This window comes from Aeromonas sp. V90_14 (assembly GCF_029967615.1).
In the GTDB taxonomy this organism is placed as follows: domain Bacteria; phylum Pseudomonadota; class Gammaproteobacteria; order Enterobacterales; family Aeromonadaceae; genus Aeromonas; species Aeromonas hydrophila.
In genome coordinates this window covers 1-49,376 of sequence record NZ_JASCAS010000039.1, presented here as the reverse complement: position 1 = coordinate 49,376, position 49,376 = coordinate 1, and the positions used below count along the sequence as shown (strand labels likewise).

Below are 49,376 nucleotides of genomic sequence, written 5' to 3'. Positions count from 1 at the left end.
AGTACCTGGCTACGAACCAGGTGGTCAGAGGTTCGAATCCTCTCGGGCGCACCATATAGAAGACAGCCTCGACCTCGGTCGGGGCTGTTTTTTTATATGGCCATGTCACCAGAAAGGCTGGCGTGGCTCAGATAGCGGTATCCTCCCGTTTGGCTCGACAGCCGTCATCCGTCTTGGCCTCAGGCCAGCAACCGCGTGACGAAGGCTCCTATGCCTGCATAAGGCGCTACCCTGTCGTGCACCCTTGCCATCTTCTCCCCCTCATGCTCACGGTATCGCGTCGTATGACTGTCTCTTTATCTGAGGCAGTCGTCCATCCTCTTTTGTGATTGCAGGGCCCAGATGGGCGCAGAGGCGGTTTGCGGGCAATAAAAAAGGATGCCGCAGCATCCTTTTTCATCCCCGTGGAGCGGGATCAGCTTTTCAGCCACTTGCGAATGCGGTTGGCATCGCCGACCGGGGTGCGTTTGCCCACCGAGTTGAGCAGCACGATGGCCAGCTCGCGGTTGTCCGGCTTGGCGCGCATCAGCAGGCAGCGGCCCGCCTCGTCGGTAAAGCCGGTCTTGGAGAGGCGTACATCCCAGTCCGGGTTCTTCACCAGCGGGTTGGTGTTGTTGAACATCAGGCTGTAGGCAGGGGAGCGAAAGCGCATATCCTTGCTGGTGTCCTGGGTGAACTCGCGGATCAACGGCTGGCGATAGGCGGCGGCGATGAGCTTGGCCAGATCCTGGGCGGTGGAGACGTTGCGAGTCGACAGACCGGTGGAGTCATAGAAGCGGCTGTTGCGCATGCCCAGCTGCTTGGCCTTGTTGTTCATGGCCCGCACGAAGGCAGGGCGCCCCCCCGGATAGTGACGGGCCAGCGCTGAGGCCATGCGGTTCTCCGACGACATCAGTGCCAGGTGCAGGGCATCGCGGCGTGATACCTGGGTGCCCATGCGCACCCGTGAATAGGTGTGCTTGATGGCGTCTCTGTCGTTCTGATCGATGGTCAGGGTCTGGCCGAGATCCTGGCGGGCATCCAGCACCACCAGTGCCGTCATCAGCTTGGTGATCGAGGCGATGGGGCGGACCCGGGTGGCATTCTTCTGGTACAGGGTCTTGCCCGTACCAACATCCATCACCAGCGCGCTGCTCGATTGCAGCTGCAGTTTGGCCGGGTTGGGGGCAGCCAATGCTGCTGGCAATCCCAGCAGTCCAACCAATGCATAAACCAGCGCCATAGCGCTAACCCGACACCGCATACTACCGACTCCATTCACGTCGAAAAAAAAGGCGCTAGATTCACTCATTTTTACCCTCGCTTGACAAGAGTGCCAGCGGGTAAATCGCCATTATTTAGCTAAAAAAAGGGCCATCTTGCGATGGCCCTGTGTATTTGTCTCAATCCCGTGGCGCACTGGCTTTGCGTTTGCTCAGCCAGCGCCAGATCAGCGCGATGAGACCGCCGACCAGCAGCACGATCGGCAGGCAGAGAATGATGCTGAGGAACTGGGACTGATACTCGGACGCCAGCTTGGTGTGGCTCAGGAAGTAGCCAAAGCCGACCAGCGGGCAGATCCACATGATGGAGCTGACCAGATTGACGATGAGAAAGCGCCCCTGCGGCAGTTCGGTCGCGCCGACGATATAGGGGTAGGCGGTGCGCACGAAGGCGATGTAGCGGGCGGTGATCAGGGTCACGATGCCGTACTTGTCGAGCAGGTAGTACACCTTCTGCTGGTGCTTCTCTTCCACATGGGACAGCAGCCGGTGGTAGAGCTGGGTGTGGCCCAGGAAACGCCCCTGCATGTAGCCGAGCCAGGTGCCGACGAAGGTGGCCAGGATCAGCAGCGGGATCACCCCAAGAGAGAGCACGTCCTGATAGATGAGCACGCCGGTCAGGATCAACAGGCTGTCGCCGGGCAGAAAGGCGGTGGGGATGAAGCCATTCTCCAGCACCAGAAACGTCAATAACACGCCGCAGACCATGAAGGCCATCTTGGGATCGGATAGCGTCACCAGATCCTGATGCATAAAGGCGTGAGCCAGTTGGTAAAACTGCTCCATAGTTGCAAACTCCGCAGGTTAGCTGGGTTGATCAAGCAAGGGCATGGCTAGCACCTTGTCGATGCGCAGACCATCCATGTCAACAATTTCCAGTTGCCACTGTTCCAGCGTGACCAGATCTCCGGTCTGGGGAACGCGGCCAAGGAGCAGCATGATAAGCCCTCCGAGGGTGTGATAGTGATGTTTTTCTTCTTCCGGTAGCCGAACCAGTCCCAGACAGTCCTTCAGCTCAGGCAGCGGAATGAGGCCGTCGAGCAGCCAGCTGCCGTCGGTACGCTGGAATGCCCAGTTGTCGTCGCCGTCCTCCTGCTGGAAGTCGCCAGCCAGGGTCTCCAGCAGATCCTGCTGGGTAACCAGCCCCTGCAGCTCGCCATATTCGTCCACCACCAGCACCATGTGCTCGGAGTGGGTACGGAAGTGGTTGAGCAGCTCGAGGCCGTTCAGGGTCTCCGGCAGCAGGCTGCCATCCTGGGTCAGCGCCGCCAGATCGATGGGCTCCCCCTTGATGTAGGCGTGCAGCACCTTGCTGACGTTGATGATGCCCACCAGTTCCGACAGGCTGCCGTCACAGACCGGAAAGAAGCTGTGGCGATACTCCACCAGTCGCTGCAGGTTCACCTCCAGCGGCAGAGCTAGGTCGAGATAACGGATGTCGCTGCGCGGCACCATCAGTGACGAGAGGCTGCGCTCGTCGAGGCGGAACACATTGCGCAGCATGGTGTGCTCATGATCCTCGATGATCCCGGCCTCGGAGCCTTCCACCAGCATGGCGTGGATCTCCTCCTGGGTCACGTTGGCGCCACCGTCCTGGCTGACGCGCAGGATGCGCAGGCTGGCCTTGGTGGAGGCCGACAGCAGCCAGACGAAGGGGCGGGTGAGGGCCGCCAACCACATCATGGGGCGGGCCACCAGACAGGCGATGCGTTCGGCGCTGAGCTGGCCGAGGCGCTTGGGCACCAGCTCGCCGATGACGATGGAGAGATAGGTGACCACCACGATGACCAGTACGGTGGCGAGCAGGCTGCTGCTCTTGGGGGCCATGCCCCACTCCTGCAGCCAGAGCGCCAGTGGCTGGGCCAGCAGGGATTCGCCGTAGATACCGTTGAGCAGACCGATACTGGTGATGCCGATCTGCACCGCGGAGAGAAAATGGGTCGGATCTTCACTCAGTTTGAGGGCGATGGCGGCAGAGCGGCTCCCTTCGCTGACCATCTTGCTGAGGCGGGCCTTGCGCGCGGTGACGATGGCGATTTCCGACATGGCGAAGACGCCATTAAGCAAAATCAATCCAAACAGGATCAATATTTCCATACTGCAACAGCACTCCGAGTAGAAAAGATCGCTGGCAGTGTAATGAATTTGGGGGCGATGCGCTTGTGAAAGCGGGTGATTTGGCTCGCTAATTTTGCATGAAGAAGCGCAAAAAGTGCGGGGTGACGGCGGGCGGGCAATAAAAAGCCCCCTGCAGGAGGGGGCTTCTACCAAGTCAAATCCGGCTTACAGCGCGGCGATCTCGGCCTGCTGGGCTTCCAGCTTGGTCAGCTGGAGACGGTAATCTTCCAGCTTCTCGCGCTCCTTGATGATGACCGCTTCCGGCGCCTTGGCGACGAAGGCTTCGTTGCCGAGCTTGCCTTCGATGCGGCCGCACTCGCCCACCAGACGGGCCACTTCCTTGGCCAGACGGGCCAGTTCGGCGTCCTTGTCGATGAGACCGGCCATCGGGATCATCAGCTCGGTGGCACCGATCAGCTTCTTCACTGACAGCGGAGCTACTTCACCTTCGCTAAGTACGCGGATGGATTCCAGACGGGCCAGCGACTTGAGGAAGGCCTCGTTGTCGGCTGCGCGCTGGGCATCCTTGGCATCGCACTGGAGCAGCACGTTGAGGGGCACGCTCGGTGCCACGTTCATCTCGGCGCGGATGTTGCGGATGCTGACGATGAACTCCTTCACCCACTCCTGATCCGCCATCGCGGCTTCGTCCACCTTGGCGGCGTCGAATTCCGGGAAGGCCTGAATCATGATGGTGTCGGCGTGCACGCCGGCCAGCGGGGCCACCGATTTCCAGATGGTTTCGGTGATGAACGGGATGATCGGGTGTGCCAGGCGCAGCAGGGTCTCGAGGACGCTGACGAGGGTGTGGCGGGCAGCGCGCTGCTCGGCCTCGGAGCCCTTGGTCAGTACCGGCTTGGTCAGCTCCAGATACCAGTCACAGAACTGGTTCCAGATAAATTCGTACAGCACGCCAGCCGCGATGTCGAAGCGGTAGGTATCGAGGGCGGTGCGGAAGTCACGAATGGCCACTTGCAGCTGGGACTGGATCCAGCGATCCGCCAGGCTGAACTGCATCTCGCCACCGGCAAAACCGCAATCCTGATCTTCGGTGTTCATCAGCACGTAGCGGGAGGCGTTCCACAGCTTGTTGCAGAAGTTGTTGTAGCCATCCAGGCGCTTCATGTCCCAGTTGATGTCACGACCGGTAGAGGCCAGCGCCGCCAGGGTAAAGCGCAGGGCGTCGGTACCGTGGGCTTCGATCCCTTCCGGGAACTGCTTGGCGGTACGCTTGCCGATCTTCTCGGCCATCTGCGGCTGCATCATGTTGCCGGTACGCTTCTCCAGCAGATCTTCCAGCGAGATGCCGTCGATCATGTCGAGCGGATCCAGCACGTTGCCCTTGGACTTGGACATCTTCTGGCCTTCTTCGTCACGGATCAGGCCAGTGATGTAGACAGTCTTGAACGGGACTTGCGGCTGACCGTTTTCGTCCTTGATGAAGTGCATGGTCATCATGATCATCCGGGCGATCCAGAAGAAGATGATGTCGAAGCCGCTCATCAGCACGTCGGTCGGGTGGAAGGTCTTGAGTGCCTCGGTGTTGTTCGGCCAGCCCAGGGTGGAGAAGGTCCACAGGGCGGAGCTGAACCAGGTGTCGAGTACGTCTTCGTCCTGACGCAGCACGGTCACGGACGGGATGCTGTGCTTGGCGCGCACTTCGTCTTCGTTGCGGCCCACGTAGACGTTGCCGGCATCGTCATACCAGGCCGGGATGCGGTGACCCCACCACAGCTGACGGGAGACGCACCAGTCCTGAATGTCGCGCATCCAGGAGAAGTACATGTTTTCGTACTGTTTCGGCACGAACTGGATGCGGCCATCTTCCACCGCCTCGATGGCGGTCTTGGCCATCGGCGCCACGCGCACGTACCACTGGTCGGTCAGCATCGGCTCGATGGGCACGCCACCGCGATCACCGTAAGGCTGTTGCAGCACGTGATCCTTGATTTCGGCCAAGAGGCCCAGCTCGTCCAGCTTGGCGACGATGGCCTTGCGGGCGGCGAAGCGCTCCATCCCGGCGAACTCGGTCGGCAGGGCGGCGTCATAGGCGGTGCTGGGGTTGCCGTTGCTGTCGACCACTTCGGCCTCGGCACGCACGTGGGCGTCCAGGGTGAAGATGTTGATCATCGGCAGGTTGTGGCGTTTGCCCACTTCGTTGTCGTTGAAGTCGTGGGCCGGGGTAATCTTCACGCAGCCGGTGCCCTTCTCCATGTCGGCGTGTTCGTCGGCGACGATGGGGATCAGACGATTCACCAGCGGCAGCAGAATGTGCTGACCGATCAGCGCCTTGTAGCGCGGGTCTTCCGGGTTTACCGCGACGGCGGTATCACCCAGCATGGTTTCCGGACGGGTGGTGGCGACGATCAGGTGATCCTGGCCTTCGGCAGTCTTGGCGCCGTTGGCCAGCGGGTAGCGAAGGTGCCACATGTGGCCCTTGATCTCGCGGTTTTCCACTTCCAGATCGGAGATGGCGGTGTTGAGTTTCGGATCCCAGTTCACCAGACGCTTGCCACGGTACATCAGGCCATCTTCGTAGAGACGGACGAACACTTCCTGCACGGCGGCGGAGAGGCCTTCATCCATGGTGAAGCGCTCGCGCTCCCAATCCACGGAGTCACCCAGACGGCGCATCTGGCGGGTGATGGTGCCGCCGGACTCTTCCTTCCACTGCCAGATCTTGTCGATGAAGGCTTCCCGGCCGTAATCGTGGCGGGTCTTGCCCTCTTCTGCGGCGATCTTGCGCTCAACCACCATCTGGGTGGCGATACCGGCGTGGTCGGTACCTGCCTGCCACAGGGTGTTCTTGCCCTGCATGCGGTTGTAGCGGATCAGGGTATCCATCAGGGTTTGCTGGAAGGCGTGACCCATGTGCAGGCTGCCGGTGACGTTCGGCGGCGGGATCATGATGCAGAAGGAGTCTTTGCTGGTGTCGCCGTGGGGCTTGAAGTAACCCTGGGCTTCCCAGTGCTGATAGAGCGCCTGTTCGATGGCGTTGTGATTAAAAGTCTTTTCCATGGTCTCGCCGTATTCTGGATGGATGGATTCTGGTGTTGATTCGTCGTGGATCGAGGGTGGCACAGTCAGGGCTGCGCCGGATCCGGTGCGGCAAGGACGGGCTGATCCCTCATCTCGAGGGCGTGGCCTGCCTGGCGATAGTGCTTGTAGCGCTCGCGGGCTTGCTGCTTTTGCGTTTCGTCAGTGGGGACAAAATCTACCACTTGAGCGAAGTGTCCTGCAAACAAAGGTGTCTGTTTGGCCAGATTGATGAGGCGGGCATAACGCCGCCGTGGCGGCTGATGACCGATCTCCACCGGTGCCTGACCGCTCTCGCCCTGCAGCTGGTGCGGCACGAAGCGCTCCGGCGGCAGCTGCCACAGCAGCTCGTCGAGGCGCAGGGCCTGCGCTTCGTCGTCGCACAGCAGGTAGAGATGGCCCGCACCCCAGCTATCGGCTACGAGCTGGCAGGCGAGGCGTTCGACGGCCGAAGCCTGCGCATCATCCTGCTCGCTCATCAGGTAAAAGGTCACTTGGCTCATCAGGTTGATCCCGTTTGCGGTGACGGACTATTGACCGCCGGTAAGGACGGGCAGGGGATATTCCTGCCAACCCTCAATGAAACAAGGAAGAGGCGGGCCTCTTCCTTGTGATTCAGGGTAACGCCATCCCGTTTGATGCACGCATCGAACGGGATAAAAGGGTTACTCCTTCTCTTCGATGACCACCCCTGACCGGTTCAGCAGGAACTGGGTCAGCAGGGGCACCGGACGCCCGGTGGAGCCTTTCTCCTTGCCACTCTTCCAAGCGGTCCCAGCGATATCCAGGTGGGCCCAGTTGTACTTCTTGGTGAAGCGTGACAGGAAGGCAGCGGCGGTGATGGTACCGGCCGGGCGGCCGCCGATGTTGGCCATGTCGGCAAACGGACTCTCCAGCTGTTCCTGATACTCGTCGAACAGCGGCAGGCGCCAGGCGCGATCACCCGCCTGCTCGGAAGCGTTGAGCAGCTCGTGGGCCAGCGGGTTGTGGTTGGCCAAGAGACCCGTGGTGTGGTGACCCAGGGCGATGATGCAGGCACCGGTCAGGGTGGCCACATCGATCACGGTTTCCGGATCAAAGCGATCCACGTAGGTCAGCGCATCGCACAGCACCAGGCGGCCTTCCGCATCGGTGTTGAGCACTTCGATGGTCTGGCCGGACATGGAGGTGAGGATGTCGCCCGGGCGATAGGCGTTGCCACCCGGCATGTTCTCACAGCCCGCCAGTACTCCGATGACGTTGATCGGCAGCTGCAGCTGGGCCAGGGCGTGCATGGTACCGAGCACGGAGGCGGCGCCACCCATGTCGTACTTCATCTCGTCCATGCCCTCGGCCGGCTTGATGGAGATGCCGCCGGAGTCGAAGGTCAGTCCCTTGCCGACCAACACGATGGGCTTGGCATCCGGATGACCCTTGTACTCGATGATGGCCATCATGGCTTCGTTGTCGGAGCCGCGGGCCACCGCCAGATAGGAGTTCATGCCGAGCTCGGCCATCTCCTGCTCGCCGATCACCTTGGTGGTGATGTTGTCGAAGGCATCGGCCAGACGACGGGCCTGGGAGGCGAGATAGGCCGGATTGCAGACATTGGGCGGCATGTTGGCCACGTCGCGACAGACGCGCACCCCTTTCGCCACGGCCAGGCCGTGGGCGATGGCTTTTTCACCAATGGTCAGTTCCCGACGCGTCGGCACGTTGAATACCAGCTTGCGCAGCGGACGGCGTGGCTCGGCCTTGTTGGTCTTGAACTGATCGAAGCTGTAGAGGCCCGCCTTGGTGGTTTCTACCGCCTGGCGCACCTTCCAATAGGTATCCCGTCCCTTGACGTGCAGCTCGGTCAGGAAGCAGACCGCTTCCATGGAGCCGGTTTCGTTGAGGGTGGTGATGGTCTTGTTGATGATCTGCTTGTACTGGCGTTCGTCGAGTTCCCGCTCCTTGCCGCAACCGACCAGCAGCACGCGCTCGCTGAGCACGCCCGGTACTTGATGCAGCAACAGCATCTGGCCTGGTTTCCCTTCCAGGTCGCCACGGCGCAGCAGCGAACTGATGTAGCCATCGCTGATCTTGTCCAGTTGTTCGGCAACCGGAGAGAGGCGACGCGGCTCGAACACGCCGACCACGACGCAGGCACTGCGTTGCTTCTCAGGACTGCCACTCTTTACACTGAACTCCATGGAATCTCCTACATCCTAAAGACAAAAGGCACCTTTTATTGAATAATGCGGTGCTTGTTGGGGTATCAGAGGCGGAGCGAACAGGCACTGGCTCCGCAGTTCAAACTGGTAAAAATCCAATATACGGCCCTATTTTTCAGGCATTCGACTAAAAACACAAGTTTACTTGGGAATGACTGTGATCGTTTTCCGATATTTGTTCAGGGAAACCCTGAAAACCCAGCTGGCGGTATTATTCGTGCTGCTGCTCATCTTCGTCAGCCAGCAATTCATCCAGATCATCGGCGATGCCGCCGATGGTGAGGTGCCGACGCGCCTGGTCTCCACCCTGCTGCTGCTCAACCTGCCCAACATGGCCCTGTTGATGCTGCCCATCAGCCTGTTTTTGGCCATCTTGTTCGCTCACGGGCGCCTCTACGCCGAAAGCGAAATGACGGTGATGCATGCGGTGGGCTTCAGCCACCGTTTCGTGATGCGCAGCGCCATGGTGCTGGCTTTGCTGACGGCGGCTGTCGCCGCCTTCAACACCGGTTGGGTGGCCCCGCAGGCCAAGGAGCGCGAGTACCAGGTGATCGACGAGTTCAAGGCCGATCCGGGGATCTCCTTCCTGCAGGCCGGCCGCTTCATGGAGCTCGACAAGGGGCGCCTGGTGGCTTACATCCAGGACCTCAACGACAAGGGCTCCAAACTGCAGAAAATCTTCGTGTTGCAGCGCTCCCAGGACGGCAAGCCGCCGTCGGTGGTGGTGGCGACCGAAGGGGTGGTCACGGTCGACAGCAATGGTCTGCAGTGGCTGACCCTGAAGGATGGCTCCCGCTACGAGGGGCACTTCAATACCCGCCAGTTCCAGATCTCCGAATTCGACGAGTACAGCCTGGTGATCCGCCAGCAGGAGATGGAGCGCTCCAACCGCAAGGCGGCGGCCAAGCCGACCATGGAGCTGCTGGGTACGCAGGACAACCAGCTGATGGCCGAACTGCAGTGGCGTCTGTCGCTGCCGCTCTCCATTCTGGTGCTGACCTTCCTGGTGGTGCCGCTGGCGCGGGTCAACCCCCGTCAGGGCCGCTATGCCAAGCTGTTGCCGGCCATCCTGCTCTACCTCTCCTACTTCCTGCTGCTCAGTGCCGCCCGCTCTGCCATCGACAGCGGCCGGCTGCCGCACTGGCCCGGCATGTTCCTGGTGCCGCTGGTCTATCTGCTGCTGATCGGGTTGCCGCTCAACCTGCAGGGCACCAGCTGGTGGAACGGGGTGAAGACCCTCTATTTCAAGAGAAAATCGGCATGATGTTGCCATCTGGGAGTCTCTACTGATGTTTGGCATTCTCGATAGACATGGCGACCGGGTCATTTTGATGTCGCCCCCGTTCCATGCGTCTGTATTTGAGGAAGAAATCAGCATGATGCTGCAACAGGGGGGTCTCTGCTGATGTTTGGCATTCTCGATAGATATATCGGCCGGGTTATTTTCATGTCGGTCCTGCTGTGCGAACTGACCCTGGTCGGGCTGGCGGCGCTCATCAAGTACGTGGAGCAGCTGAAGTCGGTAGGGGAAGGCAACTACGACATGCTCAGCGCCCTCTACTATGTGCTGCTCTCCATGCCGAAAGAGGCGGTGCTCTTCTTCCCGCTGGCGGCCCTGCTGGGCGGCCTCATCGGTCTGGGCCAGCTGGCGACCAGCTCCGAGCTGGTGGTGATGCAGGCGGCGGGCCGCTCCAAGATCAGCATCGTCATGGCGGCGCTCAAGACCGCCATCCCGCTGATGATCCTGGTGGGGCTGATGGGGGAGTACGTGGCCCCCATCGCCAAGCGGATGGCGGACGACATCAAGGCGGGTGCCCTGTCTGAGGGGCGGCTGACCGTGTCGGCTTACGGGGTGTGGGCCCGCGATGGCAACAACTTCGTCAATATCAACGGGGTGCGCAACGATGGCGCGCTGACCGGCATCACCCTTTACCGTTTCACTCCGGAGCGCAAGCTGATCGATATCCTGCAGGCGCAGGAAGGGGTGTTCGAGCAGCATCACTGGCTGCTCAAGCAGGTACAGGTGACCCGCTTCGATGACCCCAGGCAGATCATGAGCGAGACTCAGCCCCAGATGGAGTGGAGCTCAGAGCTCACGCCCAAACAGCTGGGGGTGGTGAGCATCGATCCTGAAAACCTGCCGGTGGCGGGACTGCTGGATTACATCGGCTATCTGGATGCCAACAAGCAGGATGCCGGGCGCTACAAGCTGGAGATGTGGCGCAAGCTGCTGTCACCGCTCTCGGTGGTGGCCATGATCCTGCTGGCCTCCTCCTTCATCTTCGGCCCGCTGCGCTCGGTCAGCATGGGGGCGCGGATGCTGATGGGGATCATGACCGGCTTTGCCGTCTACGTCAGCGATCGGGTGTTCGGGCCCATCAGCCTGGTGTATGCGGTACCGCCGATCCTGGCGGCCATCGCACCGAGCCTGCTGTTTGGCGGTATCTCCTTCTATATCCTGAGCCGCAAGCAGTAGCGGCCTGAAGGGCGGTGAGGGCGGTGGCGCTGCTGACAAAAGGCGGCCATCGCTCCTGCTGCACTGCCGTTTGGCGGTATCTTCTTCTATATCCTGAGCCGCAAGCGTATCGGCCAGCAAAAAGGGCACCCTCGGCGTGCCCTTTTTCTTTCGTTGCTGCCACAGGATCAGCGATTGAGCTGTTCCAGGTTCTCTTGCTTGCCGAGCACCACCACTTCACATTCGGACCAGATGTCCTGAAACGCGCGGGGTGACTTGTGGTTGAACAGGCAGAGCAGGTTGCCGAGGCCGAAGGCCGCCGTGGCCAGCCGGATCAGGGCCTGGGTGATGCGAATGTTGCTGCCGTCGGCATTCTGGATGCGCAGGCGCCAGGCCCGCATGCCGATGGTCTGACCAGCGCGGGTCCAGAACCAGGTGTAGAAACCACAGATGATGAAGGCGAGCCAGGCGCTGTAGATGGGGCTGGTCAGCAGCCAGGCGGCGTCCTTGCCTTCGGGCACGGTCGCCATGCCGGTTGCCAGCAGCAAGTGTGCAACTCCCATCCCGATAAAGCCGGCGATGATCAGCAATGAGATGACCACCAGATAGTCATAGAGCAGGGCGCCGAGCCGGCGCAGCAGGCCGGCAGAAGGGTAGCGCGCAGTCGCGGGAGGGGTCGGTTGGACGGATTTACGCTTGGCCATCGTTTTTATTCCATTAATATGATGCGGGCATTCTATGTAACTGACCCAACATCGGCAAGGCGTTGAATAAATGAGCAAACAACTGTGAGAGCAAGAAAAACACCTTGCATGCCCAAGCGCCATTCGTATAATCCCTCGCAGTTGCCCGGGTGGCGAAATCGGTAGACGCAGCGGATTCAAAATCCGCCGGTGAATAACCGTGTCGGTTCGAGTCCGACCCCGGGCACCATCAAATTCCAAGACAAAAGGCCATCAGCAATGATGGCCTTTTGTTTTTCCGCTTTTCCCTTTTCTCATCGCTCTTCCGTTTTCTGGCTGATCCGGCTACTCGTCTATGTCCCGCATGGCGTCCCTCTGCGCTATTTCGGTGCGGCAATATGTGTGTGCACAGCGGAAGTGCGCACTTGCTCAAGTTAGCGCGTCCCGTGCGCCAATCTGGTGCGTTACTTCGCCGGCACCAGTATAAATAAATGATTTTAATCTATTTATTAAGTTGGCCTACTTTGTGCTTTGAAGCACTTATGTCGCCATGATGCCGCTCATCCGAGGAATGATGGGCGGGGCGGTCACCAGTGTGTAGCGAATGTGGATGTACGTGAATCGTCGGTTTCGATGTTCATATCAGGAAATGGACCCGGCCGGGAGCCGGGACGACAGGGAAGGAGATGGCTGTATGCTCAAGAGACTCGTGATGACTGGCCTGTTGGCGCTTGCCGCCTTGCTGGCCGCCCCCAGTTGGGCTGAAGAGGTGGTGGCCGCCTCGGCCGAGGTCGTGCAGGCTGCGGCACCGGCAGTAGTGACCATCAACAAGGGGGACAATACCTGGATGCTGCTGTCGGCAGCCCTGGTGATCCTGATGTCCATTCCGGGCTTGGCCCTGTTTTATGGCGGCCTGGTGCGCAGCAAGAACATGCTGAGCGTGCTGATGCAGGTGTTCACCCTGTTCTCGCTGATCTGCGTGCTGTGGATCCTCTACGGCTATTCACTGGCCTTTACCGAGGGCAACAGCGTTTATGGCTCCTTCAGCAAGGCGCTGCTCAAGGGAGTCACCCCTGATTCCATCGCCGCCACCTTCAGCAAGGGGGTCGGGATCAGCGAGTTCATCTATGTGGTGTTCCAGGGCGCTTTTGCCGCCATCACCTGCGGTCTGATCGTGGGGGCCTTCGCCGAGCGCATCAAGTTTGCCGCCGTGCTGCTGTTCTCGGTGATCTGGTTCACCTTCGCCTATATCCCGCTGGCCCACATGGTGTGGTACTGGGCGGGTCCGGATGCCTATACCACGGCCGATGCCGCGGCAGCGGCCACTGCGACCGCCGGTTATCTGTTCCAGCACGGTGCGCTGGACTTTGCGGGCGGCACAGTGGTGCACATCAACGCGGCAGTGGCCGGTCTGGTCGGTGCCTATCTGGTGGGCAAACGCCTGGGATATGGCCGTGACCCCATGACCCCGCACAGCCTCACCATGACCATGATCGGTGCCTCCCTGCTCTGGTTCGGCTGGTTCGGTTTCAATGCCGGCTCCGCGCTGGAGGCCAACGGTACGGCGGCACTGGCCTTCATCAATACCTGGGTGGCTCCGGCGGCGGCGGCCCTCTCCTGGACCCTGGCCGAGTGGGTGATGAAGGGTCGTCCCTCCCTGCTGGGGGCGGCTTCCGGCGCCGTCTCCGGGCTGGTGGTGATCACTCCGGCGGCCGGTTTCGTCGGAGTGGGAGGCGGTCTGGTGATGGGCCTCATCAGCGGTGTTGCCGGGCTGTGGGGAGTCCACGGTCTCAAGCGGCTGCTGGGCGCCGATGACAGCCTGGACGTGTTCGGCGTGCACGGGGTGTGCGGCATCCTGGGGGCGCTGCTGACCGGCGTCTTCGCCAGCCCGGATCTGGGTGGTACCGGGGTGTGGGACTACGTCACCAACCAGGTGGCTGAGGGTTACTCCATCCTGGCGCAGGTAAAAATTCAGGCCATCGGGGTCGGCGTGACCATCCTCTGGTCCGGCATCATCTCGGTGGTGGCCTACAAGCTGGTGGATCTGCTGATCGGCCTGCGAGTGAAAGAAGACGCGGAGCGGGAGGGGCTGGATGTCACCACTCACGGCGAGAAGGCCTACAGCCTGTAATCCGCCATCTGTTCGTCAGCTATATTGCCGCCGGCCATGCCGGCGGCTTTTTTATGTCCGCCCACCAGACCGAGCATCCTGTTTGATGTCTGGCCGGCGGCGATGATGGCCCGTCCGTGGTCACCATGCCCTCTTATTAGAGCAACCCTTAATCGCGCCGGGGATGCCGGCTTTTCGCCAGATAACGCCAGGCGGGGCAATGTCCTCGGTCTTGTTGCTGTTTTATGCCTGCAATTTGGCCGGATCTCCGCTAAACTCTGCCACCTTTTCTTGATGGGGCTGGCCGGGCCGGTTCCATCACCCCTCTTTATATGTACTTTTGGAGCCGCTCATGCCGTTAGTGGGACATCAACACCAGATCGAGATCCTGGAACTGACCGACAAAGGAGATGGCAAAGGACGCCTGTTCGACCGCCCCCTGTTTGTCGAAGGTTTGCTGCCCGGTGAGCAGGCGCTGGTGGAGCTGACCGAGGTCAAGCCCAACTATCTGCACGGCAAGGTGACCGAGCTGCTCCAGCCCTCCGCCGATCGGGTCGCCGACTTCTGCCCCAACACCGAATGCGGTGGCTGCCAGGTGCGTCCGCTGGCCTATCCGGCCCAGCTCAAGCTCAAGCAGGCGCTGGTGGAGAGTGCGCTGGAGCAGGCCGGGCTGGGTGATACCACCGTCAGAACGATCCTCGGCATGGAGAGCCCGTTCGCCTATCGCAACAAGGCCCAATATGCGGTGCGCGGTTGCGACGCCGGCGCCGAGATCGGCTTTTATCGCAAGCACTCCCACGACCTCATCACCGCCGACGACTGCGCGGTGCAAGATTCCCTGCACGTCGAGCTGAACGCTCGAGTACGCAACTGGATGCGCGAGCACAACATCGCCGCCTATGACGAGGTGAACCACACCGGCTGTGTGCGCAACCTGATGACCCGCAAGGGCTTCAAGAGCGGCGAGCTGATGGTGGTGCTGGTGACCCTGGGCGAGGAGCTGCCGTTCGAAGCCGAGCTGCTGGCGAGCTTAAGCGATCTGCCGGTTACCACCCTGGTGCAGAACATCAACGAGGAACGCACCAACCGTATCCTGGGGGCCACCAACCGGGTGCTGCTGGGCGAAGGAGTGATCCGCGACAAGATCCACGAGCTCGAGTTCGAGATCTCGCCACTCTCCTTCTTCCAGAACAACCCGAGCCAGACCGATGTGCTCTACTCCAGAGCCCTCGAGTATGCCGAACTGACCGGCAACGAGACGGTGTTCGACATTTATTGCGGTATCGGCACCATCTCCCTGTTCCTGGCCGGCAAGGCTGCCAAGGTGGTGGGGATCGAGTCGGTGGAGAGCGCCATCAGCGATGCCCGTCGCAACGCCGCCCTCAACGGCATCGAGCACACCGAGTTCCATGTCGGCAAGGCCGAGCAGCTGATGCCCGAGCTGCACGCGCAGGGTGTGACCGCTGACGTGGTGGTGATGGATCCGCCGCGCAAGGGCTGTGACAAGGCCGTGCTGCAGACCCTGGTCGCCATGGCACCGCGCCGGTTGGTCTATGTCTCCTGCAACCCGCAGACCCTGGCCCGCGATCTCGCCTGGCTGGTCAAGCAGGGCTTCGTGCTGGATGAGGTGCAGCCGGTCGACATGTTCCCGCACTCCATGCACGTGGAAGCGGTTGCCCGCCTGAGCCTGCCGGCCAAGGCCTGATCGCCGGTGGACATGTTCCCCTTGCGGTATGCACGTAGAGGCCGTTGCTCGATTGAGCCTGCCCACCCAGGCGTGAATTGAATTAGCCAGATGGCTCTGATAAAAACGACTCCAAATGGAGTCGTTTTTTTATACCTGTCATTCCGGTATCGAGTCGTGGCATTAGCGGATTCGGAGCAGATAGGCAGAAACGGCAAGGGTGCGACAGAGACGAGGAACAGACCATGAAAGGCATCTTGTTACGCTGGCTGGCTCGCTACGATGGCTGGTGCGAGGAGTGGGGACTCACACCGGAGAACCGGCGCTGCTGCGTGCCGGTACGCCGTGAGCAGGATGACGCGCCGCAGACGGAGCAGCAGGAGGAGTCGGAATCGCTCACTGGAAATTGCGGGTCACGGCACCAGTGACGCTGTTGTAGTCGAAGGAGAGGCCAGCCGGATAGGCCGGGAAGCGGCCGATGGAGTCGCGCAGGGTATAGCGGCAGTTGCTGTGCGGCTCCCCATCCGCATCTACCTGGTTGGCAGGCAGTTCGCTGGACAGGTAGTCGGCGTTGAGCTGGATCTCGGGATCCTGATCGACCGAGGCGACGGTATAGCTGCTGTCCAGCAGTCCCTGAAACAGCAGGCGGCAGTCTGACTGATTGCTCACCGAGATGTAGTCACCCTGACCTGCGACATAGGGCTCATCTATCCCCTTGCGGCCCTGATCTTCGTCGGTGCCGGCGGGCCAGCCATAGCGGTTGATGTCGAGATTGCGCTGCCCCATGCTGCCGAGATTGTAGAGCGCCTGATCCTGCGCCTTGACCGCCCAGCCGGCATGGGCCAGTTGCACCGCGCTGGCGAAGCTGGTGGCGGTGGTGGCGACCGTACTCTTGAGTGCATCATCCTTGAGATTGATGAAACGGGGCAGGGCGGTGACGGCCAGGATCCCCAGCACTATGATGACCAGCACCAGTTCTATCAGGGTAAAGCCGTGGCTTGTGCGTTTCATCATGATATGGACCCATTAATTACGACAAACAGGTGAGAGCGACATGCAACTGATCGACACCCATTGCCATCTCGATTTTCCGGTCTTCGATCCCGATCGGGCGGCGCTGCTGGCCGAGTGCCGCCAGCTGGGGGTGAGCGAGTATATCATTCCCGCCGTGGGAGAGGAAAACTGGGGCCGGGTGATGGCGCTGGCGGCAGAGCACGACGGTATTTCCTATGCCCTGGGTGTGCACCCCTGGTATGTGGGGGGGCAGACTCCGGCGGTATTGACCCGGCTGCGGCGACTGCTGGCCGAGCGCCCACGCGGGCTGGTGGCGGTGGGCGAGTGCGGGCTGGATCTGCGCTCTCATGTGCCGCAGGAGGGGCAACTCGAGATGTTCGAGGCCCAGATCGTGCTGGCCATGGAGCATGAGCTGCCCTTGATCGTCCATTCGGTGCGCGCCAACGACACGGTGGCCAAGATCCTCAGGCGCGTGCGTCCGGCAAGAGGGGGCGTCATCCACGCCTTCAGCGGTTCTCTGCAGCAGGCAGAGGCGTTCTGGCAATTGGGATTTCGGCTCGGTATCGGCGGGGTCATCAGCTTCGAGCGGGCCAACAAGACCCGGGAGGCGGTGCGCGACATGCCACTGGAATCCTTGCTGCTGGAAACCGACGCCCCCGACATGCCGCTGCAGGGTCAGCAGGGGGCGCCCAACACCCCCGCCAACCTGCCAAAAATTGCGCAACTGCTGGCCGATTTGCGGCAACAACCGCTGGCGCATGTTGCCTCGGTGTTACGTGAATCCACTTTGCAGGCTTTCCAACTGGGCAAGTCATAAATTAACAGCTGATTAACTATTGATAGCGGCATGATAAAAAACGGGGTAAGTAAAAATCGTTTGCGGTCTAATTTGACGACCCCTAGCGCATTTCATGCTTATAAAATGTGACCAGCATTCTACTTTGTCGCACCGTAATTAGTATAATGCGCACCCTTGATTGATGGCTTTGAGATACAAGTTGTTAACAAGCTGGAAGGTGCTACTAAAGAGGAAGTGTTAATAATGAATTTGATAATGGGTCTGGTAGGGATGGCAACGCTCGTCCTTATCGCGGTGCTGTTCTCCAGTAATCGCAAAGCAATAAAAATTCGCACCGTTGTCGGTGCCTTTGCAATTCAAGCTGGACTGGGTGCATTCGTGCTGTACGTCCCGGTTGGCCGAGATATTCTGGTGGGTGTATCCGATGCCGTTTCCAGCGTCATCGGTTATGGCCAAAACGGTATCGAATTCCTGTTCGGTGGTCTGGTCAGCAACAAGATGTTCGAAGTATTCGGTGGCGGCGGCTTTATCTTCGCCTTCCGCGTATTGCCGGTCATCATCTTCTTCTCCTCGCTGATCGCCGTTCTTTATTATCTGGGCATCATGCAGTGGGTCATCAAACTGCTGGGTGGTGGCCTGCAAAAAGTACTGGGCACTTCCCGTACCGAATCCCTCTCTGCCACTGCCAACATCTTCGTGGGTCAGACTGAAGCCCCGCTGGTGGTGCGTCCCTTCATCTCCAAGATGACTGACTCCGAGCTGTTTGCCGTCATGTGTGGTGGTCTGGCCTCCGTTGCCGGTTCCGTACTGGCTGGCTATGCCTCCATGGGCGTCAAGATGGAATACCTGATCGCCGCCTCCTTCATGGCTGCTCCGGGTGGTCTGCTGTTCGCCAAGCTGCTGGTGCCGGAAACCGAGACTCCGAGCTATGACGAGAACAATGCCGATGGCGAGCTGGAAGACAAGCCTGCCAACGTGATCGATGCCGCTGCCGCCGGTGCTTCTGCCGGTCTGCAACTGGCCCTGAACGTCGGCGCCATGCTGCTGGCCTTCATCGGCCTGATCGCCATGATCAACGGCATCTTCTCCGGTGTGGGCGGCTGGTTCGGTTATCCGCAGCTCTCTCTGGAACTGCTGCTGGGCTGGATCTTCTCCCCGCTGGCTTTCCTGATCGGGGTACCCTGGAGCGAAGCCATCGTGGCCGGTTCCTTCATCGGCCAGAAACTGGTGGTCAACGAGTTCGTGGCCTACCTGAACTTTGCCCCGTATCTGAAAGATGAAGTGCTGATCAATGGCGTGGCCATGTCCGACCACACCAAGGCCATCATCTCCTTCGCCCTGTGCGGCTTCGCCAACCTGTCCTCCGTCGCCATCCTGCTGGGTGGTCTGGGCTCCATGGCACCGAACCGTCGCGGCACCATTGCCAAATTTGGTCTGAAAGCCGTACTGGCTGGCTCTCTGTCCAACCTGATGTCTGCGACCATCGCAGGCTTCTTCCTGGCGCTGTCCGGCATGTAATATCGCCTGACTGTCAGGGTAAAGACGAACGCCACAGCGAGAAGCTGTGGCGTTCGCGTTTGGGGCGGTGACAACCGTTTTCCTTTCTAAACTAATAATAAAATGAGTCAAATCGGAGGTTATATGAATGAAGTGCTACTGGCGATGGCGGCCGGCTTTATCGTTGGCTTGTTGTTTTCTTTCCTCAAATTGCCGATCCCGGCCCCGCCCGTATTGTCCGGGGTAATGGGGATCGTCGGAGTCTATCTGGGGGGGCTGGCATACTCCTGGATACTCACTCGCTTCTTCTCTTAACGCACTTTTCAGTACCGGATTTGCCAGATGTGAGGTACCTCTGAAAATGGCAAATCCGGCTTGCAAACAAGGGGTATCTCGGCTGAAATAGGCATTGCCAGCAGGGTGCTGGCATTGACTAATGCCCGATGAAATCGGGTGTTGGCGGTCAAATGGAATTGATTGGGAAGTCGGGTCAGACCTTGTCTGCCTTTCTCAAGTCTTCATGGAACCAAGTCCGCACTTTTGTAAGAAAGTGACAGGGCTCTTGCCTTATTTGCAGCCTCATTGCCCGTGCAATTGCGCTGCAATTCCATTCCCGTTTCTTTGGGAGTCGTGTCTTGCCGGTTGCGTTGCGACAGGCGGACCCATGCCCTGGAATCCGGACTAAATCGAGACTTTGGAGAACAGAATGACTGATCTGAAACTGGCCGCCCAGCGCGCCCTGAACCTGATGGACCTGACCACTCTGAACGATGACGACACCGATCAGAAGGTGATCGACCTGTGCCGCAAGGCCAAGTCACCGGCCGGCCTGACCGCCGCCGTCTGCATCTATCCCCGTTTCATCCCCATCGCTCGCAAGACCCTGCGTGAAATCGGCGCCGCCGACGTGCGCATTGCGACCGTGACCAACTTCCCGCACGGCAACGACGACATCGAGATCGCCGTGGCCGAAACCCGCGCCGCCGTGGCCTACGGTGCCGATGAAGTGGACGTGGTGTTCCCGTACCGCGCCTTCATGGCCGGCAATGAACAGGTCGGCTTCGATCTGGTCAAAGCTTGTAAGGAAGCCTGTGGTAGCCAAGCCCTGCTGAAAGTGATCATCGAAACCGGCGAGCTGAAAGAAGAGGCGCTGATCCGCCGCGCGTCTGAAATCTCCATCGACGCCGGTGCCGACTTCATCAAGACCTCCACCGGCAAGGTGCCGGTCAATGCGACCCCGGAAGCGGCGCGCATCATGATGGAAGTGATCAAGGCCAAGAACCCGAAAGTCGGCTTCAAGCCGGCCGGTGGCGTGAAAGACGCCGCCGTGGCGGGTCAGTACCTGGCCATGGCCGAAGAGATCCTGGGCAAGGACTGGGTATCCGCCCGCACCTTCCGCTTTGGTGCATCCAGCCTGCTGGCCAGCCTGCTGGCCACACTGGGGCATGGCGACAAGCCGGCCAACACCAGCGGTTACTAATAGGTTGATGAGAGGGCGGACCTGGTCCGCCCTGTTTCGCCCCCACCATGCGGTGTGCGGGCAAGGATTCAGGCTTGTGTAACGCCAGCAATGGCGGAGGGAATGAAAGATGTTTTTGCCTCAAGAAATTATTCGCAAGAAGCGCAACGGTGAAGCGCTCAGTACCCAAGAGATTCAATTCTTCGTTCAGGGCATTACCAACAACACCATCGGCGAGGGCCAGATTGCGGCGCTGGCGATGGCGGTCTACTTCAAGGACATGACCATGGATGAGCGGGTCGCCCTGACCTGCGCCATGCGCGATTCCGGCATGGTACTGACCTGGGATCACCTCAATCTGGGTGGCCCGATCGTCGACAAGCACTCCACCGGCGGTGTGGGTGACGTCGTCTCCCTGATGCTCGGCCCGATGGTCGCCGCCTGCGGCGGTTTCGTGCCGATGATCTCCGGCCGTGGCCTGGGCCACACCGGTGGTACCCTCGACAAGCTGGATGCCATTCCTGGCTACCAGACCTCGGTCGATAACGATCGTTTCCTGAAAGTGGTGAAAGAGGCGGGTGTCGCCATCATCGGCCAGACCGGCGATCTCGCCCCGGCCGACAAGCGTATCTATGCGGTACGGGACATCACTGCCACCGTCGAATCCATCGCCATGATCACCGGCTCCATCCTCTCCAAGAAGCTCGCCTCCGGGCTGGAAGCGCTGGTGATGGACGTCAAGGTTGGCTCCGGTGCCTTTATGCCGACCTTTGAAGCTTCCGAAGAGCTGGCCAAGAGTATCGTTGCCGTGGCCAACGGTGCCGGCTGCCGTACTTCAGCACTCTTGACCGACATGAACCAGGTGCTGGCCTCCAGCGCCGGCAACGCGGTGGAAGTGCGCGAAGCGGTGCGCTACCTGACCGGTGAATACCGCAACCCGCGCATCCACGCCGTGACCATGGCGCTGTGTGCCGAGATGCTGATCTCCGCCGGCCTGGCCAGCGATGACGGCGAAGCCCGTCGCAAGCTGCAAGCCGTGCTGGACAATGGCAAGGCGGCCGAGCTCTTCGGTCGCATGGTGACCGGCCTGGGTGGCCCGAGCGACTTCATGGAGCGCTACGATCATCACCTGCCGAAAGCCGCCATCGTGCGCCCCGTCTATGCCGCCAACAGCGGCTTCGTGACTGCCATGGACACCCGTGAACTGGGTCTGGCCGTGGTCGCCATGGGCGGTGGCCGTCGCGCTGCCGGTGACAAACTTGATTATGCGGTCGGTCTGACCGACTTTATCCGCCTGGGTCAAAGCGTCGAGGCAGACAAGCCGCTCGCCCTGATCCACGCTCAAACTGAAGAGCAATTCGCTCAGGCTGCCAGCATGGTGCAGGCCGCCGTCAAGATCGGTGACACCCGACCAGAGGCGCTGCCCGAGGTCTACCGTCGCATCGGTCTGGCTGATTTGTAACAAGGGGAAGTCCCATGAAACGTACCTTTATTCTGATGATGGACTCTTTCGGTATTGGCGCTGCCGCCGACGCCGACAAGTTCGGAGATGTGGGCGCCAATACCCTTGGCCATATCGCCAAGGCCTGCGCTGCCGGTGAGATCGAAGGCCGTGGTGCCCTCAATCTGCCGAACCTCAGCAAGCTGGGTCTGGGTCACGCAGGCGAACTCGCCAGCGGCACCTTCCCGGCCGGTCTGAACAAGGACATCGAGGTGGTCGGCGCCTACGGCTTTGCCCAGGAGCTCTCCTCCGGCAAGGACACCCCGTCCGGTCACTGGGAGATCGCCGGTGTGCCCGTGCTGTTCGAGTGGGGTTACTTCCATGACCACCACAACAGCTTCCCGCAGGAGCTGCTGGATGCCATCGTCGAGAAGGCCGGTCTGCCGGGTTACCTCGGCAACTGCCACGCCTCCGGCACCCAGGTGCTGGATGATCTGGGCGAAGAGCACATGCGCACCGGCAAGCCGATCCTCTACACCTCCGCCGACTCCGTGTTCCAGATCGCCTGCCACGAAGAGACCTACGGCCTCGAGAAGCTCTATGAGCTGTGCCACATCGTGCGCGAGCTGCTGGAGCCCTACAACATCGGCCGCGTCATCGCGCGTCCGTTCGTGGGCAGCGGCAAGGGCAACTTCAAGCGCACCGGCAACCGCCACGACTACTCCGTGCTGCCGCCGGCACCGACCGTGCTGGACTACATGAAGGAAGCGGGCGGCCAGGTGGTCTCCATCGGCAAGATCGCCGACATCTATGCCCAGCAGGGCATCACCAAGCAGGTGAAGGGGACCGGTCTGACCGAGCTGTGGGATCGTACTCTGGAAGAGGTGAAAGCGGCCGGTGATCAGACCATCGTCTTCACCAACTTCGTCGACTTCGACTCCTCCTACGGTCACCGTCGCGACGTGAAGGGCTATGCCGATGCGCTGGAGTATTTCGACTCCCGCCTGCCGGAGCTGTTCGAGTTGCTGGAAGATGGCGACGTGGTGGTGCTGACCGCCGACCACGGCTGCGATCCGACCTGGGGTGGTACCGATCACACCCGCGAGTACATCCCGGTGCTGTTCTACGGCAAGCCGGTCAAGGCCGGCTCCGTCGGTCGTCGCGAGACGTTCGCCGACATCGGCCAGAGCATCGCGGCGTACCACGGCCTGCCCAAACTGGCATACGGTACCAGCTTCCTGTAATTTACCCGCCCGCCGCCTCGGCGGCGGGCAACCAATAAAGACAATAAAACTCAACCTAGTGTGAAGGAATCAAGAGAATGGCAACTCCTCATATCAATGCGAAAGATGGCGCCTTTGCTGATACCGTGCTGATGCCGGGCGACCCCCTGCGTGCCAAGTACATCGCCGAGACTTTTCTGGAGAACGTCGAGCAGGTGTGCGACGTGCGCAACATGTTCGGTTTCACCGGCACCTACAAGGGTCGTCGCATCTCCATCATGGGTCACGGCATGGGCATCCCGTCCTGCTCCATCTATGCAAAAGAGCTGATCACCGATTACGGCGTGAAGACCCTGATCCGTGTCGGCTCCTGCGGTGCCGTGCGTGAAGACGTGAAACTGCGTGACGTGGTGATCGGCATGGGTGCCTGCACCGACTCCAAGGTGAACCGCCTGCGCTTCAAGGATCACGACTTCGCCGCCATCGCCGACTTCGATCTGGTTGCCAATGCCGTACAGGCCGCCAAGAACAAGGGCGTCGCCGTGCGCGTGGGCAACATCTTCTCCGCCGACCTGTTCTACACCCCGGACCCCTCCATGTTCGACGTCATGGAAAAGTACGGCATCCTGGGTGTCGAGATGGAAGCCGCCGGTATCTACGGCGTGGCCGCAGAGTACGGTGCCAAGGCACTGACCATCTGCACCGTCTCCGACCATATCCGTACCGGTGAGCAGACCACCTCCGAAGAGCGTCAGCTGACCTTCAACGACATGATCGAAATCGCGCTGGATTCCGTCCTGCTGGGCGACAACTAATCCCCCTCGCGCATGAATAATGACAACGGCGGCCCTCGGGCCGCCGTTTTGCATTTCAAGGATGGCAGATCAGAGGTCGAGGGCGAAGCGCCCCTTGCCGGCCTGCTTTGCTTGGTACATGGCGCTGTCGGCCCGGTGCAGCAGATCGTCGATGTGGCAATACTGGCCCGAGTGGCAGAGCGCACCGCCGATGCTGCCGGCGAGGGGCAACAGGTGGCCGGCCACGTCGGCCGGCACCGCCATTGCCGCCAGCAGCCGCTCGCACAGGGCGGGCAGCTCCAGCTCCGGCTGGCGCAGGGCCGGCAGTATGATGGTGAACTCGTCGCCAGCCAGGCGCGCCACCATGTCGCCGGGACGCACCTCGGCACTCAGCACGCTGGCGAAGCGCTGCAGCAGAGCGTCGCCGACGTGATGGCCGAGCTGATCATTGATCCGCTTGAAGCCGTCGAGATCGAGAAACAGCAGGCCCAGGGTCTCGGCATTCTGGCGTACCCGCTCCAGCTCCCGGGAGAGGCGCAGGGTGAAGGCGCGCCGATTGGGCAGGCCGGTGAGGGGGTCGTGGGCCGCCTCGTGCTCCAGCTGGTTCTGCAGCGCCTTGAACTCGGTGATGTCGCTGCCGAGGATGTAGACCCCCGGCTCATCGCCCCGGCTCGGGATCATGGTGATCCTGAGATCGCGCGGGCCGATGGGCAGCTCGAAGCGGTTCTCGAAGCTCACCTGCTCGCCGGCGAGGGCCCGCTCCAGATGGGCGATGGCCCGGCCGTAAGCCGCGTCGCCGATCACCTCCCGCACGCTCATCTCCCGCATCAGCTCGGCATCGAGCCCGAAGTAGCGGCAGTAGGCCTGGTTGGCGAACAGGTAGCGCCCCTCGGGCGAGACCATGCTGATGGTGACCGGCAGGCCGTCGGTGATGGCCCGCAGCCTGGCCCGCCCGCGCTCAATCTCGGCCAGCACCTGGCGGCGGGCCGTGATGTCGTGCAAAAACAGGGCGATGCGCACCTTGCCGTCGAACTGGTAGCGCTCGGCAATCACTTCCACCGGGATGCGCCGGCCGTCGTGGGTGCCGATCTCGCACTCCAGCCGGCGCGCAGCACTCTGGGGATGGGTCAGCTGGGCCAGCAGGGGGTGAGCGCTGCCGAGCAGGGTGGGCAGGGTACGCCCCAGCATATCTTCGGGATGCCAGCCCAGCAGGGTGGTGGAGGCCGGATTCCAGCCGGTGATGACCAGCGCCTCGTCGAGTTCGAGGAAGGCGTTGCTGGTGTGTTCCAGCATGTGCTGCAGGCGGCGCTGCTCTTGCCACAGGCGCTGCTGCATGGCGCCGCGCTCCTGCATCTCGCGATGCAGTTGCTCCACCGTGCTCGACAGCTCGCGGGTGCGCTCACGGACCTGCCGCTCGAGCCCCTGCTGCAGTTGCAGCAGCTCGGCTTCGGCCTGCTTGCGCTCGGTGAGATCGGCGAACACGGCGATCAGGTGCGGTGCCATGGTGCGGCTATGGCACAGGGTCACGCTGAGCTGGACCCAGCACTGGCTGCCGTCGGCCCGGATCATCCGCTTCTCCAGCCGGTAGTCCTGCCGTTGCCCCGCGAGCAGGGCGTTGAACAGGGGCAGTTCGCGCGGCAGATCCTCGGGATGGGTCATGACATGCCAGGTGCGGCTCAGCATCGCCTGCTCGCTGTAGCCGAGCAGCCGCTCCAGCCCCGGGTTGGCCCGCAGCCACTTGCCTTCGAGGGAGGAGAGGGCCATGCCCACCGACGACTGGTTGAAGGTGAGGGTGAACAGGTGATCCTTGTCCTCCAGCACCTGATTGAGGCTGCGCACCTGATGGCGCCGCTCCAGATCGTGCAGGGTGTTCTCCACCAGGCGGCCGAAGTCGTCGAGATCGCGGCAGGCCTCCTGGTCGAGGTGGCGCGGTGCATGATCCACCAGACAGAGGGTGCCGAGCACCACGCCATCCAGCGCCCGCAGCGGCCGGCCGGCATAGAAGACCACGTGCGGTTCCTCGGTCACCAGCGGGTTGTCGGCAAATCGAGGGTCGAGCCGGGCATCCGGCACCTGCATGATGTCGGGACGCAGGATGGCGTGGCCGCAAAAGGAGTGCTCCCGGCTGATCTCGCACAGGGCGACGCCGGTGCGGGCAAGAAACCACTGCCGATTCACGTCGGTCAGCGAGACCATGGCGATGGGCAGCGAGAAATGGCGGGTAATGAGCCGGGTCAGGCGATCCAGCTGATCGATGGGCTCGCGGTCAAGCAGGCCGAGGATGCGGAGTCGTTCCAGTCGACTCTCTTCATCCTGCGGCAGAGAGGGGGCAATCATACAGCGCTCCTGCTGGTGGCATTGCCAGTTTCGGGTCGGGGGATCGCGCCGCCTTATTGCGGCTCGACCGGTTTGCTTTTCTTCTTGTGCTTGCGCACCCGCATGTAGTTGCGACGGATCCCGTAGGAGATGAGCAACCCGGCCAGCAGGGCGACCAGCAGCATCAGCCGCTGCTTCTCCTGTACCACCTTGAGCCGGGTATCCTTGTCCGCCAGCATCTGCTGCTCTTCCAGCGTAATGCGCAGATACCCCAGGGTCTGCTCCCCATCCAGGATCTCCTGCACGAACTGGATGCGTCCCTTGCCCTGTTCCGGTATCGACTTGTTGCTGTCGCCGATGGGCAACAGGCTGTCCAGCGGCACTGCGTTGTCCGACTGGGCGAGGGGGATGCCGCGGGCATCGTAGAGGGTGACGTCGAGGATCTCGGGCTCGGCAGCCAGATCCTGGGCCAGCCGCTCCAGCTCGCTGTTCTTGTCCTCCTTGAGCCAGCGCTTCATGTCGCGGGCAGCGTAGGCCACCAGCGCCTGGGCCCGGTTGCGTGCCTCGCTGTGCAGCGAAGCCTGGCTCTCACCTTGCATGTGGATGAGTACCGCGAGTACCCAGAGCCCGAGCAGGACGCCGGCACCGAGACTGAGCACACGTTTGATGGGGAGATGACGCAAGCGTTGAGCCTTTTGCTGACAAGGGGTGGCGGGATCTTGGCGCTTGCCTGTACAAAAAGCAATACGCTACTCTGGGCCAGCATTGTTAACCCCATGATCACCAAGGAAGGCGTTATCCCTATGTTGTTGTCCCAATTGCCCGCAGAGATTTCAGAGTGGCCCGAGTGCCTGTCCGGCGCCCCTTGGTGGGAGCCGACGCCGCAGGCGTTGCTGCCTGCCGCCAGTGCGCTGGATGGCGGCTGGCTGGTGCTGTTCGGGCGCGCGCTGGCCGGTCATCATCTCGGGCGGCTGGCCTCGCTGCTGGCGCAGCATGCGCTGCAGGCCAGGCTCTATCCGCCCGCCATGCCGGCCGGGGTGCCTCTGCTGCTGCTGGGCACGGATCGCTTCTCACCCGCTCTGGTACAGGCGCTCAAGGGGGAGGAGTGGGACATCGATCTGTGTCATCTGCCAGCCCTGCCCAGCCTGGCGGAGCCCGGTTTGCTGGTGATGGACATGGACTCCACCGCCATCCGCATCGAGTGCATCGACGAGATTGCCCGGTTGGCCGGGGTCGGCGAGCAGGTGGCGGCGGTCACGGCGGCCGCCATGCAGGGCAAGCTGGAGTTTGCCGACAGCCTGCGGGCCAGGGTCGCCCTGCTGGAAGGGGCGCCGGTCACCCTTCTTGACGAGGTGGCGGACAACATGCCCTGGATGCCTAACCTGCAATTGATGGTCGACACCCTCAAGCAGGCTGGCTGGAAGGTGGCGATCGCCTCTGGTGGCTTTACCCGTTTTGCCGGCCAGTTGCAGCGGGAGCTGGGGCTGGACGCCATCTTTGCCAACGAGCTGGCGGTGGAAGGGCAACAGCTGACCGGCAAGGTGAGCGGGCGCATCGTCGATGCCGCCGTCAAGGCCGAGGTGCTGCAGCAGCTGGCGCAGGAGTACGGCATCGCCGCTGGCCAGACCGTGGCCGTCGGCGATGGCGCCAACGATCTCAAGATGATGGGGGTGGCCGGACTCGGCATCGCCATCCACGCCAAGCCGCTGGTGCGGGCCCAGGCGGCGGCCACCCTCAATCACCACGATCTTGAAGGGGTGATCTGCCTGCTCGGCGCCCTGGCCTGCCGTCAGCAGCGCTGGGATCGCCGCTAGTCGCGGCGCCTCGGCAAGACCCTCACGTCACGGAGGACGTAGTCTCATAATGGAACTGTTACAGCAATCCCTGTTTATTCCCTGCGGCGAACATCGGCTGCACGTGCGCCACATCCAGCCGCGGGTTGCGGTACATGGCGAGCCGATCCTGATGGTGCACGGCGCCATCGAGAACGGCCGCATCTTCTACACCGAATCAGGCAAGGGGCTGGCCTGCTTTCTGGCCCGCCACGGCTATCAGGTCTATGTGGCCGACCTGCGGGGACGGGGGCTGAGCACGCCGGCCATCGCCGAGCAGGCCGAACATGGCCAGCATGAGCTCATCACCGAGGATCTGCCGGCCCTGCACCGCTGGATTGCCGCCCGCCATGGCGGCTTCAAGCTGCACTGGATGGCCCATTCCTGGGGGGGCGTCATCATGGCGTCGACCCTGGTGCGCTTCCCCGAGTTGGCGGATCAGGTGGCCAGCCTGGTGTTTTTTGGTACCAAGCGCGGCGTGTCGGTACAAAATCCGGAGCGCTGGCTGAAGGTGGATCTGATCTGGAACCGGCTGGCCCCCTGGCTGGCCAGGCGCAACGGCTTTCTGGCCGCGCGTAGCCTGAAGATCGGGGCGGATGACGAGCCGCTGCGTTACCTGCAGGAGACCATTCCCTGGGTCAAATGCGGCCCCTGGCAGGATCCCAGCGACGGGTTCGCCTATGACGAGGCGGCCGCCCGGGTCAACTGGCCACCGCTCTGGATGATTTCGGCCAAGGCGGACAAGGTGCTGGGTCACCCGACCGACGTGCGCCGCTTCAGCGCCGAGATGGGCTCGGCTGCGCGCCATACCCGGCTCGGCCGGGACAACGGTAACCGGCTCGATTACGACCACATCAACATGTTGACCGCCCCGCAGGCGCAGGAGGATCACTTCCCGCAGATCCTGGAATGGCTGCTCAATCCGCAGGCGGTCTGACAAAGAGCGGTTGGCGGAGCGGGTTACTATCCGGTGTACTGATGGATAAACAAACCATGGCGGGCCAGAGGCCCGCCATGGTTTTATTGCCTGCCCGCCAGGTTGAGGGCCGTGGTTTGCAGGGGCCTGCTCAATTGACGGGCGCCGTGATGCCGAGCCGGAACAGGGTCGCCTGGCTGGTATCGGTCAGCTCGCCCACCCCGACTACGCTCCACAACTCCTCTTCCAGCTTCTTGGCCTTGTGAATGGCGAACTTGGCGATGTAGTCCAGCTCGTTGGCGATGAAGTTGGTGTCGGGGCGGCCGGTGCGGGAGATGCCCACCAGCACCGAGTAGAACTCCCCCTGGCGCAGCGCCTGTTCGATGAAGCTGCGCTTCTCCGCCACATTCTTGAAGCTGCTGGCGAGCCGGCTGGTGAAGATGGGCAGGCCGGCCGCCGTCTGCAGGCTGGCGATGTAGACCTCCTCCTCCTGGGGCTGATCCTCCCGCTCGATGGCCCGCAGCGGGTTCATGATGAGCTGTTTGAGCAATTCGCCCTGGAACAGGGGATAGAGGTTGTCCTGGTCACCCTGCTCGGCACAGGCTTTCAGCAACCGCGACAGGCTGCGCGCCTGCGGGGCATGACCGATGGAGGCCGGCCTGGGGGCGCCCTTCAGCTTGTTGATGTAGACCGGGGTGCTGAAGACGTGGTGGGTGTAGATGTTGCGAAGCGCCCGCGCCATGCCGCGATAGCGGCGCTGCTCCTGGGCTGCTTTGAGCTTGTTCTGGTTGCTCTCGATCAGCAGCTTGAAGAACTGGCGGCCGGTGTGGCGCTCCGGATCGCCCTCGATGCACAGGTGTAGCACGGTGCGGGTCAGGTTGATGCTGACCAGCCGGTAGGGCAGACGCTGCAGATCCATGCTCTTGGATAGCTCCTGCAGGCGCGGCAGGGCGATGGTGACGATGTCGTCCTTCACCCCCTCGAACGGCTCTTCCAGCTCGATCTGCATGCCGTGGGCCGAGATGTCGCGGGTCCAGCCGAGCCAGGCGCGACCATTGTGCTTGATGGCCACGGCCGTCTTGTGGATGTAGCGGGCCTCCTTGCGCAGCTGGACATAGTGCAGCGTCTCTATTTCGAAGGGGGCGGCACTGCTGTCGTGGCCGAAACGCTGCAGCTCGTTGGCATTGTGCTGGGCGCAGGCATCGTACTGGAACTCTTCCCGCTGACTGTCGAGACCGACATCCTGCAGCAGGCCGACATAGCTTATCTGCTTGAGCCGCTCCTGCAGCAGCATGTCTTGCAACTGGGGGCTCTCCTTGCTCTGCTGGCTGGCCAGATCGGCCTCGTGCAGGTCACAGCGCTCCAGGCTGAATTTGTAGACCCGCCAGCTGGGGCGACGGGCGCCGACCTGGAAGAAGAGCGACATCAGCCCGCTCTGCAACAGCTCTTCCCGGGTGGCGGAGAAGAAATAGAGGTGGCTGCGTACCGAGTGGGTGAAGCAGTAGATCAGGGTCTCTTTCAATTCACCCGCTGCCGGCAGCAGGGCCTGCATGCGGGTGGCGGAGAACAGGCTGGCGAGCATGTCGCGGTTCTTGGCATCGCGCCAGTATTCGAGGATGTGCTGGTTGTTCTCGGTGCGCAGGGCGATCTCGAGGCTGGGGCTGTCGCCCGAACCGAAAAACAGCGGCATGCCGGTCATGCGCGGCAAATAGAACTGCTCATACCCCTTGATGATGGCGGCGGAGAGCAGATAGTCGACGCTGACCCGATAGCGGCTCTTGTTGCTCTCGATGAACTCGCTCAGGAACTGGTCGAAGCCGGGGTGTTCGCCGGTTTTGACCAGCCTGAGCCAGAACTTGCCCTCCTTGCTCTCTTCCCCGAGGATCTGGTAGCTGACCGAATGGTGCAGGACCGGGTTGGCATGATCCCGCTCCAGCCCGGTGAAGAACACCTCGACCTGGGCGCCGGTCTGGTAGTTGGGCAGATAGGGCACCGAGACCCGGATCCCGCCGAGGGAAAGGTCGGAGCTTTTGGCAAACAGCTTGTCGCCATCGGCAAACTTGATCAGCACAGGGGAGCTGAAGTGCATCCGCTCCTGGCGTCGGCCATAGTAGCTGGCAAAGGCGATGGGGTTGACGTCGTACTGGCGAAACGGGCTGGCAGGGGGCTGCAGCGGGCCATCACTCTTGCCATGGTGGTGCTTCTGCCAGTATTGCAGTGCCTCGTAGACTCCCAGGGTATAATCGTCTTTGTAGAGATAGCTCTGGGACTGGAACAGACCGATGGCCTCGGCCGGCATGAAGTGGGTGATCCCGTCGGATTCATGGACCAGACACTCGTCACCCAGTTCGTCCCGCATGTCGATCACGCGACGGCAGGGGGTGCATCTGCGCTTGATCTCCATCTTGATCAGAAAACGGCTGTTGCTGTTTTCGTCCTGGGTCAGGCGATTGAAGATGTCATCGAAATCCTTTTCTCTGAGCAGGGGGATGAGCTGTTCAATAAGGTGCTGTTGTTGTTCTGAATCCATGTGTTCCTGCCACGGAAAGTCACTTTTCCGATTCTGGGTTTGATCTGTCGGTCGCAAACAAGTATATCAAGCAGGAATTCATCCTGTCCCCGAGTTATCCATGGCCAAAAACAAAACTGCCTATGTTTGTACCGAATGTGGCGCCGACTTCACACGCTGGCAGGGCCAGTGCAGTGAGTGCAAGGAGTGGAACACCATCAGCGAGGTGCGCCTCGGCTCGGTGACCCCGGGTAAGAGTGCCCGTTATACCGGTTATGCCGGCGCCGTTGGCAGCCAGGTGCAGACGCTGGCGGAGATCGCTACCACCGAGATCCCCCGTTTCTCCTCCGGTTTCAAGGAGCTGGACCGGGTCCTGGGTGGCGGGGTGGTGCCGGGCTCGGCGATCTTGATCGGTGGCAACCCGGGGGCGGGCAAGTCGACCCTGCTGCTGCAGACCATGTGCGGTCTGGCGGAGCGGATGAAGACCCTTTATGTCACCGGCGAGGAGTCGCTGCAGCAGGTAGCGATGCGTGCCTCGCGCCTCGGCCTGCCGACCGACAAGCTGCGCATGCTGTCGGAGACCTCGGTCGAGCAGATCTGCTTGATTGCCCAGCAGGAGCAGCCGCAGATCATGGTCATCGACTCCATTCAGGTGATGCATGTGGCGGATGTGCAGTCGGCGCCGGGGTCCGTGTCTCAGGTGCGGGAAGCCGCCGCCCTGCTGACCCGCTATGCCAAACAGAATCACGTCGCCATCTTCATGGTAGGCCACGTGACCAAGGATGGCACCCTGGCCGGCCCCAAGGTGCTGGAGCACTGCATCGACTGCTCCGTGCTGCTCGATGGCGGTCACGATTCCCGCTTCCGGACCCTGCGTTCCCACAAGAACCGCTTCGGGGCGGTCAACGAGCTCGGCGTCTTCGCCATGACCGGGCAGGGGATGCGGGAGGTGAGCAACCCTTCCGCCATCTTCCTCAGCCGCGGTGAAGAGCAGGCGCCGGGGTCGGTGGTGATGGTGATCTGGGAGGGGACCCGGCCCCTGCTGGTGGAACTGCAGGCGCTGGTGGATTACTCCCAGCTCTCCAACCCGCGCCGGGTGGCGGTGGGGATGGATCACAATCGTCTCGCCATGTTGCTGGCGGTGCTGCATCGCCACGGCGGCCTGCAGATGGCGGATCAGGATGTCTTCATCAACGTGGTTGGCGGGGTCAAGGTCGAAGAGACCAGTGCGGATCTGGCCCTGCTGCTCTCCATGGTCTCCAGTTTCCGGGATCAATCCCTGCCCAAGGATCTGGTGGTGTTCGGGGAAGTGGGGCTGTCTGGCGAGATCCGGCCCGTGCCCTCCGGCCAGGAGCGGTTGCAGGAGGCCGCCAAGCATGGCTTCCGCCGGGCCATAGTGCCGTACGCCAACGCGCCCAAGCATCCCATCGAAGGCATGGAAGTGGTGCCGGTCAAGAAGCTGGCCGATGCCCTGGAGGCGTTGTAATCGGCATGGTGGCCGCAGGCAGGCAATAAAAAGGAGCGCAACGGCGCCCCTTTTTACATTGAATGTACCGCTCAGGGGTGAGGGTGTTCGAGATGTTCGCTCAACAACTGTTCCAGCTCTCGGTGCAGCAAGTCTTCATCGCCGACGTTGAGCTCGATCATCCGCTTGAGGTGGGTGGCGCTGTCGATATCGATGTGATGGCAGTAGAACCCCAGCTTCTTGCTGGCTTCATGGGTCAGCATGACCTGCATCTTGATCTCGATGTCGCTGCCGCTCAGCACGAAGCTGAGTGAATACTCTTTGTTGTCGTGGCTTTCCCAGTCATCGGGCCGGATCAACAGGGCACCCTGCAGGGAGATATCCACCAGCTGGGTCCGCCATTTCTTATCTCCCTGGACGAGGTCGGCCATGGTCAAGTAGAGGATCCGTGAAAAACGGCGACGCTCGGACATTCTCATCTCCTGTCAGCAATAGGAATTGGAGCTAAAGGTCATGACATAGAGTGTAATGCACCTTGCACATCAGGATCTTGAACTGGCTCCGAAATTGGATATCAAACCTGCTGGGCGCTGAGTGACTCCACGACCTGCAGTGCCTTGATCAGCCGATCTTCCTGCTTGAAACGATCTTCCAGCACGGGGCCCAGCTGGTTCAGATCCTCATCCAGCAACAGCAGCTGAGCCTCATCGGCATTGCTGTACTTGTCGTTGAACTCCAGCGCGAACTCGGTGCAGGCCCGGATGTGGGGGTAGATGCGTTTCGCCAGTTCCAGCTTGTCGCCGCTGGCCTGTTCGAAGGCGGTCACCACATGGTTGTAGATTTCGAAGTGTCCGGCGCTGACATAGTCGACCAGGCGTTCACAGAAGCCTTGCAGTTCCACATGGCCGGGCAGCGAACGCTGTTTGGTGCGGGCGGGGGTCAGTCCGGCAAGTCGCATGTATTCGACCAGCAATGCCTGCCTGGCATCCAGCCAGTCGTCGATAGCTCTGTGCTTTCCTGCCAATGCGCGTTTGGTTTGTTCCAGTTCAGTTAACATAGTCCCTCCGTGGGGCATAGGCATGGAGTGCTATCGTGACGGGCCTCCGGCCTTTTTATTGACTGACGACACCCTCCTATAACTAGGGAAAATCCAGTTGACCGTCAATAGGGGCATGGGGATATTGTTACACCGGGTGGCGTTTTGGTTACAAGGCACCATCATTTGCTCTCCTCTTCCCGTCAATTACGATCACGAAGGGGCGAGATATGTGACTATTTCCGCAGATCTTGATGAAAACCCCAGCATTCAAGCCAATCCGGCTGATAAAGCCTTTGCCTGAGTGTTTTTTTTTGAATAGAGTGGCCCGGTGCTAAATGCCCGATCATAAAGGAAATGTTATGAACAAAGCTCAACTTGTCGATGCAATTGCAGCCAAAGCAGATCTGAGCAAAGCTCAGGCCAAAGTCGCTCTGGAAGAGATCATCAATGGTATTACCCAGAGCCTGAAAGAAGGTGATGCTGTGCAGTTGGTGGGTTTTGGCACCTTCAAGGTGAACCATCGTGCTGGCCGTACCGGTCGCAATCCGCAAACTGGTAAAGAGATCCAGATTGCAGCCGCGAATGTGCCGTCCTTTGTGGCAGGCAAGGCGCTCAAAGACGCCGTCAAGTAATCCCCAAAAACCCGGCGCCAGCCGGGTTTTTTATTGCCATCGTCAGCGGAAATTGTTTCAGATACACTCAAGATATGGCGTGCGCCGTAGTGAGGTGGATGATGGAACAGAAAAATGCCATTCGGCAGGTTGCCGTACCTTGGGCTCCGTCCCGCCAACTCCCCCCGGGCCTGGTTGTGGCCGAACTTCATCAGGATATCTGGAGCGACTCCCTCACCATCATGTTGGGCAGGGCTCGCAGCATCGATCTGCCGCCGCAGATCCTTTGCCGGGTCTATTTTCGCCATATTTACGCGGTGCGGGTAATGGAGGATTGCGATCTGGCGGAGGGCAAGGATAGCCATGCCATCGAGGAGCAGATCCAGCTCATCACCCCGTCCCGATTTGCCAGCTGGTTCCATCAGGAGTCGGATGGTCTGCACCTGGACGAGGATTTGCAGCACTACCGCATTTCGACCTGGGATTATTGCGCCGATGTGCTGACGTCCAGAGCGCCCGAGCTGCAGTTCGTGGACAAAGGCGATTAGCGAGGCTGAAGAGACAATAAAAAACCGGCAGCACTGGGTGTTGCCGGTTTTTTATTGGTCGATGCGGGGTGAACTCAGCCGAGCAGCTGATCCCGATGCAGCCCCAGCACGATGAGCAAGCCAAGGAAGTAGAAGACGCTGAGTTTGATGCCCAGGATGGCGAGCAGGCCGGCGCAGAGCCGGACGATGGCCTTGTGCAGCCAGGAACCGGTGAAACGGTACATGGTTACTCCGCCGCCTCCGTGGTGGCGAATTCCGGCACCTTGGCCATGGCATCCAGCACTACCTGGATATCCGCTCCCGGCTTGCAGGCGTTCTCACTCAGATGGCGGCGCCAGGCGCGAGCCCCCTGCATGTTCTGGAAAAGCCCCAGCATGTGGCGGGTCATGTGGGAGAGATAGTTGCCCTTGGCCAGCTCCTGCTCGATATAGGGCAGCATCATCCGCACCACCTCGTGGCGGCTCGGTACGGCGTGGTTCTGGCCGAACACCATGTTGTCCACCTGCGCCAGAAGGTAGGGATTCTGATAGGCTTCGCGCCCCATCATGACGCCATCCAGGTGCTGCAGATGCTCGAGGGTCTGCTCCATGGAGGTGACTCCGCCGTTGAGGGCGATGGTGAGATCCGGGTAATCCTGTTTGACCCGATAGACACGGGGATAATCGAGCGGCGGGATCTCGCGGTTTTCCTTGGGGCTCAGGCCGCTCAGCCACGCCTTGCGGGCATGGACGATGAAGGTGTCGCAACCGGCGTCACGGACCTGTTCGATGAAGGCCTGCAGAAATTCGTAGGAGTCCTGATCGTCGATGCCGATGCGGGTCTTTACCGTCACCGGAATATCGACCACATCGCGCATCGCCTTGACGCAGTCCGCCACCAGTGCGGGCTCGCCCATCAGGCAGGCACCAAAGCGGCCATTCTGCACTCGATCGGAGGGACAGCCGACGTTGATGTTCACCTCGTCATAGCCGCGCTCCTCGGCCAGTTTGGCGCAGCGCGCGAGATCGGCCGGGTTGCTGCCACCCAACTGCAGGGAGATGGGGTGCTCCTGCTCGCTGTAACCCAGATAATCTCCCTTGCCGTGGATGATGGCGCCGGTGGTCACCATCTCGGTATAAAGCAAGGTCTGGCGAGTCATCAGACGATGGAAATAACGGCAATGCCGATCGGTCCAGTCCAGCATGGGGGCGATGGAAAAACGCTGCGCCTGCATAAAAATCATCCGGGTTGGCTAAACAAAGGGGGCGGATTTTACCACAACGTGAGGCAGCCCCAGAAAATGAATTTTGTCACCGCGTCAAAGGGGGCCCTGTGATAGTATCCGGCTAATAAAAAGGGTAATTGCGTGATCATGAATCAAGACCAACTTTTACTACGAGCCGAACGACTCTGCGAACAACGCGGGATCCGCTTCACCCCTACTCGGCGTCAGGTGTTCAGGCTGCTGGCTGCTCACGGCAATGCCATCAGCGCCTATGATCTGTTGGCCCAGCTGCAGCAGACCGAGGCCCATGCCAAGCCGCCGACCGTTTATCGGGCACTGGATTTTCTGCTCGAACAGGGCTTTGCCCACAAGGTGGAGTCGCTCAACGCCTTCATTTTCTGCTGTCACTTCGATCATGCCCACCCGATGCAACTGCTCATCTGCGATCGGTGTGGCGAGGTGGTCGAGTTGCATGACGCGGCGATCGATGGCGCGTTTTCCGAGCAAGCCCACTTGCATGGCTTTACTATTACCAATAAGACAATAGAGGCACATGGCCAATGTGCTCGCTGTACGCCCACCGTAGGAAGTCAACATGAAGGCTGATTTTGTAAACCCGTTCCTGCTCTCCCTGCTCAATGTGCTCTCCACCATGGCACAGCTCGAGCTCAAGCCGGGCAAACCCAAGCGCAAGATGGACGAGCTGGCGCGCGGCGATGTCTCTGGCCTCATCGGCATGGTCGGCCCGCAGACCCGTGGCTCGCTCTCTATCAGCTTCGAGAAAGGGCTGGCGCTGGAGATCATGCGCCGGATGCTGGGCGAGGCTCCGGCCACCATCAATGAAGAAGTGACCGACATGGTGGGCGAGATCACCAACATGGTGACCGGCGGCGCCAAGCGCATGCTGGGGGAGAAGGGGTATGAGTTCGACATGGCGACCCCCATCATCGTCTCCGGCCCCAATCACACCATCACCCATCGTGCCGACGGCACCAAGATCATGATGCCGTTCGAATCAGATTACGGTCGTGCCACCATCGAGATCTGTTTCGAGTAATCCTATGTGGAAAGCGCTGAAATGGTTCTTCATCGGTTGGGCCCTGCTGCTCATCCTGTCTGATCTCCAGATCACCACCTCGCTCTACAAGTACGAAGACAACCGGGTGGTGGTGAACTTTCCGCGCTGGCAGGCAGATCAGCCCTGGGGCACCTTTGAGTGGCATGCCGGGCGGGTGGAGACCCATTGGTATGGTCTGGCAGGCAGACCCAAGCCGGTAGACCCGCTGCTGTAGCAGCCAGGATGACAGATGCAATGCAAGAGGCCAGCTGATGCTGGCCTCTTGTCGTTGGTCGCCCGGTTGATCAGGCCGCTTCGGCGGCCAGATCTTCGCGGGGGCGCAGCAGCATGCCGAAGCCGCAGGTCAGCAGGGTGGGCAGCAGCCAGGCCAGTCCCTTGTCGAACAGCGGCAGGAAGGCGAACGCATCCATCTGCATGCCGGCCGCGCCTAGCCCGTCCAGACAGCCGAACAGAAACGCTACCAGCAGCACGGCGCGAAACGCCAGCCGTGGCCGGCCAAAGTAGCCCTGTACAAAGGTCACCAGCACCAGTGCGATGGCGACCGGGTAGATGGCGACCAGCACCGGGATGGAGAGGCTGATGAGCTGGCTCAGCCCGACGTTGGCCACCAGGATGGAGACGCATCCCATCAGCAGCACCCACTTGCGGTATGTCCAGCCGGCCAGACCGTGGAAGTAGTCGGCGCTGGCGCAGAGCAGGCCGACTGCGCTGGTGAAGCAGGCCAGGGTGATGATGGCGGCCAGGATCAACTGGCCGTAGTGGCCGAACAGGCTCAGTACATAGGCGTTGACGATGGCGCCGCCATTGTCGACGTTGGTCACCACGCCCGCCGCGCTGTTGCCCAGGTAGAACAGGGAGATGTAGACCGCCGAGAGGCCAACTGCCGAGATGAGGCCCGCGATGGTCAGGTATTTGAACTGCCTCGGGTAGTCCTCGATGCCCTTGCGCCGCAGCAGACCGATGATGAGGGCACCGAACATCAGGGAGGCGAGGGTATCCATGGTGTTGTAGCCTTCCAGCATGCCCTTGATGAGCGGGGTATCGATATAGTCGCCGCTGGCCTCCGGCATACCACCCTGCGGGGCGATGACGACGCCGAGCGCCAGGATCAGCAGCATCACCATCAAGGCCGGAGTCAGGTACTTGCCCACCGCATCCAGCAGCCTGCCCCGATCCAGCGACACCAGGATCACCAGCGCAAAGAAGCACAGGCTGTAGAGCAGCAGCCCGTGTTGGCCAGCTTCGCCAAGCCAGGGTTTGAGCCCCATTTCATAAGCCACCAGCCCGGTGCGGGGAGTGGCAAAGGCCGGCCCCATGATGATGTAGATAGCGATGGCCAGCGCCGTGGCCGCCCAGGTCGGCAGATAGCGGGTCATCGCCGTCCAGCCGCTGCTGCCTTGTCCGGCGCTGCCTCTGGCAACGGCGACCAGCGTCAGCAGAGGGAGACCCACCGCTGTCAGCAGAAAGCCGACCATGGCTGGCATCAAATGTTCACCGGCCATGAAACCGGCGAGCGGTGGAAAAATGATGTTGCCTGCCCCCAGATAGAAAGCAAACGTCATAAAACCCAGTCCGAATACGTCGGACAACTTCAGTGATTTCGTCAAACCTGACCTCATCTGCCTTATCAGCTTGTTCTTGTTGATTGCACCCACTGCCTGGCAGATAACCGGATAACAATGCTTCCCTCTCCTCCACGATGAGCACATCGGCGAAGGAGCACTCTTCTGAGCATAAAGAAGAGAAATTTGATCTCAATCACACATTAATATCTTGAAACAATTTAATTGGCCAGAATAAATCACCGATTAGCCAGCGGTTGGCAGCAGTGAAGGAGGTCGGCATGACGGCAGGGGGCTGGCAGCAGGAAAGGGGTAACGGGTGGTAAAAGGCGGTTGGTAGACAAACAAAAGAGCCTGCGCAAGGCAGGCTCTTTGAGATGGACGGGAGTGAAATCAGGCGGCTTCGGCAGCCAGTTTCTCGCCGGAGCGAACCGCCATGCCGAGGCCACAGGCCAGCAGCGTCGGCAGCAGCCAGGCCAGGCCCTTGTCGAACAGCGGCAGGAAGGCAAACGCATCCATCTTCATGCCGGCGGCGCCCAGACCGTCCAGGCAGCCGAACAGGAAGGCAACCATCAGCACGGCGCGGAACACCAGGCGCGGACGACCGAAGTAACCCTTCAGGAAGGTGACCAGCACCAGTGCCACGGCAACCGGGTAGATGGCGACCAGCACCGGGATGGAGAGGCTGATGAGCTGGCTCAGGCCCACGTTGGCGACCACGGCGCAGATGACCCCCAGCAACACCACCAGCTTCTTGTAGCTCATGCCGGTCAAGTTGTGGAAGAAGTCGGAGCAGGCGGAGATCAGGCCCACGGCGGTGGTGAAACAGGCCAGGGTGATGATGGCGGCCAGGATGAACTGACCCGGCTGCCCAAACAGGCTCAACACGTAGGCGTTGACGATGGCGCCGCCGTTGCTGATGTCGGTGGCGACGCCGGCTGCGGTGTTGCCCAGCTGGAACAGAGAGACGTAGACCACGGACAGACCAATGGCGGAGATGATGCCGGCAATGGCCAGGTACTTGAACTGGCTCTGGTAGTCATGAATGCCTTTCTGGCGCAGCAGGTCGACGATCAGGGCGCCGAACATCAGGGACGCCAGGGTGTCCATGGTGTTGTAGCCTTCCAGGATCCCTTTCACGAAGGGGCCATTCTGATAGTCACCGGAAGAGGCAGGCATGTCACCTTGCGGGGCGACGAACACACCGATGGCCAGGGTCAGCAGCAACAGCATCAGCACCGGGGTCAGGTATTTGCCGATGGCATCCATCAGCTTGCCCTGATTCATGGAGACCAAGATGGCCACGCCGAAGAACAGCACAGTGTAGGCTGCCAGACCGGCCTGACCCATGTCACCGATGAAGGGCTTGAGGCCCATTTCGTAGGCTACCAGCCCGGTACGGGGGGCGGCGAAGGCCGGACCGATGATGATGTAGATGGCGACGGCCAGTGCGGTGGCCACGCCGGCCGGCAGCAGCTTGGTCATGCCGGCCCAGCCGTTGCCTGCCTTGGCGACGGCGATGATGGTGATGAGGGGCAGACCGACGGCAGTGACCAGGAAACCCAGCATGGCGAGAGAGAGGTGCTCACCTGCCATGTAACCGGCCAGCGGCGGGAAGATGATGTTGCCGGCGCCCAGATAGAAGGCGAAGGTCATGAAGCCCAATCCGAGCACGTCGGACAATGTGAGTGATTTCGTCAAGTTCAACCTCGTCTGTCTTGTAAACTATTGCTTGTTATAGTTTTTTATTGGTCAGTGACCGATATTGTTCAGGGGTAAAAAAAAGGAGCCCCGCTTGTTTTTTCATCGCAACCAGTGGTTTGAGCTGGTCTTGAGCGGGTGCTCGTTTAGGAGTCAGCATAATGGCGTGAAAAAATAGTTCAAGACGAAATTTACATCTTCAAATAGAAGGGGCCGGTCAGTTGGATGTATCTGTCGGAATAGGTTCCATCAGCAGAATGGATCACAATTTCACCCTGCTCACACTTGTTTAATCCTCTGCCAAGTCGCAATAAAACACGATTTGCCGCTTTTCCTGCCCTGGTGATAACAGCTGTATAACAAACGGCGTGCAGATCATAATCTGCCGAGATGCATAAAATTTCATCGGCCATGGCCGTTGGCACGACCAGCGCAACCTCGCCGTTGGGGGCCAATAGCCGGTCACAGGCGACCAGCAGATCCCGGCTGTCGAGGCCGCCGGTATGACGTGCCAATGCCCTGGCGGGATCGCGAAATGACTGGCCCGCCACGAAGTAGGGGGGGTTGGAGACGATCAGATCGTAAGGGGCGGCCTGATAGTTTTGAATGGCGCTCTCGATGACGGTGACCCGCTCATGCCAGGGGGAGGCTGCCGCATTCTCGCGAGCCTGCCGGGCTGCATTGCTATCCAGCTCTACCGCATCGATGTGGCAGTCGGCAGGGCTGCGCTGGGCCAGCATCAGGGCGATGAGGCCGCTGCCGCTGCCAATGTCGAGCACCCGGCGGGCGTTGGTGACAGGCGCCCAGGCGCCGAGCAGGATACCATCGGTGCCGACTTTCATGGCGCAGCGATCGTGATCAACATGAAATTGCTTGAAGGTAAAACCGCTGTTTCGTCCCATCCGACTCCCGTCCTGTGCCAGCGCCGCAGAAAATGGTCGGCGATTATAGCGACTAAGCCACAGTCGCCATAGGAGCCGACGACATAATCGCCTATAATCTGCCGTTTCCTTAATGACCGAGTATTGCCATGAGCCAGTCCTTTGATGATTTCGACCTGAATCCAGCCCTCAACCGGGCCTTGGCCGAGATGGGTTTCACCCGCCCCACCACCATTCAGCAGATGGTGCTGGAGCCAGCCCTGGACGGCCGCGATATTCTGGCATCCGCCCCGACCGGTACCGGCAAGACCGCCGCCTTCCTGCTGCCGGCCCTGCAGCATCTGCTGGACTTTCCCCGCCGCAAGCCGGGCCCGTGCCGCATGCTGGTGCTGACCCCGACCCGCGAGCTGGCGCTGCAGGTCACCGCCCACGCCAAGGCGCTGGCGGCTCACACCAACCTCAGCATCGAGACCATCATCGGCGGCGTCAGCCATGAAGAGCAACTGCCGGCCCTGACCAAGACCACCGACATCGTGGTGGCCACCCCGGGCCGCCTGCTCGAGTACATCGAGAAAGAGGAGTTCGAGAGCCACGATATCGAGGTACTGGTGCTGGACGAAGCGGACCGCATGCTGGATATGGGCTTCATCAAGGATGTGAACCGCATCGTGGAAGAGGCGCGTTATCGCAAGCACACCATGCTGTTCTCCGCCACCCTGGAAGGGGCAGGCCTTGAGAAGTTCGCCAACGATATCCTGAAGGAGCCGGTAGAGCTGCACGCCGAGCCGCCCCGCAGCGAACGTCGCCCCATCACCCAGTGGGTGCACCTGGCCGACGATGCCGCTCACAAGCTGGCCCTGCTGGTGCATATCCTGAAAGATCCCGAGACCCAGAAAGCCATCATCTTCGTCAAGACTCGTGAGCGGCTGGCGGAGCTGTCCGGTCAGTTGCAGGCGGCTGGCGTCTCCTGCGCCTGGATCCGCGGCGAGATGGAGCAGAGCAAGCGCATCGAGTCGATCCGCAAGTTCCATGAAGGGGAAGTGCCCTTCCTCATCGCCACCGACGTGGCCGCCCGCGGCATCGACCTGCCCAACGTCAGCCATGTCATCAACTACGACATGCCCTACGGCGCCGATGTCTACGTCCACCGGATCGGCCGCACCGGCCGTGCCGGCAACCGTGGTTGCGCCATCAGCCTGGTGGAAGCCCACGACATGGCGATGGTCGCCAAGATCGAGCGCTACACCGAAGAGCGTCTCAAGCGCCGGGTGATCGACGAACTGCGCCCCAAACATAAAGAGGCGCGGGTGCCGGTGAAGAAGAAAAAGCCGAAGGACGACAAGAAGAAGTCGGCCAAGAAGAAAAAGAAGTAAGCCTGCCCGCCACAACGGCCATCCCCGGATGGCCGTTGTGCTATCTGCTGCTCACTCGACGGGGGCCAGAAAAGAAAAAAGCCGACGTATAAACGTCGGCCAATAAAAAGTGCTTACAACAGAGGATTCACCTATTCAGACTTGGGGATCCTGAATTTGGTTCCCTCGGGTCGTAATTAATTTTCAGCGCGTTTGAACATCAGGGTATTGGCGTCGGACTCTTCCGCTACGAAGTAGTAGCCATCGGCGTTGAACCCGGTCAGCTGCTCCACCTTGGTGAGTCGGTGCTTGATGATGTGACGGGCCATCATGCCGCGCGCCTTCTTGGCGTAGAAGCTGATGATCTTGAACTGGCAGTTCTTCTCGTCCTTGAACACCGGCGTGATGATGCGCCCCTGCAGGGTCTTGGGACGTACCGACTTGAAGTACTCGTCGGAAGCCAGGTTGATCAACACCTCGTCGCCTTGGGCGGCCAGCGCCTTGTTCAGGTGGGCGGTGATGATGTCGCCCCAGAACTGGTAGAGATCCTTGCCACGCGCATTGTCGAGGCGAATCCCCATCTCCAGCCGGTAGGGCATCATCAGATCGAGCGGGCGCAGCACCCCGTAGAGACCGGAGAGCATGCGCAGGTGTGCCTGGGCGAAGTCGAGATCAGCTTCGCTGAAATCCTCCACCGCCAGCCCCGTGTAGACATCCCCCTTGAAGGCCAGCAGCGCCTGGCGGGCGTTGGCCGGGCTGAAGTCGGGTTGCCAGTCGGCAAAGCGGGCGGCGTTGAGGCCGGCCAGCTTGTCGCTGATCTTCATCAGGCTGGCGATCTGGTCCGGGCTCAGCTGGCGGGCCCGGCCGATCAGCTCGGCGGAGTGGTCCAGCAGCTCGGGTTGGGTGAAACGGGAAGTCACCAGCGGCGACTCGTAGTCCAGCGTCTTGGCCGGGGAAACCACAATCAGCATAACGATCCTTTATAGCGGTGACGCACGCCCCTCATTCATCCAGGGTGACGTTGTCGAGAGTGCCTGCACCCAGCTGCTCGCGCCCCGACAGCTTGATCAGCAGTCGCAGGTCGTTGGCCGAGTCGGCATGGGCAAGGGCCTCACTGTAGCCAATTTGGCCGGCACAGAACAGGGCGAACAGCGCCTGATCGAAGGTCTGCATGCCGAGCTCGGTGGACTTGGTCATCACCTCCTTGAGCCGGTGCATCTCCCCCTTGCGGACGATGTCGGTGATGAGCGGGGTGTTGAGCAGCACCTCGAAGGCCGCACAGCGGCGGCGTCCGTCCAGGCTGGGCAACAGTTGCTGGGCCACGATGGCACGCAGGTTGAAGGAAAGATCGAACAGGAACTGGCGATGTTTCTCCTGAGGAACGAGGTGCAGGATGCGGTCCAGCGCCTGGTTGGCATTGTTGGCGTGCAGGGTGGCGAGGCAGAGGTGGCCGGTCTCGGCAAACTGCAGGGCAAACTCCATGGTCTCCTGGCTGCGGATTTCGCCGATCAGGATCACGTCCGGGGCCTGACGCAGCGAACTTTTCAGTGCCACGTCAAACGACGCTGTGTCTATGCCTACCTCGCGCTGGGTGACCAGGCTGCGGCCGTGCTGATGCACGAACTCCACCGGATCTTCCACCGTCAGGATGTGGCCGTCCACATGCTGGTTGCGATAGCCGATCATGGCCGCCTGGGTGGTGGATTTGCCAGCGCCGGTGGCTCCGACGAACAGCACCAGCCCGCGCTTGGCCAGGGCGATCTCCTGCAGGATGGGGGGCAGCGCCAGCTCGTCGAAGGTGGGGATGCGGGTCTCGATACGGCGCAGCACCATGCCCGGCAGCTCCTGCTGCCAGAAGGCGCTGACCCGAAAGCGGCCAAGCTCCTCGCGGTGGATGGCGTAGTTGGCCTCCTTGGTATGCAGATAGCGCTCGAAGTGCTCCTGGCTCAGGGTCTCCTTGACCAGCGCCAGCGCCCTGGCCTTGTCGAGGGGGGCTTCTGCCAGTGACTGCAGGTGGCCGTTGACCTTGAGGGTCGGCGGCGTGCCGACCGTGATGAACAGATCCGAGCCTTTGCGGGCGACCAGCTCGGTCAGCAGGGCATCCAGATTCATAACGACTCCTTCCCTAGATTCGTCGTGGTTAGATGGTGTTGGGATCGACCGCCTTGGCCTTGGCATCCAGCGCCGCCACTACGCCGCGACTCACCAGCTGCTTGAGGCTCTGATCCATGGTCTGCATGCCGTGGGTCATCCCGGTCTGGATCACCGAGTAGAGCTGGGCAATCTTGTCTTCCCGGATGAGGTTACGCACGGCGGGAATACCCATCATGATCTCGTGGGCCGCCACCCGGCCGCCACCGATGCGCTTGAGCAGGGTCTGGGAGATGACCGCCCGCAGCGACTCGGAGAGCATGGAACGCACCATGTCTTTTTCCGCTCCGGGGAAGACGTCGATGATCCGGTCGATGGTCTTGGCCGCCGACGAGGTGTGCAGGGTGCCGAACACCAGGTGGCCGGTCTCGGCCGCGGTCATGGCGAGGCGAATGGTTTCCAGGTCACGCATCTCGCCCACCAGGATGATGTCCGGGTCTTCCCGCAGCGCCGAGCGCAGGGCGTTGCTGAAGCTCTTGGTATCGCGGTGTACTTCCCGCTGGTTCACCAGACAGCGCTTGTTCTCGTGCACGAATTCGATGGGATCCTCGATGGTGAGGATGTGGTGATGAAAGTTCTCGTTGATGTAGTTGACCATGGCCGCCAGGGTGGTGGATTTACCCGAGCCGGTCGGACCGGTCACCAGCACCAGGCCGCGCGGGTATTCGGCAATCTTGCGAAAGATCTCCGGCGCGTCCAGATCTTCGAGGCTCAGCACCGTGCTGGGGATGGTCCGAAATACCGCACCGGAGCCGCGCGCCTGCTGGAAGGCGTTGACCCGGAAGCGGGCCAGGTTCGGCACCTCGAACGAGAAGTCCACCTCGAAGTTCTCTTCCAGTTCCTTGCGCTGGTGGTCGTTCATGATGTCGTAGATGAGGGCGTGCACTTCCCGGTGTTCCAGGGCGGGCAAATTGATCTTGCGAACCTCGCCATCAACCCTGATCATCGGGGGAACCCCGGCCGAGAGGTGTAGATCCGAGGCTTTATGTTTTACACTGAAAGCCAATAACTCTGTGATATCCATAGATTTGTCATTCTCCCATCACAAGATCACTAACGAAACATGAACCAGATTGCCGAGCACCTGCTTCAGGTCAAGGAACGTATTGTACAAGCCGCCAGCTGCGCGGGCCGAAGCAGCGATCACATCCAGCTGCTGGCGGTCAGCAAGACCAAACCGCTGGAGGCCGTTTGCGAGGCCTATGCCGCCGGTCAGCGCCGCTTTGGCGAATCCTACGCCCAGGAAGCGGCGACCAAGATAGATACCCTGCGTGAGCAAGGGGCCTGTGCAGACATAGAGTGGCACTTTATCGGCCCGCTGCAATCGAACAAGTCCAAGCTGGTGGCCGAGCGCTTCGACTGGGTGCAGAGCGTGGACAGAGAGAAGCTGATCGAACGCCTGAACAACCAGCGCCCGTGTGGGCTCGCGCCGCTAAATGTCTGTCTGCAAATCAATATTAGCGGAGAGAGCAGCAAATCCGGAACGTCGGAGCAAGAGATTTTCCGCCTGGCTGAACTGGTCTCCGGCTGTGAACGGCTGCGGCTGCGCGGCCTGATGGCGATTCCGGAGCACACCAGCGACGAGGCGGTGCTGGCCGCCCAGATGGTGCGCATGCAGACTCTGTTCACCGAGCTTGCGCAACAATACCCGGGCGTCGACACCCTCTCGATGGGGATGACCGAGGATCTCGAACTGGCGATCGGCCACGGCAGCACCATGGTGCGGGTCGGTACCGCCATCTTCGGTGCCCGCGACTATTCATGAGCAAGGCCCGGGATGCGATGCATCGGGCCGTGCTTTTTTCAGATAACAGGAGCGTTTGATGCAGCATAGAATCCTCGCCTTTATCGGGGCGGGCAACATGAGCCGCAGTATCATTGCCGGTCTGGTTCAGGCGGGCTATCCGGCCGACCGGATCATCGCCGCCAACCCCAGTCGGCCCAAGCTGGATGCGCTGGCCAACGACTACGGCATCCGCATCACCCAGGACAACGCCGAGGCGGCCCGGGCGGCAGAGGTGATCGTGCTGGCGGTCAAGCCGCAGCTGATGGCCGCCATGCTGAGCGCGCTGGTGGCACAGCTGGGCACGCTGGAGGGCAAGCTGCTCATCTCCATCGCTGCCGGCATCAAGGTGGCGCGGCTGGCCGAGATGGCGGGCGGCCACGGCCGGATCATCCGCACCATGCCGAACACCCCCTCTCTGCTGGGGCTGGGGATGACCGGGCTGTACGCCCCGCCCGGCATCGAGCAGGCTGACCGCGCGCTGGCCGAGCAGATGATGCAGGCGGTGGGCAAAACCCTGTGGGTGGAGCAGGAGTCCGCCATCAACGGGGTCATCGCCGCGGCCGGCAGTGCACCTGCCTACTTCTTCCTGTTCATGCAGGCCATCGCCGAGGAGGCAGAGGCCATGGGCTTCTCCCCCGAGCAGGCCCGCCTGCTGGTGCAGCAGACCGCCCTTGGTGCGGCCGCCATGGTCGAGCAAAATCCCGAGCTGTCGCTGCAGGCCCTGCGCGAGCAGGTGACCAGCAAGGGTGGCACCACCGCCGAGGCGATCAAGACTTTCCAGCAGCAGGGACTGATGCCGCTGACGGCACACGCCATGCAGGCGGCCGTTGCCCGGGCTGGCGAAATGGAAACCCTGTTCTGAACCCGATTTCTCTTACTCTCTGTCTCAACCTGGAGCCCAGATGAACACTGCTTACTTTCTGATTAACACGATTTTTGACCTCTATCTCATGGTGGTGCTGTTGCGCGTCTGGCTGCAGTGGGCCCGCGCAGACTTCTACAACCCCATGAGCCAGATGGTGGTCAAGCTGACCAATCCGCTGGTGGTGCCGCTGCGCCGGGTCATTCCCGGGTTTGGCGGGCTGGACATGGCTTCTGTGCTGCTGGCCATCATCATCGCCTTTGCCAAACTGGCGCTGCTCAAGAGCATGAACGTGCTGCTGGCCGACTGGCTCACCCTCAGCCTGTTTGCCGGCCTCACCGTGCTGAAGAAGGCCGGCTCCATGATCTTCTGGGTGCTGCTGATCCGCGCCATCTTGAGCTGGGTCAGCCAGGGGCGCAACCCCATCGAGTACGTGATGCACCAGCTGACCGAACCCTTCCTGGCCCCCATCCGCCGCATTCTGCCGGCCCTGGGCGGGCTGGATCTCTCCGTGCTGGTCGCCTTTATCGGGCTGCAGGCCATAAACTATCTGTTGGGTGATCTGTTCGGCCAGCTGTGGTGGATGATTTGATGGCAGCCGTCCTGCGGGAAGGGGATGAGCTGATAATGCATCTGATGATCCAGCCCAAGGCGAGTCGGGATCAGATCGTCGGATTGCATGGAGAAGAGTTGAAAGTGGCCATCACGGCGCCGCCGGTGGATGGCCAGGCCAACAGCCACTTGATCAAGTATCTGGCCAAGCAGTTCAAGGTGGCCAAGGGGCAGGTTCGCATCGTGCGGGGGGAGCTGGGGCGGCACAAGACGGTCGCCATCGAGGCGCCCAGGCAGATCCCCGCCGAGGTCAGTGCCCTGCTGGACAATCAGGGTTAACACGAGAAGGATGACACCATGAAAACAGCCTGGATAAGCTGCCTGCTGGCACTGCTGCTGACCTTGCCCCTGCGGGCCGAACAGATGAAGGAGCTGGGCCCCTGGCAGGTGCACTACAGCGCCTTCAACTCCAGCTTCCTCACTCCCGAGGTGGCCAAGGCCTACGGCCTGGAGCGCAGCCGCTACAACGGCATCGTCAACATCGCGGTGCAGAACAAGCAGGGGGTCGCCCAGGCGGTGGGGATCAGCGGCGAGGCCAAGAACCTCACCGGCACCATCCGCAACCTGAGCTTCCAGGAGGTCAAGGAGGGGGATGCCATCTACTATCTGGCGGTGCTGCCTTATCGCAACGAAGATACCTACCAGTTCACCCTGAAGATCATGGGGGAGGGGCAGCAGCAGACGCTGACCTTCCAGCAGACCTTCTACGTCGACTGATATTGGTACCTGTCATGCCCAGGAAAAGCCCCGAACGCAGGTTCGGGGCTTTTTTCATGACGGCGAGTCGGCCGGCGGGGTGAAGTCGTGGATCTCCCCGATCCGCGGGGTGAAGCGGGGATCCTGATCCCGGTTGTGTTCCACCCACTCCATGGCCTGACAGAAGCTCTCCCGCTTCGAGAACTCGCTGCGCACCTGATCGATGGCCCGCTCCGCGCTGCGCCGCTCCATCTTGCTGGCCTTGCGGTCGCTGAACTGCTTGTGCTGGGCCAGCATCCACTCGGTGAAGGCCTGGCGGCACTGTGCCTCGCTGGCTGCCTGGACGGGCAGGGCAGCCAGCAGGGCGATCATCAATAAATAGCGCATAACAACATCGGTGACTGAGGGGCGTGGTTGTCTGAAAGGGCGGCATTCTATGCCGAAAACTTGAGCATGAACAGGGGAAGAGAGGGGGCCGGCATGGC

General features: G+C 61.1%; 49 protein-coding genes and 1 tRNA gene. 28 read left to right on the top strand and 22 right to left on the bottom strand.

Going from position 1 to position 49,376, the window contains the following annotated elements; genetic code table 11:
• Window positions 1-415: 415 nt before the first annotated feature.
• The 6 genes from pbpG to pepA form a co-directional block, all read right to left on the bottom strand.
• Window positions 416-1,243: a D-alanyl-D-alanine endopeptidase gene (pbpG, locus tag QLG02_RS16195; RefSeq protein WP_043166646.1), complete on the bottom strand. Its 828-nt coding sequence runs from the start codon at window positions 1,241-1,243 to the stop codon at window positions 416-418.
• Window positions 1,244-1,382: 139 nt separating this feature from the next.
• Window positions 1,383-2,048, bottom strand: a complete 666-nt coding sequence (locus QLG02_RS16190) for a DedA family protein (protein ID WP_016352045.1) — start codon at window positions 2,046-2,048, stop codon at window positions 1,383-1,385.
• Between the two features lie 18 nt (window positions 2,049-2,066).
• Window positions 2,067-3,359: a hemolysin family protein gene (locus tag QLG02_RS16185; protein WP_029302168.1), complete on the bottom strand. Its 1,293-nt coding sequence runs from the start codon at window positions 3,357-3,359 to the stop codon at window positions 2,067-2,069.
• 186 nt (window positions 3,360-3,545) lie between these two features.
• Window positions 3,546-6,398, bottom strand: coding sequence for a valine--tRNA ligase (locus QLG02_RS16180; protein WP_026080504.1), 2,853 nt, complete (start codon window positions 6,396-6,398; stop codon window positions 3,546-3,548).
• Between the two features lie 65 nt (window positions 6,399-6,463).
• Window positions 6,464-6,919 (bottom strand): DNA polymerase III subunit chi, encoded by a 456-nt coding sequence (locus tag QLG02_RS16175; protein WP_011707423.1) that lies wholly within the window; start codon window positions 6,917-6,919, stop codon window positions 6,464-6,466.
• Between the two features lie 162 nt (window positions 6,920-7,081).
• A complete protein-coding gene (gene pepA / locus QLG02_RS16170; protein WP_011707422.1) occupies window positions 7,082-8,590 on the bottom strand; it encodes a leucyl aminopeptidase in 1,509 nt (502 codons plus the stop codon).
• A gap of 172 nt (window positions 8,591-8,762) precedes the next feature.
• Between pepA and lptF the strand changes: the two genes are divergently transcribed.
• Both lptF and lptG read left to right on the top strand, forming a co-directional pair.
• Window positions 8,763-9,875 carry an LPS export ABC transporter permease LptF gene (gene lptF / locus QLG02_RS16165; RefSeq protein WP_005305138.1) on the top strand — a complete coding sequence of 371 codons (1,113 nt, stop codon included), beginning with the start codon at window positions 8,763-8,765 and terminating at the stop codon, window positions 9,873-9,875.
• Between the two features lie 141 nt (window positions 9,876-10,016).
• Entirely contained in the window at window positions 10,017-11,087 is a 1,071-nt protein-coding gene (gene lptG, locus QLG02_RS16160; RefSeq protein ID WP_011707420.1) for an LPS export ABC transporter permease LptG, read from the top strand.
• Window positions 11,088-11,254: 167 nt separating this feature from the next.
• Here the strand turns inward: lptG and QLG02_RS16155 are convergent, their stop codons facing one another.
• Complete coding sequence (locus QLG02_RS16155) at window positions 11,255-11,770, bottom strand: RDD family protein (RefSeq protein ID WP_043166648.1); 516 nt, start codon at window positions 11,768-11,770, stop codon at window positions 11,255-11,257.
• Between the two features lie 143 nt (window positions 11,771-11,913).
• Between QLG02_RS16155 and QLG02_RS16150 the strand changes: the two genes are divergently transcribed.
• The 4 genes from QLG02_RS16150 to QLG02_RS16135 all read left to right on the top strand — a co-directional run bounded on the left by QLG02_RS16150 (window position 11,914) and on the right by QLG02_RS16135 (window position 15,971).
• A tRNA-Leu gene (locus tag QLG02_RS16150) sits at window positions 11,914-11,999 on the top strand.
• Window positions 12,000-12,443: 444 nt separating this feature from the next.
• Window positions 12,444-13,880 carry an ammonium transporter gene (amt, locus tag QLG02_RS16145; protein ID WP_016351995.1) on the top strand — a complete coding sequence of 479 codons (1,437 nt, stop codon included), beginning with the start codon at window positions 12,444-12,446 and terminating at the stop codon, window positions 13,878-13,880.
• A gap of 331 nt (window positions 13,881-14,211) precedes the next feature.
• Window positions 14,212-15,564, top strand: coding sequence for a 23S rRNA (uracil(1939)-C(5))-methyltransferase RlmD (rlmD, locus tag QLG02_RS16140; protein WP_282465654.1), 1,353 nt, complete (start codon window positions 14,212-14,214; stop codon window positions 15,562-15,564).
• Between the two features lie 224 nt (window positions 15,565-15,788).
• Complete coding sequence (locus QLG02_RS16135; protein ID WP_016351993.1) at window positions 15,789-15,971, top strand: DUF5363 family protein; 183 nt, start codon at window positions 15,789-15,791, stop codon at window positions 15,969-15,971.
• On the opposite strand, the gene tppF is transcribed toward QLG02_RS16135, so the two are convergent.
• Entirely contained in the window at window positions 15,940-16,557 is a 618-nt protein-coding gene (tppF, locus tag QLG02_RS16130) for a type IVa pilus pseudopilin TppF (RefSeq protein ID WP_011707416.1), read from the bottom strand. The genes QLG02_RS16135 and tppF overlap by 32 nt on opposite strands.
• Window positions 16,558-16,597: 40 nt before the next feature.
• On the opposite strand from tppF, the gene QLG02_RS16125 reads away from it, so the two are divergent.
• The 7 genes from QLG02_RS16125 to deoD all read left to right on the top strand — a co-directional run bounded on the left by QLG02_RS16125 (window position 16,598) and on the right by deoD (window position 23,791).
• Window positions 16,598-17,374, top strand: a complete 777-nt coding sequence (locus QLG02_RS16125; protein ID WP_029302173.1) for a TatD family hydrolase — start codon at window positions 16,598-16,600, stop codon at window positions 17,372-17,374.
• 225 nt (window positions 17,375-17,599) lie between these two features.
• Window positions 17,600-18,874, top strand: coding sequence for a NupC/NupG family nucleoside CNT transporter (locus QLG02_RS16120; protein WP_011707414.1), 1,275 nt, complete (start codon window positions 17,600-17,602; stop codon window positions 18,872-18,874).
• 123 nt (window positions 18,875-18,997) lie between these two features.
• Window positions 18,998-19,168, top strand: coding sequence for a DUF1427 family protein (locus QLG02_RS16115; protein ID WP_005305103.1), 171 nt, complete (start codon window positions 18,998-19,000; stop codon window positions 19,166-19,168).
• Window positions 19,169-19,559: 391 nt separating this feature from the next.
• The gene (gene deoC / locus QLG02_RS16110; RefSeq protein WP_011707413.1) at window positions 19,560-20,333 is read left to right on the top strand and encodes a deoxyribose-phosphate aldolase; all 774 of its coding nucleotides are present in this window, start codon (window positions 19,560-19,562) and stop codon (window positions 20,331-20,333) included.
• Window positions 20,334-20,442: 109 nt separating this feature from the next.
• Window positions 20,443-21,774, top strand: coding sequence for a thymidine phosphorylase (deoA, locus tag QLG02_RS16105; protein WP_257686171.1), 1,332 nt, complete (start codon window positions 20,443-20,445; stop codon window positions 21,772-21,774).
• A gap of 14 nt (window positions 21,775-21,788) precedes the next feature.
• On the top strand, window positions 21,789-22,997 hold the full coding sequence (locus QLG02_RS16100) for a phosphopentomutase (RefSeq protein ID WP_024945853.1): 1,209 nt from the start codon (window positions 21,789-21,791) through the stop codon (window positions 22,995-22,997).
• Between the two features lie 77 nt (window positions 22,998-23,074).
• Window positions 23,075-23,791, top strand: a complete 717-nt coding sequence (gene deoD, locus QLG02_RS16095; protein ID WP_011707410.1) for a purine-nucleoside phosphorylase — start codon at window positions 23,075-23,077, stop codon at window positions 23,789-23,791.
• Between the two features lie 69 nt (window positions 23,792-23,860).
• Here the strand turns inward: deoD and QLG02_RS16090 are convergent, their stop codons facing one another.
• Entirely contained in the window at window positions 23,861-26,107 is a 2,247-nt protein-coding gene (locus tag QLG02_RS16090; RefSeq protein WP_282465653.1) for a PAS domain S-box protein, read from the bottom strand.
• Window positions 26,108-26,160: 53 nt separating this feature from the next.
• Window positions 26,161-26,769, bottom strand: coding sequence for an AhpA/YtjB family protein (locus QLG02_RS16085; protein WP_017411238.1), 609 nt, complete (start codon window positions 26,767-26,769; stop codon window positions 26,161-26,163).
• A 120-nt stretch (window positions 26,770-26,889) separates the two neighbouring features.
• Between QLG02_RS16085 and serB the strand changes: the two genes are divergently transcribed.
• Entirely contained in the window at window positions 26,890-27,900 is a 1,011-nt protein-coding gene (gene serB, locus QLG02_RS16080; RefSeq protein WP_282465652.1) for a phosphoserine phosphatase SerB, read from the top strand.
• Between the two features lie 49 nt (window positions 27,901-27,949).
• Window positions 27,950-28,855, top strand: coding sequence for an alpha/beta fold hydrolase (locus QLG02_RS16075; protein ID WP_282465651.1), 906 nt, complete (start codon window positions 27,950-27,952; stop codon window positions 28,853-28,855).
• Window positions 28,856-28,985: 130 nt separating this feature from the next.
• Here QLG02_RS16075 and QLG02_RS16070 read toward each other — a convergent pair whose 3' ends face one another.
• A complete protein-coding gene (locus QLG02_RS16070) occupies window positions 28,986-31,364 on the bottom strand; it encodes a PilZ domain-containing protein (RefSeq protein WP_282465650.1) in 2,379 nt (792 codons plus the stop codon).
• Window positions 31,365-31,464: 100 nt separating this feature from the next.
• On the opposite strand from QLG02_RS16070, the gene radA reads away from it, so the two are divergent.
• A complete protein-coding gene (radA, locus tag QLG02_RS16065) occupies window positions 31,465-32,829 on the top strand; it encodes a DNA repair protein RadA (protein ID WP_060390695.1) in 1,365 nt (454 codons plus the stop codon).
• Window positions 32,830-32,900: 71 nt separating this feature from the next.
• Here the strand turns inward: radA and QLG02_RS16060 are convergent, their stop codons facing one another.
• Together QLG02_RS16060 and QLG02_RS16055 are read right to left on the bottom strand one after the other, a co-directional pair.
• The gene (locus QLG02_RS16060) at window positions 32,901-33,281 is read right to left on the bottom strand and encodes a PilZ domain-containing protein (protein ID WP_011707404.1); all 381 of its coding nucleotides are present in this window, start codon (window positions 33,279-33,281) and stop codon (window positions 32,901-32,903) included.
• Window positions 33,282-33,382: 101 nt separating this feature from the next.
• On the bottom strand, window positions 33,383-33,865 hold the full coding sequence (locus tag QLG02_RS16055) for an Rsd/AlgQ family anti-sigma factor (RefSeq protein ID WP_011707403.1): 483 nt from the start codon (window positions 33,863-33,865) through the stop codon (window positions 33,383-33,385).
• A 97-nt stretch (window positions 33,866-33,962) separates the two neighbouring features.
• Between QLG02_RS16055 and QLG02_RS16050 the strand changes: the two genes are divergently transcribed.
• From QLG02_RS16050 to QLG02_RS16040, 3 genes are all read left to right on the top strand, one after another.
• Window positions 33,963-34,148 carry a hypothetical protein gene (locus QLG02_RS16050; protein WP_130631666.1) on the top strand — a complete coding sequence of 62 codons (186 nt, stop codon included), beginning with the start codon at window positions 33,963-33,965 and terminating at the stop codon, window positions 34,146-34,148.
• Between the two features lie 58 nt (window positions 34,149-34,206).
• Window positions 34,207-34,479 (top strand): nucleoid-associated protein HU-alpha, encoded by a 273-nt coding sequence (hupA, locus tag QLG02_RS16045; RefSeq protein ID WP_005305063.1) that lies wholly within the window; start codon window positions 34,207-34,209, stop codon window positions 34,477-34,479.
• 101 nt (window positions 34,480-34,580) lie between these two features.
• Window positions 34,581-35,006, top strand: a complete 426-nt coding sequence (locus tag QLG02_RS16040; RefSeq protein ID WP_011707401.1) for a hypothetical protein — start codon at window positions 34,581-34,583, stop codon at window positions 35,004-35,006.
• Window positions 35,007-35,080: 74 nt separating this feature from the next.
• Here the strand turns inward: QLG02_RS16040 and QLG02_RS16035 are convergent, their stop codons facing one another.
• Both QLG02_RS16035 and dusA read right to left on the bottom strand, forming a co-directional pair.
• Window positions 35,081-35,230 (bottom strand): hypothetical protein, encoded by a 150-nt coding sequence (locus QLG02_RS16035; protein ID WP_223950696.1) that lies wholly within the window; start codon window positions 35,228-35,230, stop codon window positions 35,081-35,083.
• A 2-nt stretch (window positions 35,231-35,232) separates the two neighbouring features.
• Entirely contained in the window at window positions 35,233-36,219 is a 987-nt protein-coding gene (dusA, locus tag QLG02_RS16030) for a tRNA dihydrouridine(20/20a) synthase DusA (RefSeq protein ID WP_282465649.1), read from the bottom strand.
• 138 nt (window positions 36,220-36,357) lie between these two features.
• On the opposite strand from dusA, the gene zur reads away from it, so the two are divergent.
• From zur to QLG02_RS16015, 3 genes are read left to right on the top strand one after another with little or no spacing between them, the layout of a single operon-like run.
• Window positions 36,358-36,816: a zinc uptake transcriptional repressor Zur gene (zur, locus tag QLG02_RS16025; RefSeq protein ID WP_081304784.1), complete on the top strand. Its 459-nt coding sequence runs from the start codon at window positions 36,358-36,360 to the stop codon at window positions 36,814-36,816.
• Window positions 36,806-37,267 carry a chemotaxis protein CheX gene (locus QLG02_RS16020; RefSeq protein WP_016351979.1) on the top strand — a complete coding sequence of 154 codons (462 nt, stop codon included), beginning with the start codon at window positions 36,806-36,808 and terminating at the stop codon, window positions 37,265-37,267. The genes zur and QLG02_RS16020 overlap by 11 nt, the downstream gene beginning before the upstream one ends.
• A 4-nt stretch (window positions 37,268-37,271) precedes the next feature.
• Window positions 37,272-37,502 carry a hypothetical protein gene (locus tag QLG02_RS16015; RefSeq protein ID WP_029302182.1) on the top strand — a complete coding sequence of 77 codons (231 nt, stop codon included), beginning with the start codon at window positions 37,272-37,274 and terminating at the stop codon, window positions 37,500-37,502.
• Window positions 37,503-37,572: 70 nt separating this feature from the next.
• Here the strand turns inward: QLG02_RS16015 and brnQ (QLG02_RS16010) are convergent, their stop codons facing one another.
• From brnQ (QLG02_RS16010) to QLG02_RS16000, 3 genes are all read right to left on the bottom strand, one after another.
• The gene (gene brnQ / locus QLG02_RS16010) at window positions 37,573-38,850 is read right to left on the bottom strand and encodes a branched-chain amino acid transport system II carrier protein (protein WP_282465655.1); all 1,278 of its coding nucleotides are present in this window, start codon (window positions 38,848-38,850) and stop codon (window positions 37,573-37,575) included.
• A 393-nt stretch (window positions 38,851-39,243) separates the two neighbouring features.
• Window positions 39,244-40,551, bottom strand: coding sequence for a branched-chain amino acid transport system II carrier protein (gene brnQ, locus QLG02_RS16005; protein ID WP_011707394.1), 1,308 nt, complete (start codon window positions 40,549-40,551; stop codon window positions 39,244-39,246).
• Between the two features lie 191 nt (window positions 40,552-40,742).
• Window positions 40,743-41,453 carry a tRNA1(Val) (adenine(37)-N6)-methyltransferase gene (locus tag QLG02_RS16000; RefSeq protein WP_282465648.1) on the bottom strand — a complete coding sequence of 237 codons (711 nt, stop codon included), beginning with the start codon at window positions 41,451-41,453 and terminating at the stop codon, window positions 40,743-40,745.
• 128 nt (window positions 41,454-41,581) lie between these two features.
• On the opposite strand from QLG02_RS16000, the gene srmB reads away from it, so the two are divergent.
• Entirely contained in the window at window positions 41,582-42,805 is a 1,224-nt protein-coding gene (gene srmB / locus QLG02_RS15995; protein WP_016351974.1) for an ATP-dependent RNA helicase SrmB, read from the top strand.
• A 176-nt stretch (window positions 42,806-42,981) separates the two neighbouring features.
• Here the strand turns inward: srmB and yaaA are convergent, their stop codons facing one another.
• Genes yaaA through tapT form a run of 3 tightly spaced genes read right to left on the bottom strand, consistent with a single transcriptional unit; the run spans window position 42,982 to window position 45,959 of the window.
• Window positions 42,982-43,755, bottom strand: coding sequence for a peroxide stress protein YaaA (yaaA, locus tag QLG02_RS15990; protein ID WP_282465647.1), 774 nt, complete (start codon window positions 43,753-43,755; stop codon window positions 42,982-42,984).
• 31 nt (window positions 43,756-43,786) lie between these two features.
• A complete protein-coding gene (gene tapU, locus QLG02_RS15985) occupies window positions 43,787-44,896 on the bottom strand; it encodes a type IVa pilus ATPase TapU (RefSeq protein WP_282465646.1) in 1,110 nt (369 codons plus the stop codon).
• 28 nt (window positions 44,897-44,924) lie between these two features.
• On the bottom strand, window positions 44,925-45,959 hold the full coding sequence (gene tapT / locus QLG02_RS15980) for a type IVa pilus ATPase TapT (protein WP_011707389.1): 1,035 nt from the start codon (window positions 45,957-45,959) through the stop codon (window positions 44,925-44,927).
• Between the two features lie 39 nt (window positions 45,960-45,998).
• Between tapT and QLG02_RS15975 the strand changes: the two genes are divergently transcribed.
• Genes QLG02_RS15975 through QLG02_RS15955 form a run of 5 tightly spaced genes read left to right on the top strand, consistent with a single transcriptional unit; the run spans window position 45,999 to window position 48,912 of the window.
• Window positions 45,999-46,700 carry a YggS family pyridoxal phosphate-dependent enzyme gene (locus tag QLG02_RS15975; RefSeq protein WP_282465645.1) on the top strand — a complete coding sequence of 234 codons (702 nt, stop codon included), beginning with the start codon at window positions 45,999-46,001 and terminating at the stop codon, window positions 46,698-46,700.
• Between the two features lie 58 nt (window positions 46,701-46,758).
• Window positions 46,759-47,583 carry a pyrroline-5-carboxylate reductase gene (gene proC, locus QLG02_RS15970; protein ID WP_103827459.1) on the top strand — a complete coding sequence of 275 codons (825 nt, stop codon included), beginning with the start codon at window positions 46,759-46,761 and terminating at the stop codon, window positions 47,581-47,583.
• A gap of 40 nt (window positions 47,584-47,623) precedes the next feature.
• Window positions 47,624-48,175 (top strand): YggT family protein, encoded by a 552-nt coding sequence (locus QLG02_RS15965; RefSeq protein WP_016351969.1) that lies wholly within the window; start codon window positions 47,624-47,626, stop codon window positions 48,173-48,175.
• Complete coding sequence (gene yggU, locus QLG02_RS15960) at window positions 48,175-48,474, top strand: DUF167 family protein YggU (protein ID WP_011707385.1); 300 nt, start codon at window positions 48,175-48,177, stop codon at window positions 48,472-48,474. Before QLG02_RS15965 ends, yggU begins: the two co-directional genes overlap by 1 nt.
• Before the next feature lie 18 nt (window positions 48,475-48,492).
• Window positions 48,493-48,912, top strand: coding sequence for a DUF4426 domain-containing protein (locus QLG02_RS15955; protein ID WP_011707384.1), 420 nt, complete (start codon window positions 48,493-48,495; stop codon window positions 48,910-48,912).
• Window positions 48,913-48,966: 54 nt separating this feature from the next.
• Here the strand turns inward: QLG02_RS15955 and QLG02_RS15950 are convergent, their stop codons facing one another.
• Complete coding sequence (locus QLG02_RS15950) at window positions 48,967-49,278, bottom strand: hypothetical protein (RefSeq protein WP_042064670.1); 312 nt, start codon at window positions 49,276-49,278, stop codon at window positions 48,967-48,969.
• Window positions 49,279-49,376 lie beyond the last annotated feature (98 nt).

Bases quoted from the DNA above. Each gene is read 5' to 3' on its own strand.
- QLG02_RS16125 (WP_029302173.1), top strand. From the start codon at position 16,598: ATGCAACTGATCGACACCCATTGCCATCTCGATTTTCCGGTCTTCGAT.
- QLG02_RS16020 (WP_016351979.1), top strand. From the start codon at position 36,806: ATGAAGGCTGATTTTGTAAACCCGTTCCTGCTCTCCCTGCTCAATGTG.
- QLG02_RS15955 (WP_011707384.1), top strand. From the start codon at position 48,493: ATGAAAACAGCCTGGATAAGCTGCCTGCTGGCACTGCTGCTGACCTTG.
- proC (WP_103827459.1), top strand. From the start codon at position 46,759: ATGCAGCATAGAATCCTCGCCTTTATCGGGGCGGGCAACATGAGCCGC.
- serB (WP_282465652.1), top strand. From the start codon at position 26,890: ATGTTGTTGTCCCAATTGCCCGCAGAGATTTCAGAGTGGCCCGAGTGC.
- QLG02_RS15975 (WP_282465645.1), top strand. From the start codon at position 45,999: ATGAACCAGATTGCCGAGCACCTGCTTCAGGTCAAGGAACGTATTGTA.
- rlmD (WP_282465654.1), top strand. From the start codon at position 14,212: ATGCCGTTAGTGGGACATCAACACCAGATCGAGATCCTGGAACTGACC.
- QLG02_RS16100 (WP_024945853.1), top strand. From the start codon at position 21,789: ATGAAACGTACCTTTATTCTGATGATGGACTCTTTCGGTATTGGCGCT.
- lptF (WP_005305138.1), top strand. From the start codon at position 8,763: ATGACTGTGATCGTTTTCCGATATTTGTTCAGGGAAACCCTGAAAACC.
- QLG02_RS16040 (WP_011707401.1), top strand. From the start codon at position 34,581: ATGGAACAGAAAAATGCCATTCGGCAGGTTGCCGTACCTTGGGCTCCG.
- QLG02_RS16175 (WP_011707423.1), bottom strand. From the start codon at position 6,919: ATGAGCCAAGTGACCTTTTACCTGATGAGCGAGCAGGATGATGCGCAG.
- QLG02_RS16135 (WP_016351993.1), top strand. From the start codon at position 15,789: ATGAAAGGCATCTTGTTACGCTGGCTGGCTCGCTACGATGGCTGGTGC.
- QLG02_RS16115 (WP_005305103.1), top strand. From the start codon at position 18,998: ATGAATGAAGTGCTACTGGCGATGGCGGCCGGCTTTATCGTTGGCTTG.
- QLG02_RS16015 (WP_029302182.1), top strand. From the start codon at position 37,272: ATGTGGAAAGCGCTGAAATGGTTCTTCATCGGTTGGGCCCTGCTGCTC.
- radA (WP_060390695.1), top strand. From the start codon at position 31,465: ATGGCCAAAAACAAAACTGCCTATGTTTGTACCGAATGTGGCGCCGAC.
- dusA (WP_282465649.1), bottom strand. From the start codon at position 36,219: ATGCAGGCGCAGCGTTTTTCCATCGCCCCCATGCTGGACTGGACCGAT.
- tppF (WP_011707416.1), bottom strand. From the start codon at position 16,557: ATGATGAAACGCACAAGCCACGGCTTTACCCTGATAGAACTGGTGCTG.
- zur (WP_081304784.1), top strand. From the start codon at position 36,358: ATGAATCAAGACCAACTTTTACTACGAGCCGAACGACTCTGCGAACAA.
- QLG02_RS15965 (WP_016351969.1), top strand. From the start codon at position 47,624: ATGAACACTGCTTACTTTCTGATTAACACGATTTTTGACCTCTATCTC.
- brnQ (WP_282465655.1), bottom strand. From the start codon at position 38,850: ATGACGTTTGCTTTCTATCTGGGGGCAGGCAACATCATTTTTCCACCG.
- QLG02_RS16190 (WP_016352045.1), bottom strand. From the start codon at position 2,048: ATGGAGCAGTTTTACCAACTGGCTCACGCCTTTATGCATCAGGATCTG.
- pbpG (WP_043166646.1), bottom strand. From the start codon at position 1,243: ATGCGGTGTCGGGTTAGCGCTATGGCGCTGGTTTATGCATTGGTTGGA.
- QLG02_RS16075 (WP_282465651.1), top strand. From the start codon at position 27,950: ATGGAACTGTTACAGCAATCCCTGTTTATTCCCTGCGGCGAACATCGG.
- QLG02_RS16185 (WP_029302168.1), bottom strand. From the start codon at position 3,359: ATGGAAATATTGATCCTGTTTGGATTGATTTTGCTTAATGGCGTCTTC.
- QLG02_RS16155 (WP_043166648.1), bottom strand. From the start codon at position 11,770: ATGGCCAAGCGTAAATCCGTCCAACCGACCCCTCCCGCGACTGCGCGC.
- QLG02_RS16090 (WP_282465653.1), bottom strand. From the start codon at position 26,107: ATGATTGCCCCCTCTCTGCCGCAGGATGAAGAGAGTCGACTGGAACGA.
- tapT (WP_011707389.1), bottom strand. From the start codon at position 45,959: ATGGATATCACAGAGTTATTGGCTTTCAGTGTAAAACATAAAGCCTCG.
- yaaA (WP_282465647.1), bottom strand. From the start codon at position 43,755: ATGCTGATTGTGGTTTCCCCGGCCAAGACGCTGGACTACGAGTCGCCG.
- QLG02_RS16180 (WP_026080504.1), bottom strand. From the start codon at position 6,398: ATGGAAAAGACTTTTAATCACAACGCCATCGAACAGGCGCTCTATCAG.
- deoA (WP_257686171.1), top strand. From the start codon at position 20,443: ATGTTTTTGCCTCAAGAAATTATTCGCAAGAAGCGCAACGGTGAAGCG.
- QLG02_RS16035 (WP_223950696.1), bottom strand. From the start codon at position 35,230: ATGTACCGTTTCACCGGTTCCTGGCTGCACAAGGCCATCGTCCGGCTC.
- amt (WP_016351995.1), top strand. From the start codon at position 12,444: ATGCTCAAGAGACTCGTGATGACTGGCCTGTTGGCGCTTGCCGCCTTG.
- QLG02_RS16000 (WP_282465648.1), bottom strand. From the start codon at position 41,453: ATGGGACGAAACAGCGGTTTTACCTTCAAGCAATTTCATGTTGATCAC.
- tapU (WP_282465646.1), bottom strand. From the start codon at position 44,896: ATGAATCTGGATGCCCTGCTGACCGAGCTGGTCGCCCGCAAAGGCTCG.
- srmB (WP_016351974.1), top strand. From the start codon at position 41,582: ATGAGCCAGTCCTTTGATGATTTCGACCTGAATCCAGCCCTCAACCGG.
- QLG02_RS16060 (WP_011707404.1), bottom strand. From the start codon at position 33,281: ATGTCCGAGCGTCGCCGTTTTTCACGGATCCTCTACTTGACCATGGCC.
- pepA (WP_011707422.1), bottom strand. From the start codon at position 8,590: ATGGAGTTCAGTGTAAAGAGTGGCAGTCCTGAGAAGCAACGCAGTGCC.
- QLG02_RS15950 (WP_042064670.1), bottom strand. From the start codon at position 49,278: ATGCGCTATTTATTGATGATCGCCCTGCTGGCTGCCCTGCCCGTCCAG.
- QLG02_RS16055 (WP_011707403.1), bottom strand. From the start codon at position 33,865: ATGTTAACTGAACTGGAACAAACCAAACGCGCATTGGCAGGAAAGCAC.
- deoD (WP_011707410.1), top strand. From the start codon at position 23,075: ATGGCAACTCCTCATATCAATGCGAAAGATGGCGCCTTTGCTGATACC.
- yggU (WP_011707385.1), top strand. From the start codon at position 48,175: ATGGCAGCCGTCCTGCGGGAAGGGGATGAGCTGATAATGCATCTGATG.
- hupA (WP_005305063.1), top strand. From the start codon at position 34,207: ATGAACAAAGCTCAACTTGTCGATGCAATTGCAGCCAAAGCAGATCTG.
- deoC (WP_011707413.1), top strand. From the start codon at position 19,560: ATGACTGATCTGAAACTGGCCGCCCAGCGCGCCCTGAACCTGATGGAC.
- QLG02_RS16070 (WP_282465650.1), bottom strand. From the start codon at position 31,364: ATGGATTCAGAACAACAACAGCACCTTATTGAACAGCTCATCCCCCTG.
- QLG02_RS16120 (WP_011707414.1), top strand. From the start codon at position 17,600: ATGAATTTGATAATGGGTCTGGTAGGGATGGCAACGCTCGTCCTTATC.
- lptG (WP_011707420.1), top strand. From the start codon at position 10,017: ATGTTTGGCATTCTCGATAGATATATCGGCCGGGTTATTTTCATGTCG.